The organism is Nocardia otitidiscaviarum (assembly GCF_007362295.1).
Classification (GTDB): Bacteria; Actinomycetota; Actinomycetes; order Mycobacteriales; family Mycobacteriaceae; genus Nocardia; species Nocardia otitidiscaviarum.
In genome coordinates this window covers 3667232-3721876 of sequence record NZ_CP041695.1, presented here as the reverse complement: position 1 = coordinate 3721876, position 54645 = coordinate 3667232, and the positions used below count along the sequence as shown (strand labels likewise).

General features: G+C 67.5%; 60 protein-coding genes (2 of these 60 only partly in view). 31 read left to right on the top strand and 29 right to left on the bottom strand.

Features of this window, described 5'->3' with window-relative positions; genetic code table 11:
* Positions 1 to 127, top strand: the 3' end of a protein-coding gene (locus FOH10_RS16545) for an LLM class flavin-dependent oxidoreductase (RefSeq protein WP_143981415.1). The gene continues 857 nt to the left of window position 1, outside the view; the window shows 127 of its 984 coding nt (coding positions 858–984); the start codon falls outside the window, past its left edge; the stop codon is at positions 125 to 127.
* 37 nt (positions 128 to 164) lie between these two features.
* Positions 165 to 1007 (top strand): SDR family NAD(P)-dependent oxidoreductase, encoded by an 843-nt coding sequence (locus FOH10_RS16540; protein WP_186000868.1) that lies wholly within the window; start codon positions 165 to 167, stop codon positions 1005 to 1007.
* A gap of 63 nt (positions 1008 to 1070) precedes the next feature.
* On the opposite strand, the gene FOH10_RS16535 is transcribed toward FOH10_RS16540, so the two are convergent.
* The 3 genes from FOH10_RS16535 to FOH10_RS16525 are packed head-to-tail and all read right to left on the bottom strand — an operon-like array spanning position 1071 to position 3317.
* The gene (locus tag FOH10_RS16535; RefSeq protein WP_143981413.1) at positions 1071 to 1907 is read right to left on the bottom strand and encodes a methyltransferase domain-containing protein; all 837 of its coding nucleotides are present in this window, start codon (positions 1905 to 1907) and stop codon (positions 1071 to 1073) included.
* The gene (locus FOH10_RS16530; RefSeq protein ID WP_143981412.1) at positions 1888 to 2136 is read right to left on the bottom strand and encodes a ferredoxin; all 249 of its coding nucleotides are present in this window, start codon (positions 2134 to 2136) and stop codon (positions 1888 to 1890) included. The genes FOH10_RS16535 and FOH10_RS16530 overlap by 20 nt, the downstream gene beginning before the upstream one ends.
* An 8-nt stretch (positions 2137 to 2144) precedes the next feature.
* The gene (locus tag FOH10_RS16525; RefSeq protein ID WP_221937989.1) at positions 2145 to 3317 is read right to left on the bottom strand and encodes a cytochrome P450; all 1173 of its coding nucleotides are present in this window, start codon (positions 3315 to 3317) and stop codon (positions 2145 to 2147) included.
* Between the two features lie 232 nt (positions 3318 to 3549).
* Between FOH10_RS16525 and FOH10_RS16520 the strand changes: the two genes are divergently transcribed.
* The gene (locus FOH10_RS16520) at positions 3550 to 4347 is read left to right on the top strand and encodes a phytanoyl-CoA dioxygenase family protein (protein WP_186000867.1); all 798 of its coding nucleotides are present in this window, start codon (positions 3550 to 3552) and stop codon (positions 4345 to 4347) included.
* Positions 4241 to 5302, top strand: a complete 1062-nt coding sequence (locus FOH10_RS16515; protein WP_143981410.1) for an SDR family NAD(P)-dependent oxidoreductase — start codon at positions 4241 to 4243, stop codon at positions 5300 to 5302. Before FOH10_RS16520 ends, FOH10_RS16515 begins: the two co-directional genes overlap by 107 nt.
* 13 nt (positions 5303 to 5315) lie before the next feature.
* On the opposite strand, the gene FOH10_RS16510 is transcribed toward FOH10_RS16515, so the two are convergent.
* Positions 5316 to 6263, bottom strand: a complete 948-nt coding sequence (locus tag FOH10_RS16510) for a LysR family transcriptional regulator (protein WP_143981409.1) — start codon at positions 6261 to 6263, stop codon at positions 5316 to 5318.
* A 635-nt stretch (positions 6264 to 6898) separates the two neighbouring features.
* Between FOH10_RS16510 and FOH10_RS16505 the strand changes: the two genes are divergently transcribed.
* Positions 6899 to 7381, top strand: coding sequence for a response regulator transcription factor (locus FOH10_RS16505; protein WP_186000866.1), 483 nt, complete (start codon positions 6899 to 6901; stop codon positions 7379 to 7381).
* 56 nt (positions 7382 to 7437) lie between these two features.
* On the opposite strand, the gene FOH10_RS16500 is transcribed toward FOH10_RS16505, so the two are convergent.
* From FOH10_RS16500 to FOH10_RS16490, 3 genes are all read right to left on the bottom strand, one after another.
* A complete protein-coding gene (locus FOH10_RS16500) occupies positions 7438 to 7713 on the bottom strand; it encodes an acyl carrier protein (protein ID WP_143981407.1) in 276 nt (91 codons plus the stop codon).
* Entirely contained in the window at positions 7710 to 9140 is a 1431-nt protein-coding gene (locus tag FOH10_RS16495) for an amino acid adenylation domain-containing protein (RefSeq protein WP_186000957.1), read from the bottom strand. Before FOH10_RS16495 ends, FOH10_RS16500 begins: the two co-directional genes overlap by 4 nt.
* A gap of 74 nt (positions 9141 to 9214) precedes the next feature.
* Positions 9215 to 10342 (bottom strand): acyl-CoA dehydrogenase family protein, encoded by a 1128-nt coding sequence (locus FOH10_RS16490; protein ID WP_143981405.1) that lies wholly within the window; start codon positions 10340 to 10342, stop codon positions 9215 to 9217.
* Between the two features lie 291 nt (positions 10343 to 10633).
* Here FOH10_RS16490 and FOH10_RS35680 point away from each other — a divergent pair, with 291 nt between their 5' ends.
* Together FOH10_RS35680 and FOH10_RS36285 are read left to right on the top strand one after the other, a co-directional pair.
* Positions 10634 to 11638: a ketoacyl-ACP synthase III family protein gene (locus tag FOH10_RS35680; RefSeq protein WP_143981404.1), complete on the top strand. Its 1005-nt coding sequence runs from the start codon at positions 10634 to 10636 to the stop codon at positions 11636 to 11638.
* 8 nt (positions 11639 to 11646) lie between these two features.
* Complete coding sequence (locus FOH10_RS36285) at positions 11647 to 12144, top strand: alpha/beta hydrolase fold domain-containing protein (RefSeq protein WP_425326148.1); 498 nt, start codon at positions 11647 to 11649, stop codon at positions 12142 to 12144.
* Positions 12145 to 12471: 327 nt separating this feature from the next.
* Here the strand turns inward: FOH10_RS36285 and FOH10_RS16475 are convergent, their stop codons facing one another.
* Complete coding sequence (locus FOH10_RS16475; protein WP_143981402.1) at positions 12472 to 13341, bottom strand: NmrA family NAD(P)-binding protein; 870 nt, start codon at positions 13339 to 13341, stop codon at positions 12472 to 12474.
* Between the two features lie 68 nt (positions 13342 to 13409).
* Here FOH10_RS16475 and FOH10_RS16470 point away from each other — a divergent pair, with 68 nt between their 5' ends.
* Together FOH10_RS16470 and FOH10_RS16465 are read left to right on the top strand one after the other, a co-directional pair.
* Positions 13410 to 14135 (top strand): TetR/AcrR family transcriptional regulator, encoded by a 726-nt coding sequence (locus tag FOH10_RS16470; protein WP_143981401.1) that lies wholly within the window; start codon positions 13410 to 13412, stop codon positions 14133 to 14135.
* A 94-nt stretch (positions 14136 to 14229) separates the two neighbouring features.
* Positions 14230 to 14787, top strand: a complete 558-nt coding sequence (locus FOH10_RS16465; protein ID WP_143981400.1) for a putative immunity protein — start codon at positions 14230 to 14232, stop codon at positions 14785 to 14787.
* Positions 14788 to 14790: 3 nt separating this feature from the next.
* Here FOH10_RS16465 and FOH10_RS16460 read toward each other — a convergent pair whose 3' ends face one another.
* Both FOH10_RS16460 and FOH10_RS16455 read right to left on the bottom strand, forming a co-directional pair.
* Positions 14791 to 15111: a hypothetical protein gene (locus tag FOH10_RS16460; RefSeq protein ID WP_143981399.1), complete on the bottom strand. Its 321-nt coding sequence runs from the start codon at positions 15109 to 15111 to the stop codon at positions 14791 to 14793.
* The gene (locus tag FOH10_RS16455) at positions 15108 to 16280 is read right to left on the bottom strand and encodes a hypothetical protein (protein ID WP_143981398.1); all 1173 of its coding nucleotides are present in this window, start codon (positions 16278 to 16280) and stop codon (positions 15108 to 15110) included. Before FOH10_RS16455 ends, FOH10_RS16460 begins: the two co-directional genes overlap by 4 nt.
* 43 nt (positions 16281 to 16323) lie before the next feature.
* Between FOH10_RS16455 and FOH10_RS16450 the strand changes: the two genes are divergently transcribed.
* The gene (locus FOH10_RS16450) at positions 16324 to 16752 is read left to right on the top strand and encodes a DMP19 family protein (protein WP_143981397.1); all 429 of its coding nucleotides are present in this window, start codon (positions 16324 to 16326) and stop codon (positions 16750 to 16752) included.
* A 357-nt stretch (positions 16753 to 17109) separates the two neighbouring features.
* On the opposite strand, the gene FOH10_RS16445 is transcribed toward FOH10_RS16450, so the two are convergent.
* Together FOH10_RS16445 and FOH10_RS16440 are read right to left on the bottom strand one after the other, a co-directional pair.
* A complete protein-coding gene (locus FOH10_RS16445) occupies positions 17110 to 18708 on the bottom strand; it encodes an HNH endonuclease signature motif containing protein (RefSeq protein WP_143981396.1) in 1599 nt (532 codons plus the stop codon).
* Between the two features lie 221 nt (positions 18709 to 18929).
* A complete protein-coding gene (locus tag FOH10_RS16440) occupies positions 18930 to 19376 on the bottom strand; it encodes a hypothetical protein (RefSeq protein WP_029924614.1) in 447 nt (148 codons plus the stop codon).
* Positions 19377 to 19585: 209 nt separating this feature from the next.
* On the opposite strand from FOH10_RS16440, the gene FOH10_RS16435 reads away from it, so the two are divergent.
* Positions 19586 to 20443, top strand: a complete 858-nt coding sequence (locus FOH10_RS16435; protein ID WP_244962019.1) for an alpha/beta fold hydrolase — start codon at positions 19586 to 19588, stop codon at positions 20441 to 20443.
* Here the strand turns inward: FOH10_RS16435 and FOH10_RS16430 are convergent.
* A complete protein-coding gene (locus tag FOH10_RS16430; RefSeq protein WP_221937987.1) occupies positions 20415 to 21107 on the bottom strand; it encodes a methyltransferase in 693 nt (230 codons plus the stop codon). The two genes, FOH10_RS16435 and FOH10_RS16430, sit on opposite strands and share 29 nt — an antisense overlap.
* Before the next feature lie 94 nt (positions 21108 to 21201).
* On the opposite strand from FOH10_RS16430, the gene FOH10_RS16425 reads away from it, so the two are divergent.
* Entirely contained in the window at positions 21202 to 22398 is a 1197-nt protein-coding gene (locus tag FOH10_RS16425) for an MFS transporter (RefSeq protein WP_143981393.1), read from the top strand.
* A 32-nt stretch (positions 22399 to 22430) separates the two neighbouring features.
* Here the strand turns inward: FOH10_RS16425 and FOH10_RS16420 are convergent, their stop codons facing one another.
* Together FOH10_RS16420 and FOH10_RS16415 are read right to left on the bottom strand one after the other, a co-directional pair.
* Complete coding sequence (locus tag FOH10_RS16420; RefSeq protein WP_043599031.1) at positions 22431 to 22625, bottom strand: hypothetical protein; 195 nt, start codon at positions 22623 to 22625, stop codon at positions 22431 to 22433.
* Positions 22626 to 22627: 2 nt separating this feature from the next.
* Positions 22628 to 22921, bottom strand: coding sequence for a hypothetical protein (locus tag FOH10_RS16415; RefSeq protein ID WP_143981392.1), 294 nt, complete (start codon positions 22919 to 22921; stop codon positions 22628 to 22630).
* A gap of 162 nt (positions 22922 to 23083) precedes the next feature.
* Here FOH10_RS16415 and FOH10_RS16410 point away from each other — a divergent pair, with 162 nt between their 5' ends.
* Positions 23084 to 23974 carry a helix-turn-helix domain-containing protein gene (locus FOH10_RS16410; protein WP_043599035.1) on the top strand — a complete coding sequence of 297 codons (891 nt, stop codon included), beginning with the start codon at positions 23084 to 23086 and terminating at the stop codon, positions 23972 to 23974.
* Positions 23971 to 24183, top strand: coding sequence for a DUF397 domain-containing protein (locus FOH10_RS16405; RefSeq protein WP_029924623.1), 213 nt, complete (start codon positions 23971 to 23973; stop codon positions 24181 to 24183). The genes FOH10_RS16410 and FOH10_RS16405 overlap by 4 nt, the downstream gene beginning before the upstream one ends.
* Before the next feature lie 3 nt (positions 24184 to 24186).
* Here FOH10_RS16405 and FOH10_RS16400 read toward each other — a convergent pair whose 3' ends face one another.
* Both FOH10_RS16400 and FOH10_RS16395 read right to left on the bottom strand, forming a co-directional pair.
* The gene (locus FOH10_RS16400) at positions 24187 to 25161 is read right to left on the bottom strand and encodes a COX15/CtaA family protein (protein ID WP_029924624.1); all 975 of its coding nucleotides are present in this window, start codon (positions 25159 to 25161) and stop codon (positions 24187 to 24189) included.
* Between the two features lie 45 nt (positions 25162 to 25206).
* A complete protein-coding gene (locus FOH10_RS16395; RefSeq protein WP_143981391.1) occupies positions 25207 to 26172 on the bottom strand; it encodes a helix-turn-helix transcriptional regulator in 966 nt (321 codons plus the stop codon).
* A 104-nt stretch (positions 26173 to 26276) separates the two neighbouring features.
* Here FOH10_RS16395 and FOH10_RS16390 point away from each other — a divergent pair, with 104 nt between their 5' ends.
* The gene (locus tag FOH10_RS16390; protein ID WP_143981390.1) at positions 26277 to 26693 is read left to right on the top strand and encodes a VOC family protein; all 417 of its coding nucleotides are present in this window, start codon (positions 26277 to 26279) and stop codon (positions 26691 to 26693) included.
* Between the two features lie 88 nt (positions 26694 to 26781).
* Here FOH10_RS16390 and FOH10_RS16385 read toward each other — a convergent pair whose 3' ends face one another.
* Positions 26782 to 27663 carry an NAD(P)-dependent oxidoreductase gene (locus FOH10_RS16385; protein ID WP_143981389.1) on the bottom strand — a complete coding sequence of 294 codons (882 nt, stop codon included), beginning with the start codon at positions 27661 to 27663 and terminating at the stop codon, positions 26782 to 26784.
* Between the two features lie 51 nt (positions 27664 to 27714).
* On the opposite strand from FOH10_RS16385, the gene FOH10_RS16380 reads away from it, so the two are divergent.
* A complete protein-coding gene (locus FOH10_RS16380; RefSeq protein WP_143981388.1) occupies positions 27715 to 28116 on the top strand; it encodes a MerR family transcriptional regulator in 402 nt (133 codons plus the stop codon).
* Here FOH10_RS16380 and FOH10_RS16375 read toward each other — a convergent pair.
* From FOH10_RS16375 to mptB, 3 genes are read right to left on the bottom strand one after another with little or no spacing between them, the layout of a single operon-like run.
* Positions 28113 to 28895 carry an ABC transporter permease gene (locus FOH10_RS16375; protein ID WP_143981387.1) on the bottom strand — a complete coding sequence of 261 codons (783 nt, stop codon included), beginning with the start codon at positions 28893 to 28895 and terminating at the stop codon, positions 28113 to 28115. The genes FOH10_RS16380 and FOH10_RS16375 overlap by 4 nt on opposite strands.
* Positions 28892 to 29830, bottom strand: coding sequence for an ABC transporter ATP-binding protein (locus FOH10_RS16370; RefSeq protein ID WP_425326157.1), 939 nt, complete (start codon positions 29828 to 29830; stop codon positions 28892 to 28894). The genes FOH10_RS16375 and FOH10_RS16370 overlap by 4 nt, the downstream gene beginning before the upstream one ends.
* Positions 29824 to 31506 carry a polyprenol phosphomannose-dependent alpha 1,6 mannosyltransferase MptB gene (mptB, locus tag FOH10_RS16365; RefSeq protein WP_143981385.1) on the bottom strand — a complete coding sequence of 561 codons (1683 nt, stop codon included), beginning with the start codon at positions 31504 to 31506 and terminating at the stop codon, positions 29824 to 29826. The genes FOH10_RS16370 and mptB overlap by 7 nt, the downstream gene beginning before the upstream one ends.
* A gap of 250 nt (positions 31507 to 31756) precedes the next feature.
* Between mptB and FOH10_RS16360 the strand changes: the two genes are divergently transcribed.
* Positions 31757 to 32725, top strand: a complete 969-nt coding sequence (locus tag FOH10_RS16360) for a hypothetical protein (protein ID WP_143981384.1) — start codon at positions 31757 to 31759, stop codon at positions 32723 to 32725.
* 103 nt (positions 32726 to 32828) lie between these two features.
* A complete protein-coding gene (gene prcB / locus FOH10_RS16355; protein WP_143981383.1) occupies positions 32829 to 33656 on the top strand; it encodes a proteasome subunit beta in 828 nt (275 codons plus the stop codon).
* A 120-nt stretch (positions 33657 to 33776) separates the two neighbouring features.
* On the opposite strand, the gene FOH10_RS16350 is transcribed toward prcB, so the two are convergent.
* Positions 33777 to 34172 carry a hypothetical protein gene (locus FOH10_RS16350; RefSeq protein WP_143981382.1) on the bottom strand — a complete coding sequence of 132 codons (396 nt, stop codon included), beginning with the start codon at positions 34170 to 34172 and terminating at the stop codon, positions 33777 to 33779.
* 121 nt (positions 34173 to 34293) lie between these two features.
* Here FOH10_RS16350 and FOH10_RS16345 point away from each other — a divergent pair, with 121 nt between their 5' ends.
* Positions 34294 to 34986, top strand: a complete 693-nt coding sequence (locus FOH10_RS16345) for a response regulator transcription factor (protein ID WP_039814841.1) — start codon at positions 34294 to 34296, stop codon at positions 34984 to 34986.
* Positions 34973 to 36655: a sensor histidine kinase gene (locus FOH10_RS16340; RefSeq protein ID WP_143981381.1), complete on the top strand. Its 1683-nt coding sequence runs from the start codon at positions 34973 to 34975 to the stop codon at positions 36653 to 36655. The genes FOH10_RS16345 and FOH10_RS16340 overlap by 14 nt, the downstream gene beginning before the upstream one ends.
* Here the strand turns inward: FOH10_RS16340 and FOH10_RS16335 are convergent.
* Both FOH10_RS16335 and FOH10_RS16330 read right to left on the bottom strand, forming a co-directional pair.
* Positions 36637 to 38595 carry a serine/threonine-protein kinase gene (locus tag FOH10_RS16335; protein WP_221937986.1) on the bottom strand — a complete coding sequence of 653 codons (1959 nt, stop codon included), beginning with the start codon at positions 38593 to 38595 and terminating at the stop codon, positions 36637 to 36639. The two genes, FOH10_RS16340 and FOH10_RS16335, sit on opposite strands and share 19 nt — an antisense overlap.
* Before the next feature lie 63 nt (positions 38596 to 38658).
* Positions 38659 to 38901 carry a hypothetical protein gene (locus FOH10_RS16330; RefSeq protein ID WP_143981380.1) on the bottom strand — a complete coding sequence of 81 codons (243 nt, stop codon included), beginning with the start codon at positions 38899 to 38901 and terminating at the stop codon, positions 38659 to 38661.
* A 465-nt stretch (positions 38902 to 39366) separates the two neighbouring features.
* Between FOH10_RS16330 and FOH10_RS16325 the strand changes: the two genes are divergently transcribed.
* Entirely contained in the window at positions 39367 to 40233 is an 867-nt protein-coding gene (locus tag FOH10_RS16325) for a MinD/ParA family ATP-binding protein (protein ID WP_051037385.1), read from the top strand.
* Positions 40234 to 40316: 83 nt separating this feature from the next.
* Here FOH10_RS16325 and FOH10_RS16320 read toward each other — a convergent pair whose 3' ends face one another.
* The 4 genes from FOH10_RS16320 to FOH10_RS16305 form a co-directional block, all read right to left on the bottom strand.
* Positions 40317 to 40892: a TetR/AcrR family transcriptional regulator gene (locus tag FOH10_RS16320; protein ID WP_143981379.1), complete on the bottom strand. Its 576-nt coding sequence runs from the start codon at positions 40890 to 40892 to the stop codon at positions 40317 to 40319.
* 37 nt (positions 40893 to 40929) lie between these two features.
* Positions 40930 to 42033, bottom strand: a complete 1104-nt coding sequence (locus FOH10_RS16315) for an agmatine deiminase family protein (RefSeq protein ID WP_425326147.1) — start codon at positions 42031 to 42033, stop codon at positions 40930 to 40932.
* Between the two features lie 64 nt (positions 42034 to 42097).
* The gene (locus tag FOH10_RS16310; RefSeq protein ID WP_143981378.1) at positions 42098 to 42865 is read right to left on the bottom strand and encodes an ATP-grasp domain-containing protein; all 768 of its coding nucleotides are present in this window, start codon (positions 42863 to 42865) and stop codon (positions 42098 to 42100) included.
* 36 nt (positions 42866 to 42901) lie between these two features.
* A complete protein-coding gene (locus tag FOH10_RS16305) occupies positions 42902 to 43954 on the bottom strand; it encodes an alpha/beta fold hydrolase (RefSeq protein ID WP_143981377.1) in 1053 nt (350 codons plus the stop codon).
* Positions 43955 to 44466: 512 nt separating this feature from the next.
* Here FOH10_RS16305 and FOH10_RS16300 point away from each other — a divergent pair.
* From FOH10_RS16300 to FOH10_RS34840, 8 genes are all read left to right on the top strand, one after another.
* Positions 44467 to 45300 (top strand): helix-turn-helix transcriptional regulator, encoded by an 834-nt coding sequence (locus FOH10_RS16300; protein ID WP_143981376.1) that lies wholly within the window; start codon positions 44467 to 44469, stop codon positions 45298 to 45300.
* A complete protein-coding gene (gene sufB, locus FOH10_RS16295; RefSeq protein ID WP_143981375.1) occupies positions 45297 to 46733 on the top strand; it encodes a Fe-S cluster assembly protein SufB in 1437 nt (478 codons plus the stop codon). The genes FOH10_RS16300 and sufB overlap by 4 nt, the downstream gene beginning before the upstream one ends.
* Entirely contained in the window at positions 46733 to 47911 is a 1179-nt protein-coding gene (gene sufD, locus FOH10_RS16290; RefSeq protein WP_143981374.1) for a Fe-S cluster assembly protein SufD, read from the top strand. The genes sufB and sufD overlap by 1 nt, the downstream gene beginning before the upstream one ends.
* A gap of 37 nt (positions 47912 to 47948) precedes the next feature.
* Positions 47949 to 48716, top strand: a complete 768-nt coding sequence (gene sufC / locus FOH10_RS16285; RefSeq protein ID WP_143981373.1) for a Fe-S cluster assembly ATPase SufC — start codon at positions 47949 to 47951, stop codon at positions 48714 to 48716.
* 5 nt (positions 48717 to 48721) lie between these two features.
* Entirely contained in the window at positions 48722 to 50023 is a 1302-nt protein-coding gene (locus FOH10_RS16280) for a cysteine desulfurase (protein ID WP_143981372.1), read from the top strand.
* Between the two features lie 3 nt (positions 50024 to 50026).
* A complete protein-coding gene (gene sufU / locus FOH10_RS16275; RefSeq protein WP_029924662.1) occupies positions 50027 to 50500 on the top strand; it encodes a Fe-S cluster assembly sulfur transfer protein SufU in 474 nt (157 codons plus the stop codon).
* Between the two features lie 2 nt (positions 50501 to 50502).
* Complete coding sequence (locus FOH10_RS16270; protein ID WP_143981371.1) at positions 50503 to 50877, top strand: metal-sulfur cluster assembly factor; 375 nt, start codon at positions 50503 to 50505, stop codon at positions 50875 to 50877.
* Positions 50878 to 50982: 105 nt separating this feature from the next.
* The gene (locus FOH10_RS34840; protein WP_186000864.1) at positions 50983 to 51336 is read left to right on the top strand and encodes a hypothetical protein; all 354 of its coding nucleotides are present in this window, start codon (positions 50983 to 50985) and stop codon (positions 51334 to 51336) included.
* Between the two features lie 9 nt (positions 51337 to 51345).
* On the opposite strand, the gene FOH10_RS16265 is transcribed toward FOH10_RS34840, so the two are convergent.
* Positions 51346 to 53085 carry a sensor histidine kinase gene (locus tag FOH10_RS16265; protein WP_143981370.1) on the bottom strand — a complete coding sequence of 580 codons (1740 nt, stop codon included), beginning with the start codon at positions 53083 to 53085 and terminating at the stop codon, positions 51346 to 51348.
* Positions 53086 to 53320: 235 nt separating this feature from the next.
* Between FOH10_RS16265 and FOH10_RS16260 the strand changes: the two genes are divergently transcribed.
* Both FOH10_RS16260 and lexA read left to right on the top strand, forming a co-directional pair.
* On the top strand, positions 53321 to 54058 hold the full coding sequence (locus FOH10_RS16260; RefSeq protein ID WP_244962018.1) for a sigma 54 modulation/S30EA ribosomal C-terminal domain-containing protein: 738 nt from the start codon (positions 53321 to 53323) through the stop codon (positions 54056 to 54058).
* A gap of 28 nt (positions 54059 to 54086) precedes the next feature.
* Positions 54087 to 54645, top strand: the 5' portion of a protein-coding gene (gene lexA, locus FOH10_RS16255) for a transcriptional repressor LexA (protein ID WP_143981368.1). It continues 107 nt past the right edge of the window; only the first 559 of its 666 coding nucleotides appear in the window; its start codon is at positions 54087 to 54089; its stop codon lies off the right edge, out of view.

The window sequence follows — 54645 nt, the reverse complement described above, 5'->3', positions numbered from 1 at the left end:
AAAGGCGTACGCCGACATGCTGGAGACCGCCACCGCCGTACGCAGCCTGTCGGCGGCGGCGTCGGGCGCAACACTGCGGGCACGACTGGGGCTTCGCCGCCCGCCCAGCAGATGGACCGCGGCATGACACCCGCTCGACCACACCAGACAGGAGCGAATCACACATGAGCGCATACCCGGACCTGCACGGAAAGGTCGCCGTGGTCACCGGTGGCGCCTCCGGCATCGGCAAGGGCACCGCCCGGCGGCTCATCGCCGAGGGGATGCAGGTGATCATCGCCGATATCGAGCCCGATGCCCTGGAGCAGACCGCGGCCGAGATCGGTGCGGTCGGCATCCGGACCGACGTCAGCGATCTGGACAGCGTGCGGTCACTCGCCCGAGCGGCGACCGATCGGTTCGGCACCGTGCACGTCGTTGTCAACAATGCCGGTGTCGGGCCGATCGGACGGATCGCCGACCTCACGATCGAGGATTGGCAGTGGATGCTCGGCGTGAATCTCTTCGGCGTCATCCACGGCGTGCAGACCTTCCTGCCGATCCTGAAGGCCAACGAGGACGGCGGCCATATCGTCAACACCGCATCGATCTTCGGCCTGTTCTCCCAGCCGCCGCTGGCGGCCTACGCGGTCAGCAAGTACGGGGTGGTGGCGCTCACGGAGGCATTGGCCGGTGAGCTCGAACAGGATGGCTCGAAGGTGGGGGCGACCGTATTGTGTTCGGCCACGGTGCAAACCAATGTCGCAACCAGCACCCGCAACCGGCCGGAGCGTTATGCGGGCGGTGGACTGACCGACTTCACGATGACCGAGGAGGAGTATCGGTCCCAGCGGTGGCTGGAGCCCGAGGAGGTCGGGGCGATCGTCGTCGACGCCATCAAGAGTGGTGAGCTCTACGCCGTCACCCACGCGGAGTGGTACGCCCCGATCGAGCAGCGTCACCGGGACATCGCCGCCGCCTTCGACCGGGCGGCCGCTCATGCCCCGAAGGCCGATTCGGCGACCTAGGGGATAGACGAGAGGGGCGCGGCTTCCCTGGAAGTCGCGCCCCTCTCGTCTATTCGCCGGACGTCAGCGGCGCGTGGCGCTGATGAACAGATAACCGTTCTCCGGTGTGGCGGCCGCGCGGCGCATGAAGTCGGTGAATGCGTCGATCTCCTGTTCGGTGGCATGCGCCAGGAATTCGGCACGCTTCTTTTCGACGGTGTCGGCGAGCACGATTCCGGTGCGATTGACCTTGTCGGTGATATCGGTGATCTCGACATCGACGAAACCGTTCGCGGCCAAGTGCTCCCGGTACTCCTCGGCGGTGCCGAGTGAGCCGATCTTGTAGGTGGTGCGGATGTGGTCGAGCACCACCTTCCCCTCGGGGCTGACCGGTCCGCGCTCGACGACATCGGCGATCGCCAGCCGTCCACCGGGGCGCAGCACGCGGGCGGCCTCGGCCAGCACCTGTCCGCGGTCGGGCATGTGCAGCATCGACTCCAGCGCCCAGGCGAGATCGAAGGAGTCGTCGGGGAACGGCATGTCCATCGCGTCGGCCAACCGGAATTCGGCGCGCTCGGCCAGACCGAGTTCGGCGACCCGGGCCTGGGCCTGTTCGGCCTGCAGCCGGCTGATGGTGATGCCGACGACGGACACGTCCTTGGTGAGTGCCAGACGCAGCGTCGGATTGCCGTTGCCGCAACCGATGTCGAGCATGCGCTGACCGGGCTGCGCGTGCAGGCCCGAAATCATCAGGTCGGTGAGCCGATCCGTGGCGGCCTCGATGGGGCAGTCCTCGTCGGACTCGCTGTCCCAGTAGCCGTAGTGCAGATTGGCCCCCCACAGCTCATCGATCTTGCCGGCCAGACTGAACTTGTCGGTTCCGTCGTAGAAGCTGGCCACATCATCCGTGCTGACTGTCATCAGTCTCTTCCCGTTCGGTTGCGGATTTCTCTCGAGGGTCTTCTCGAAGTGCGATGGCGGCATTGGGGCAGAGCCGGACGACCTTTCGCACGGTGTCGGCTCGTGTCGGATCGGGTTCGGGATCGAGGACGACGACCCGCCCGTCCTCGCCGGAGTCGAACAGGTCCGGGGCCGTGCGAAGGCAGTGCCCGACGCCGATGCAGCGGTCCCGGTCCGCGGAGATACGCATGCGGTCTCCTACCAGGTGACGGGGAACTCGTCCAAGCCGAAGATCGCGGCGTCGTATTTGAACGACAGGTCCTCGACCTCCGCATTCAGCCGGAGCGTGGGAACGCGTCGGAACAGTGTCTCGTAGGAGCTCTCCAGCCAGGCGCGGGCCAGATTCTGGCCGATGCATTGATGGACGCCGTATCCGAATGCCAGGTGATTGCCGGCGCTGCGGTGGATGTCGAACTCACCGGCCCGGGCGAAGGCCCGCTCGTCGTGATTGGCCGAGGCGCACAGCGCGAAGACCGCGTCGCCCGCACGAATGACCTGATCGCCGATCTCGATGTCGCCGAGGGCGATACGGGCGAACGTCGGCCCGTCCGCGACCGAGTGGTACCGCAGCAACTCGTCCACCGCACCGGGCCACAGCGCCGGGTCGGCCCGCAGCTCGGTGAGCTGGTCGGGGTGCCGCAGCAGGGTGAGGGTGCCGAGCATGATCATGTTCGACGTGGTCTCGTGCGCGGCGATCAGCAGCTGCAGGACCATGCCGACGGCCGCGTTGTGGGTGATCTCGCCGGTCAGGACCCGCTGGGTGACCAGCCGGCCGATGAGGTTGTCGCCGGGCTCGCGCTCGGCCCGGGTGATCACGTCATCGGTATAGCCCCGCAGCTCCGCGACCGGGGCCAGCATGTCCTCGGATGCCTCGATCTTGCGGGTCCGCACCCGGGACTGGAAGAACCTGTGGTCCTCGTAGGGGATGCCGAGGAGCTGGCAGATGCCCAGCGATGCGACCGGTAGGGCGAACGCCTCGGCGAGATCGGCCGGGGGACCGGCGGCGAGCATGGTGTCGAGCAGCTCATCGATCATGGCTTGAATGCGCGCGCGCAGTGCCTTGATGCGCTTGAAGCTGAACTCCGGGATCAGCATTCGCCGATAGATGTCGTGCTCGGGTGAATCCATGTTGAAGAACTCGCCCTCGAACAACTGATACCGTTCGGCATCCGGGGCCGAGGTCAGCTCGGGAAAGCCCGGGCGGGTGATGTCGGTGCTGATCTGCGGGTGAGCCAGGACCCGCTGCACCTCGTCGTATCGGGTCACCACCCACGCCTGCTGCCCGCTGGGCAGCAGGACGCGGGCGAGCGATCCCTGCTCGCGGAGTTCGGCGTATTCCGCTGCTGGAGCGAACGGACACTGACGTCGCATCGGAAAGTTGTGGACTGCGGCCTGATTTTCGTCGAGCGCCGTCATCGTGCTGACTCTCGTGGCTCTGCAACGGATATCGACATGATCGCAGTCTTGCTCAGGTCGGCGGCGAACAAGAAGTGGACCTTCGTACATCAAACCTTGGTGCGATGCACGAAGGTTCACTTTACGTAGGGACTCGGGCGCGCTTAGAAATAGTTCGTTCACACCCAGGAAAGACGGGAGAGTCGACGTGACCGAAACGAGTGACGAGACGCGATCGGACGTCGTTGACCAGCAATTTGTTACGCAGTTCAGAGAGGACGGTTTCACGCATATTCCGAATGTGCTCACCCCGGAGGAGGTAGCGCACTACCGGGAGGCCGCGCTGGAAGCGATCGAGCGTGAGGGCATGGTGGCCGGCATGGGTATGAAGGTGGGCCGGACTGCGGTTCGGACGACCAAGGACGCCTTCCGCAACAACGAGGTGCTGCGCAGCCTCGCTCGTCATCCGCGGATCGGCGCGATCGCCGAGCAACTATCCGGTATTTCGTTGCGGGTATGGGGCGGTGAGACACTCGTCAAGTCCCCCGGCGACGAGCTGCCCACCATGTGGCACGACGATCTCACGCTCGCACCACTGGATGGGCGGCTGTTGCTAAATGCGTGGATTGCGCTGGTGGACGTGCCGGTCGAGCGCGGATGTATGACATTTCTCCCCGGCTCGCATCGACGGCCGGAACCGTTTCGCGCGCCGCTGTCGGCCGCCCAGCTGAAGCCGGATTCCTATCTGTTCGACACTTATCCGCAGCTTGCTTGGGGTCGACGAGTGACCGTTCCCTTGCGTGCCGGCGACGCTACGTTCCATCAGTGGCGGACCGGACACACCGCCGGGGGCAACTTCTCGGAGGCCGATCGTATCGCCTTTATCACCACCTACACCGATGCGGAAGCGACGTACCGCCCGCATCCGGGACACCAGTGGGCGGATTTGGAGACCGGCCAGCGTCCGCCCGACGACATCTATCCGCGCGTTGCCGATTTCGTGTAGGACAGCTCGGATCGGACGAGGGAGGGCAGTGGAGCACGCGGTTGTGACGGGGGCGACCAATGGGATCGGGGAAGCCATCGCCCGTCGCCTCGCAGGACCAGGACGAACGGTAACACTGGTGGGGCGCAGCAGTTCCCGGTTGGTGGCAGCCCGGGATCGGATCTCGACGGCTGTTCCTGGCGCCGACCTCGTTCTGGAGCAGGCCGATCTCGCAGAGCTGGACCAGGTACGCGATCTGGCGGACAGGCTGTCGGCCGGGCCGAGCCCGGATGTGGTCGTCAGCAACGCTGCTGTGGTCGCGCCGGTGGATCGAAGGACCTCCGCCGGTCTACCGCGGATGTTGACCATCAATTACCTGGCACCGTATCTGCTGTTACGCACTATCTCGACGGCGGTGAAGCGCTCGAGGCTGATCATCATCGCCTCCGACCCGGTCCTTCTTGCGCACGAGCCGGTAGATCTGGACGACATAACGCACTCCAACCCGAAAAGCTTGGGCTTGCGAGCGGATCTGTGGCCGTATTACGGCTACGTTCGCAGCAAGAACATGAACACGATGTTCGCCTATGCTCTCGCCCGGCGCATGGCTGGGACGGAGGTCACGGTCAACGCGTGTCACCCGGGCACGATCGCCGGCACCGGGCTCGGGGGAGAGGTGCCCGGGCTCGGTCCGATCATCGTGCAGGCTCACCGTGACGGAGTCCTGCCGCAGCCCGGCCCCCAACCGGGTGTCGGGCGGTGGGAGCATGGCCGATCCGATCCCGCACAGTTGCCCGGCCCCGATGTCGGGGCGCGCACTCCGGTGTGGTTGGCTACCTCATCCGAGATGGCGGGCGTGACCGGCCGCTTCTTTGTTGGGCACTGCTCCGTCGAAACCGCTCCTCACACCACCGATCCCGAACGTTGCGAAGAACTGTGGCGCCGCACGGCTGCATTGGTTGGACTCGCTCCGTGAAACATCTTGTCGCTCAAATGGATCGCACCCAACGTCCGCTGCTGATCTCGGTCGGCGGGAGCCAGTGACGTCCGGGGTCGAATGAGCGGAAGTCGGCGGTGATGTGGCTGATGAGTTGGGGTAGGGCGCGGTGCCGGTTGCGTCGATGCCACAGCATGGAGTGCGGATAGCAGGGGGTCGGATCTACGATCGGAATCTGGCAGATGTCAGGATGCCAGGGGACGCGCAGTCGTTCGCCGGAGAACATGTAGCTGTCACGTGATTCCGCGATCTCGTCGAGCATGTGATCCAGGCCGAAGTTGGGTCCCTCGATATCGATGACGAGCCCGAAGTTCTGGGCTAGATCGTCGTAGTACTGAGCCCATTCGCTGCCGGGTGCGTTTCCCGGCATCCGGGCCACCGAACGTCTGAGATCGGCGAGGCGGACCCGACGGCGGTCGGCGAGAGGGTGTTTGCGGCCGACCAGAATGTGCAGGGGCTCGAGATATGCCGGCATGTGTTCGATGGCAGGATCGAGCGCGCCGACAACTCGTGCGAAGGCGACGTCGATCGTACCGTTGACGAGAGCCGCTCGACCGCTGCGCAGCCCGCTGGATGTCACGATGTCGATCTCCACGCGGGGATGAGTCTCGTGGAACGTCCTGATCAGCTCGGTGGCCGCGAGACGGGTGCCGAGTACGTCCACACGCAGCGGGCGGTTGCTACCTCGCAACGACGCGGTGGCCTGATCAGCGAGTGCGATCAGCGCCCTGGCATGAGGGAGGAAAGCCACGCCGTCCTCGGTGAGAGCGCTTCCCTGCCGTGAACGGTGAAACAGTGTCGTGCCGAGCGCGGCTTCCAGCTTCGCTATTCGCTTGGAGACCGCTTGCTGAGTCAGTCTCAGCTGGTCCGCCGCCTCGCCGAAGTGCTGATGGTCGGCGATGACGATGAATGCGCGGACCGCACCGAGGTCCAGTTCCAAACCATCTCCCCTCACAACAGCTGGCTGTGGGCCGGGCGTGCCGGTTGTTGGACAGAGGACTGTCCTGTCTAGTGAAATGTTTCCAACCGGGACGACAGTACAAGAAGTGTGCCTGCAGTCAGAACCCAGGCTCCATACGGTCCCGCCGAGGAGGTGAGAATTTACATTCAGGCGTGAATGGATTCCTGCTTGCCATCAGAGATCTCACCTTGTTGGTCGGCCTCGTCTGGAAGCTGCCAAGCAGTGCTGTGACTTGGTCGTAGGGCCGAGAACTGTTGCTGGACAAAGACGTCACGTACATCGGTCTCTAGTTGTCAGAGCTGGGATCGCAAACCGACTGTGGCGCAACAGGAGCTGCTAGGTGTAGTAGTGGAAGATCTCGCTGGTAGACGAATGTTGTTGTGCCAGTAGGCATCTTGCATGGCATGTGGCGGTGAGTCGGGGGTCACGAGCCATCCTCATGTGTATGTTCCGGTTGGAAGTAAGTTCCGGGTACGCTATCATTCCGATAGGTAGGATGACTTTGATTGGAGCGCCTGGTAAAAAGGGGGATACGCGAGTCCGGTTTGACTGAGGGCGTCCAACGGTAGTTTCGTGCAAGCATGTGCATCCGCTGTATCCGGGCGGATTGCGTTGTGTATGCGAAAGCTACTGTTGCCGCGAGGGAAATGGTCGCCTGCTTCTCTCGAACGGTGCGAAAAATCGGAACGGGTATTGTGAACCCGCAGGGTCATGGGAAGAAAGTTTCTATGTCTGAAGAGCTTGGTCCGGGAGAACTTGTTCGGCAAGATTGCTTGATCGATACTACCCATTCGAGATGGCAGAACGAGACGGCGCGCGCAGCATTGTTGTCGTCACGGGAGATTCAAGTGTTCTGGCTGCTTGGTAATGGTCGATCCAACCGTGCCATTGCCGGTCAGTTGCAGATCACCGAACGCACGGTGAAGGCGCATGTGGCGCGAATCATGGCAAAGCTCGGTGTCGAATCACGGCTGCAGGCCGGGTTGGTCTCGTATGCTTATCAGCTCGCGCAACACGGCCGGAACGCGTGCAACACAATAGGACGTCGATGTTCATGCACCTACATGCCGAACCACGCGGACGCGGCAACCTGCTGAACGCGACTGCATCGGCGGGGGTGTCCTCCGGATGGCGACCCCGCCGATGCACAGTCTCACGCCGACTGGCCCCGGCCGGTCATGGTCGTCTCGAGGATCAGAGTGGCGATACTGTTCGCGTTGCGAAAGTTGCGCACGTTGACGCTGGACTGGTGGAGGGTGCAGTCGAACTCCGAACGGACGAATCCGATCAGCTCAGCGGTATTGACCGAGTTTAGGATTCCCCAGTCGAGTAGCGGTGTTTCGCCGTCCAGACGGCTGGCCGGATCGTCATCGAGAAACCGTTTCCGGATGAAGGTTAGCAGACGTTCGGCAAGCTCGGCCTGTGTCATGTTGTACTCCTTGCAATTTCAGATGGGGTCAGTATTCCGTGCTTGCGTGCGGACACTGCCGCGAGCAGAGCAGCACGGTCAGCCTTGCCGGTGCGGGTTCTCGGCAGCTCTGACGCGAGATGAACCTCGTCCGGGATCATGTATCGAGGCAACCGTTCGGCGTTGTGCCGCTTGATTTCCAGCACACTGAGACGGTGATCACGAAGGGGGACCACGAATGCGACGAGACGGGCATCGATTCCAGTCCCCCGTACTGCCGCAACAGCTTCGGCGACGGCAGGATGCGCGGCTAGAGTAGCCTCCACCTCGCCGAGTTCGACGCGGTGGCCACGGATCTTGAGTAGATGATCCCGCCGCCCGAGGTAGTCGAAGGTCCGGTCGTCGAGGACCCGCACCATATCTCCGGTGCGATAGACCCCATGCTGCGGACCCCGCCCCCAGTAGCCCAGCATTACCGTCGGCCCTGCGACGACGAGCTCTCCGTCCTCCCCAGGTCCGGCCTCCACTCCGTCGAGCCGCTCGGCCCATACTTTGTTCCCGCAGGTGGCCTGTCCGATCGGCACCGGCCGATCGCGCAACAGGTCGGCGTCTGTCACCTCTCGCCCGGTGCACACATTGGTTTCGGTCGGCCCGTACAGGTTCAACAGCCGCGCTCCGGTCCATCCGCGCAAGTCACGAACATGCCCAATGGGAAACGGCTCTCCCGCGAACAGAACGGCACGCAGCGACGCGGGGGGCGGGGCGTCGAGCAGTCCGCCATCACGCATCATCAGCGTGAGGGCCGACGGAACCGAATACCAGACCGTGATCCGCTGGTCGCACAGAAATTCGACGAGTTGAACCGGCGCATAGGCAAGTTCGGCGGGAATCGGATGGACCGAGGCGCCGACGGCGAATGCCGCGTAGAGATCGAGTACCGACAGGTCGAAGGTCAGTGGGGCATGATTGGCGAATCTGTCATCCGGCCCGGCGCCCAACATGGTAACGGCCCAATCCACGAAAGCACACGCATTTCCGTGACTGACGCAGACGCCCTTGGGGGCCCCTGTCGAGCCCGACGTGTAGAGGATATAGGCCAGAGCCGAGGGGACGACGTCGACGACTGCGCCGGTCGGTTCGTCGGAGGCGGTAGGTGTGGTCGACGGATCAAGCCACGCCACGCCCGAAGGGATGCCCGCGACGCGTGGGCGCGTGGAACTCACCGCAGTCGCCCCGCAGTCGTCGGCGAGCGCAGCCACTCGGCTCGGCGGAGTGGAACCGTCGATCGGTACATAAGCCGCGCCCACGCGCAGAACGGCCTGCATTGCTGCAATCGTTGTGGGGGACTTGTCATCCCAGACGATCACCCGATGACCGTGACCGATGCCCTGGCGCGTCAGCTCATGCGCCAGCCCGGCCGCGAGCCGGTCGAGTTCGGTGTAGGTCATCTCACCCAACGGGCCCGCGATCGCCAACCGATCCGGATATCGCGCTGCCGAGAGCGAGAGCAATTCGTGAAGCCTCACAGGCCCATCTCCCGGGCGATGATGTCCCGCTGGATCTCGGTGGTTCCCGAGAACAGCCGCGTGGGTACCGAGTCTCGGAGGTATCGCTCGATCCCTCCCTCGATCAGATATCCTTCCGCTCCGAAGATCTGAATGGCGTCGAGGCTGTTGGCGACTGCGGCCTCGGAGACCGCCACCTTGGACAGCGCGGCTGCCGCGGTTTGTTCGCCAGCGCCCTGATCGATCAGCCAGCATGCGCGATACACCATGAGCCGAGCGCTCTCCAGGCGCTGCTTCATCACGGCAATGCGATGCGATACGGCCTGGAATCTGGCGATGGGACGGCCGAACTGGCGGCGTCGGCGCGCGTGAGCGACACAGCGGTCCAGTTGGTCGTCCATCATGCCGATATAGGCGGCGAACAGACAGGCACGTTCCCACGTCATGGCGTGGGCAAAGATCACCGAACCCTGTCCCTCGTCGCCGAGCAGATAGTCTTCGGGCACACGACAGTCGTGGAATCTCACCCGCCCCGCCGGGCAGCCCTCCAGTCCCATTTTGGTGAAGGGCCGACCACGGTGGACGCCGGGAAGATCGGACGGAACGGCGAACGCCGAGTTACCGAGGAACCCGCCGTCGGGTGCCGTGGCCGCATATGTGACGAGAACGTCGGCGGTGGGACCGTTGCTGACGAAGGATTTCTCCCCCTCGATTACATACGTGTTGTCGCTCCGGTGTGCGGTGACCGCAAGGCGACTGGTATCAGAGCCCGCATCGTCTTCGGTGATGGCGTTGGCCGCTATCAGATCTCCGGTGGACATGCTGGGCAACAGGTCGCGACGTAAGCGCTCGCTGCCGAAATCGCGAACGGCGACGGCGCCTGCGAGAAGGTGTGCAGAGATCGCGAAGACGAGTCCGGTGTCGGGGCAACCGCGACCGAATGCTTCCAGGCACAGTGCGGTGTCCAGAGCGCCGAAACCGCTACCGCCGTACTCGGTTGGGACGCACAAGCCGGTGAGACCAAGGGCGGCAGCGGTTTTCCACCTGTCTGCGGTGGGTGTGTCGCTGTCGGTCAGCCGATCCCGTGTCTCGTCCAGCAAGGTCGCGTATCGCTCGAGCTGCGCGGCAGTCAGTGCAAAATCCATCTATTTCCTCGCAACGAGATGTGGAAACTGGCGTCCGGCACGAAGTCCGCATGGCGGCCACAAGGTATGCCGCCATGCGTTTCACTGGATGAACTTTGATCCCGTCGATGTCGGCCTGCTTGCATCCTTGCTCAGCCGCGATCTTGCATTCAATAGAACCTTCGGACATGAACCTTTGGTCAAGTGCAATGGTTCAATTTACGCGCGCCTGCACAAAGCCTAGAACTTGACTGGAGTCACCTACGAGCATCGTCTGCGGGCGAGCTCGGTAAGAAAGTAGGAGCGTTCATCGTGGATGATGTATTTCTCGCCGGAGTGGGTTGCGTCCTGCCGCCGGCTGTATCGGTGGCCGAAGCTGTGGCGGCCGGGGCATGGACGAAACGAGACGCAGCCGATACGCAACAACTCGCCGTCACCGTTGCAGCGGAAGAACAGTATTCCCCCGATCTGGCGGTGGATGCGGCGAGACTGGCACTTGAACGATCCCGGCTCTCGCCAGAAAAAATCGCGCTCGTGCTGCATTGCATGATGCTCACCCCCGGCGGTCGGCTCTGGCACGGGGCGCCTTATGTGCACCGGCAGTTGGGCGCACCGACCGGCCGGTGCCTTGCCAGTGATCTGGATGCCGGATGCGATGGCGCTTTGGTGGCCCTGGAGTTGGCTTCAGCGTATCTCGCCGCACGCAATGGGGACGATCTCGCGCTCGTTACCGCGGGCGACTGCTGGCGTGAGCACGAGGTGGATCGCTGGCGGACGTCCAGCAACCCATTTGGTGACGGGGCAGCGGCGGTGATTGTATCCCGAGAGGCGGGCTTCGCGCGGATCGCGGGTATCGCATCGCACAGTGACCCCGAACTGGAGCCGATCGGGCGAGGGCTGAACCCTTTCTCTCCCGAGCGCGAGAATCTCATCGGTCCGGTATACCTGCGGACCCGTCATGAAGAGGTGGTGGATGGCGAGCGGATTTGGCAGGTCATCGCCGACGACGTCCGGGCGGTGGTTCGTTCCGCGACCGAACAGGCTGGTATCTCGATTCCCGAGATCGATCATGTCGTATGCCCGTTCCTGGGTCTGCAACTGACGGCGCAGCAATTTTTAGCACCGTTGTCGATCCGTCTCGATATCACACCGTGGGAATTCTCGCGGCGCGTGGGGCATATCGGTCCGGCGGATCCCCTCGCGGGACTGGACTATCTCGTCAACGTCGAGCGTGTCGATTGGCGGTACATCCTGCTACTCGCCCACGGGCTCGGTGGGACCACAACCGCGGTGGTTCTAGAATCCGTCAGCGCCTGATCGAATCGGTGCTGAAGTGTCGTTGTGCCCTCGGACTCGGGCTGCGAACGTTCTCGCCCAGTTCCGGTGGCCGCCTGTACGGCGACGAGTACTTCATCCCGGCATACGTCGGCCACGTCACCGACCGAACCCACCCCGACATCTCACCGCTGTTCGGCGACCTCCGCGACCTGACGCCGACCCTCCTGGTCGTCGGAGCCTCGGACATCCTGCTCGAAGACAACCTGGCCCTGGCGGCCCGCCTCTGCGTCGCCGGCAACGACCTCGACGTGCGCGTGTACCCCGAATCAGTGCACGGCTTCACATCATCGCCGACGACCATGGCGGCCAAGGCGATTGAGCATGTGGGAGCCTGGCTCACGAAGCGGTTGGGTCAAGACTGGACAGGTGGTGTCGCGGGCATTCCGGGGTTGGACTCGAGTCGGGCACATTCGCTACCGGATCGCTGCCTGGATGCAGTCGCAGGAAGGCAAGTATCAAGACGCCGAGTACTTTTCGCAAGGTGATTCGACAATCACCGCGGACAATCTGCTCATTCTGCTGTCCTGGGCATTTCTCCTCGTCGCGGGACTATCGGGCAGCGGTTCGGTACTTCTATTGCGTGGCAAGGGGACTGGAGTGCCTTTGGTGCTGACCGGCGCAGTGGTGGTTGTTCTCGGGCAGATATTCGCGGCGATACTCGCGGGGATCCCGATCGATGCGTTCCGATACTCGACACCACCGCACGTCGTGTTCGCGACGCCGTTGGTGATCTTTCCGCTGATGACGATCCTCTGCATGGCCGAGTACACGTGGTCGGTGGAATCGAGGCGATACCGCACGCAGGGCACAAGTCAGTACCGCGGTCGACTGAGGGCTGTCGATAGTACTGCGCCGACCGGGGTGGTGGGGCGGCGCAGCAGGTATGCGAGAGCGCCTGCGGTAGTGGAGAATTCACCGCGTCGTGCCGCCCGGAACATGCCCAGCAGCAGTTCGGCGCGTTCGGGAGGAACGCCGCTGGCTACCAGTGTCTCGGTCCACTCGCAGTCCTCGATGACAACGCGCCGGATCGTTCGGCCGGTGAGATCGGTGAGGAGCGTGGCGATGTCATCGAGATCGAGTGCGTGTGGGGCGGTGAGCGGTGCGGTCGGTCCATCGAATCGGCTCTCGTCGGCGAGGATGATCGCGGCCGCTTCGGCGAGGTCGGCGTGGGCGGTCCAGGACACGGGACCGTCCGCCGGTGCGCGCAGTTCGCCGGTCTCCAGCGCCGAGCCCAGCAGGAGTGGGATGGTGCTGGCGTAAAAGCCGTTTCGCAAGGCGGTGAATGGTGCGCCGGTGCTGGCCAGGTAGTGCTCCGTGGCGGCGTGATCGGGCATCGGCGCGAACACCGAATCCGCCGCGGCGGCTTGGTGACTCGTGTAGAGAATTCGCTCGGCCCCGGCCATGCGAGCGGCGTCGACGGCCGCCCGATGTGCGGCGGCTGCCGCCTCGCCGGTCTGGTTGGTCGAGACGATCAGCACCTGCGTCGCGCCGTCGAAGGAGGCGCGCAGGGACCGCGGGTCGGTGAAGTCGCCGCGCCGTACCCGGATGCCGCGCTCGGCCCATCCGGTGGCGCGATCGGGATCCCGAACGCTGATTCCGACTCGGTCGGCGGGCACTCGCTTCAGTAACTGCTCGACGATCTGGGATCCGAGTAGGCCGGTACCGCCGGTGACGATGATCATCACAACTCCTTATCAATGGAAATAACGGTGATAGCAACGGCGATACTAGCATCGGTTACGATGTCCGCATGGCGGAGGCGAAATCGAGCAGGCACGAGACCCGGGAGCGCATCGTCGAGGTGGCGGCACGGCTGCTGCGTGACAAGGGCACGCATGCCGTCACCACCCGCGCCGTGGCGCAGGCGGCTGGAATGCAGGCGCCGACCATCTACCGGTTCTTCGAAGACAAGGACGCGCTGCTCGACGCCGTCGCCGAACACGTCTTCGCCGCCTACGTGGCCGACAAGGAACGCGTCGATCACGAGGACGACCCGGTGGCGGATTTGCGCGCCGGGTGGGAGATGCATCTCGACTTCGCCCTGGCCAATCCAGCGGTCTTCTCGTTGCTCACCGACCCGCATCGGGGGGTCGCATCGCCAGCCGCGGCGGCGGGGTTGAGGGTGCTGCGCGAGCGGGTGCACCGCGTCGCGGCGACGGGCCGGCTTCGGGTCGATGAAAGCCGGGCCGTCGAACTCATCCATGCCGCCGGCACTGGTGTCGCCCTGTCGCTGCTGTCCGTCCCGCAGCAGCAGCGCGACCCCGGCCTGGCAGCGTCGATGTTCGAGGCGGTGACGCGTGCGATCCTCACCGACGCGCAGGGTGCGACACTGCGAGACGCCCGGGTCGCACTGCTGGCAGCGGTGCCGGAACTACCGCTCACCGACAGCGAACGGGCACTGCTGCTGGAATGGCTGCGGCGAACCGAAGAGAATCGCACCGACACCAGTTCGAAGCGGACCTCGAATCCCCTGTGATGTCCCCGCACCTTCGTTCGAAGGTTCTGTCGTGCTGAGTTCGATTCTTCGCGGAAAAGTCTCCACCGAGTGTTCAACGATACGGTTGAATGCTATGGCTACGACGGACAGCGATCTGACGATCGAACTCAGCATGGCCGAGCTTCGCGAGGTCACGGCCTATGCGGTGGCCTGCGCGGAGCGCGTGCAGGCGATCTTCGAACGGGATCGCCCGGACGACAGGCGTCCGCGGATCGTTCTCGACGAGGCACGCCGTTTCGTCGACGGCGGTCGGCGCACACAGGCGTTGCGCGTGGCCGCTCTCGACGCTCACCGGGCCGCGCGAGACGCCGGGGAGTTGCGGGCTGCGGCCGAGGCGGCGCGCGCGGCCGCCCATGCAGGTGGTGCCGCGTATCTGCACCCGCTGGCGAAGGCGACCCAGGGTGGGCACATCCTCATGTCGGCCGCATGCGCAGCCCATGCCTTGGAACTCGACGCCGGTGACGGTCACGCCGTCGGTGCCGCTCACGTCGCCGAGACGGTAGCGCTGGCGGGTCCGACCGTGGTCAGGGTGCTGCGACGGTATCCGCCCGCCCCGAGCGGGCGTGGGCGCGTCGGCGAATTGTGGCGAGAGCTGGACGCGTCGCTGCGGCGGGCAGCGGTGAACGAGTGAGATTCAGTTCGTGGACAGGGCGGGATCGGGTGGCTTCGAGGTGGGATCGGTGGAGATACGGAGCAGCGTGCGGGTGGCCAGGTGCGCGGCGAGGCGGTAGGCCAGGATCGCCGGGACGACGACCAGCAGGACCATGCGCAAGCACACCAGCATGCTGGTGACGGCCAGGTAGGCGATGCCGATGCCATCGGGTGAGCCGAACCCGTGCCGTGCCGACAATGCCGCCGCGATCGGATGCAGGGCGAGGTACAGCGCGATCAGGATCAGCGGTATGCGCAGCGGTTTCCACACGGCGCGGAGTCGCGAACCGTCGGGGGCGCTCATGACGCGAGCTCCGGGCCGGAGGTGAGGAAGGCAAGCAGTAGGGCATTGCCGATCGCGCCGCCGGTGGCGAAGCGCAGGCGGGAGCCGCTGCGCAGCGGCAGGCCGAAGAGGTTCGCGGTGCGGTACAGGCGGGTGAAGGTATCGCGGTGGCCGAACGCGCGGGCCGGGGCGAGCGCGAAACCGGTTGCCGAGATGGAGGTTCCGAGGATCAGGGGGCCGCTGTCCATATCGCCGGGACCGTCGTAGCCGTCGCCGTACTCGTCGATTGCACTGAAGCCCAGTATGGTTCGCTCCTGGCGGAACAGCGCCGTTGTCAGTTCCGCGGCGAGTGCCCGGTCCGCGAATCCGGCGAAGTAGGCCGCCAAACCGGTTCCGGATGCGCGCGGGGCGTCATGGGGCCGGCCGTCGACCCCCATGCGCTGCACGATCAGGCCGGTGGTTCGATCGATCTGCACCTCGCGTACCCGCTGCGCCCAATGCGACAGCACCTCGGTGTGATCGGTACCGGTCGCACGCCCGTGCACCGCGATCGCGGCGGCCACTGCGGCCACGTCGGTGGTGTACGCCTCGCCGGGAAACGTATCCAGTAGGCCGGTAGGGGAGGCGAGCAGTCGGCGCGCGAGCGCGGCGACCACCGCGTCGTGTCGGACCGCGAGGTCGGCCGGGAACGCCGGATCGACCACGCGCGCCATACCGAGCGCGAGAGCGGGATAGGACAGGTAGGCGTGTCCGTCCGTGCTGTCGAGCTCGGCCATCCCGTCCCGGCCGTGCCAGGCCGCGGTGAACTCCGCGCGCATCTCGGGCAGCAGACTCTTGGCCGCCGCGCGAGTCGCTATGGGCGCGTAGCGTTCCCGCCACTCCGGATACTCCAGACACACCTGTGCCAGCCCCAACGCGGTCATCTGATGAACGAGCAACCCCCACATCTCGGCGAGCCCCGCCAACCCGGCGGCCCGCCCCGCATCGTCATCGGCCTCGAAAGCCACCAGCTCTTCGGCGAGCCCACGCGCCCGCCCCACATCCCCGCGATACCACTCGTCGGCATCTCGCCCACGCCACCAACCCGGCAGCACGCCCGCGACGGCCACCGCCACCACGAGGCCGATCGCGATCGCGAGTGGACGGTGGAATCTGTTCGGCAGACGCAGGATTGAGATCGGTCTCCCCATGACCCGAACCTACCGGCGGCGCCGGGGCGCTAGGTTCGGGTCCGTGAGCGTGTACAACGAACAGCTACAACATCTCGGACAGCGGGCAGCGCAAATCCTCGACAGCCCTGGGGATCTCGATGAAACGATTCGTGACCTGGCCTACCTCGCCGTCATGGCGGCGGATTTCGACTATCAGGTGAAGAACGGTGGGTTTGGGCAACTGATCTACAACTGGGGGCGGGAGCGATTGGAGCAATGCGACGACATGTTGCAGACGGTAGGCGCACCCATTGCGTTGTCGTTCTATCGACGGGCTGTGACGCGGTGCGCGGAGGATCTGGCGGACTTCGACGCGTTCATGGCCGATTTCACCGTGCCGACCAGCGTCGGCCAGGATCTGACGCTCCTCAGTGTCGAATATCTCCGCGGTGATGCCAGCTTCGACGACGAGATAGCCGGATTTCTCGACTATGCGAACGCGGGTTTGTAGTCCTCCGGGCTTGGTTCATCGCCGGATTCAGCGCTCGTCGACAGTATGGCCTCTCGAGGCATAACGGAGCGCTGTATTCGACGCCTCGCTCGCGCTCGGGTGACGGTCTCCTGGTCGCGCTGGTTGGATCGGGCTGGTGCCCACCGCGAACGCTCGCGTTGCTACGCGCTGATGAGCGGCGTACGGGCCAGGTTCGAAGAAGCGATTCGAAGAAGCGATTCGGAGAGCCGGTCGTGTTCGCGACTCCGATGGTCGAGTAGCGGCCCGAGATGTCTCCGGGACACGCCGACTTCCCGCAGGACGGGTAGATCGCTGTGGGGGCGTATGCGTTTCGAATCAGGGCTGGGAACGGGCGCCCTATTCCCGCGCGCGGTGGGGCTCCCGACTGCGGAATCCGTGGCGATACCGATCGTCCTGGCGCTGGGCGCCGCGGTGGGACTCGTGGCCGTCGCGGCCCGTGCGGTCGGCGCCGTGGTGGGATGCGCCCGCGCCCGTGCCCGTGCGGTCGGTTAGCAGTCGGGCGCGGCGGCGTTTCACACTCTCGGCTAGCACTTGTTCGGGGTGATGGAACCGATTCACCCGCGGCCGGCGGTACGGATCCACCGAGGTCGGCGGACAGAACGCCGTCCTTCCGGCATCCGCGCTCCCCGCCGGGAGGCGGTGGGTGGCCCACCCGCTCGGATCCTCGGGGTCGGCGGTGATCTGCGCATGATGGGCATCGCAGACCAGGGTGAGGTTGTCGATATCGGTCGGTCCGTGCGCGGCCCACGGAATCAGGTGATGCATCGCGCACATGGTCGCGGGTGCCGAGCAGTCGGGGTGGGTGCAGCCCCGGTCGCGGGCGATGGCGGCCAACCGCTGCCATGGCGACGCGATCCTTGCACCCTCCCCCAAATACAGGGGCTTGCCTTGGGTTTCGTCGAAGAGCAGCAACAGCGGGATCGAGCCCTGCGCCATCCGCCATGCCTCCCGCACCGGGATTGTCGTCCCCGACGCCGCCCGCGCTACCCCCGCACCCCGGGCCAGGTCGGTGATCGACATCGTGAGCACGATCGACACCGGCAGGCCGCGATGCGCACCGAGGTTGTCCGGGCCGCTGGCGGACAGGAACGCTTTCAACGCGTCGTGGCGCCGCTGCGCGGGATTCCGCGTGTCGCGCCCGACGGCGGCTGCCCACCGGTTCGGGTCGAACCCGTCGGGATCATGCACGCCGAGTTGGGGGCTGTCGGGGTCGTCGGGCATGCACATGCCCGGGCGCGCCCACTTCGCGAACACGGTATCGACCATGGCCCGCAGTTCGGGATCGAAACAGCCCTGGAACGGGCTCATCCCGTCCAGGCGTTGTTCCCCGAAGGTGGCCGCCCGCAGGCGGGCGCGGTCCTTGGCGGTGGTGAGTGTCCCGTCGGGGTCGAGGTAACCCAGGATGCGGTCACCGACCTTGCCCACCATCTCCGGCGTCCCGGCGCGGGCGGCGTCGGCGAGGTGTTCCTCGGCGATCGCGCGGTGTTCGGTGTCGACCGCGTCGGGGATGCGGTCCATCACCCGCATCACCGCCCGCGCGTGATCCCCCGAGATCGCCCCCGCGGCCTGCGCGGTCGCCGTGGCGGGCAAACGGGGTTCGCACGGCTCGCCGTAGGCGCTGGTCATCACTCCCAGCTGCGCGGCGCCCTTCACCCGTGCGACGGCGTCGGCTTTGGCCAGCCGCAGGGTTTGCACCAGGTACCGGTACAACCCCACTGATCCGGTGGTGGTCCACAACTGTCGGTCGTTGATCTCGATCACGTGTCGATGCCCGACCGTTTCGAGGCGACGGCGACACGCTTCCAGTCCTTGCACGCGGGCGGCGAATGCGGTGTCGGTGAATCCGGTCAGGTCCTCGGCCAACAGCGCGTCGATCGCCGCCGCCAGTGCGGCGAGCGCGGGATCGCACTGCTGGATTTCCCCCTCCGAATTCATGTCCTTATTCTACCGCGAAATTGGTTGCGGCAGAATAAAAAAGAGAATGTGAACTGAATATCCTCAGTTAAGTCGGGAAGCGGATTGATTTGCGCCGTCCTGGTTTCGCCCGTGAGTTCGTTCGAGCGTCGCGGGGGCGTCAGCTCATGCGCGTCAGGCCACCGACGTCCCGACAGTCGGCAACCGGCCGCCGCGTCCTCGGTCCGTTCGGTCGGGTGGGTCTAATCCGCGCGGGCGTAGCGGACGGCGGAAATCACCGCTTCCATGTCGATCTGGAGTTCGGGGTTCTGTTGTTGGACCTCGCGGAGTTCGAGGACCACGTCGTCGATCGAGGTGCGGCGGGCGAGGGTGAGGAGTTCTCGGTGGATGTAGTCGGGGAGGGGGATGCCGGTGGCGTTCGCGCGGCGGGTGAGGACCTGCACGGTTTCCGGAGGGAGGTTGTATTCGGCGCTCAATGCTGTTGTGGTGGCATCGAATTCGGCGGAATCGCTGGGCGGATTGTCCGATTCGAGGAAATCGACGATGGCGTCTACCGGCACGCGGGTGCGGGCGAGGCGGGTCAGTTCCGCGCGGAGGTAGTCGGGGAGGGGCTGGCCGGCCGCTCGAGCTCGTCGGCGCAGGACATTCGCGGCCGGGGCGGGCAGATCGTCGATTGCGAGCGTTGCCATGGGGGATACCGTAGGTGGGATGGGCTGAAGCGACAAAGTTCGGACGTTCGTTGCGGTTTGGGCAAAGCTGCGTGTGCAACCCGGGTTACATGAACGGAGAGCTTCGTCTCGCGGTGCTCGACAGCACGAATGCGTCCGCACCAGCGAACATTCCCGGCGGCAGCGTTGGATCGCGGGCGGCGTTGAAGCCGCGGCACCGAAGTCTCGACGTGGGGGGAATCGAGGTCTTCTATCGGGAGGTCGCGGCGGTGGCGGAGCCGTGTGTGCTTTTGCTGCACGGGTTTCCGAGTTCGTCGCACACCTTCCGGGATGTGCTCGCGCCGCTGGGCGAGGTGAGTCGGGTTGTCGCACCGGACCTGCCGGGCTTCGGATTCTCGGCTGCGCCCGGGGTCGACGACTACGAATACACGTTCGCCCATCTGGCCGATACCGTCGAAGCGTTTCTCGAACGGATCGGTGTCGAGAAGTTCTTCGTCTACCTGCACGATTTCGGCGCACCGGTCGGCTACCACCTCGCCACCAGGCATCCGGAACGCATCCTCGGGCTGATCGTGCAGAACGGAAATGCGCACCACGACGGGCTGGGCAGCCAATGGGACACCGCGAAGGACTTCTGGGCCGATCCGTCGGACGCCAACCGCGCGCGGCTACCCGAATGGTTGAACTTCGAGGGCACCCGGTACCAGTACCTGGGTGCCCTGCCGGAACGGGTGCGCGAGTTGCATCCACCCGAGTCGTGGCATCTGGATTGGGCGCGAATGATGCGGCCGGGCAATGTGGAAGCGCAATTCCGGCTGTTCCGGGACTACGCGAATCACGTCGCCCGATTCGACGAGCTGGCGGAGTACCACCGGACGTATCAGCCGCCGTGCCTGCTGCTGTGGGGGCGCCACGACGCGTTCTACGAGCTGGACGAGATCATGGCGTACGCGCGTGAGCTCGATCGGCTCGACATGCACGTCTACGACGGGGGACACCTGGTGCTGGAGACACATGCCGGGGAATGCGCCACCGCCATGCGAGAATTCGTTGCCGAAATCACCGCGGAACGAAGCCGTCTCCGGTGAGTGTGTATGTCCGCGAATTGGTTTCGCATACCGTCATTGGCCCACCCGGAACTCGAGCAGACAGCGCTGCTCGGTGAGATCGCGGACCGTGCGGGGGAGCGGTGAGGATGGCGGCCAACAGCGTGCCGGTACCGCCGCCGACATCGATGATGGTGGCGAAGCGCGACCATTCGAAACCCGCGACCATGCGCGGGATTTGAGCATGCAGACGGTGGACCATCTGGCGGTCGAACGACTCGCGTAGCGCTGCGTGGTCGGCCAGGTCGGACCAGAAGTCCCGGCCGTATCGGCGGGGGTAGGCGGCGCGGCCGGTGGTGATGCTGTGGGCGAGTTCGACGAAGGCCAGTTCGGCGCGGCCGCCTGCGGTGTCGAGGTGGAGAAGGTCGACGAGGCCGTTGTCGGCGGTGGCGGAAAGGTTCGCGCCGTAGGCGGTGGTGCGGTAGCCGGTGGCGGTTCGTTCCATGACGCCGAGCGTGGTGAGGTGGGCGAGTAGCAGGTCGAGTGCGATCGGGGAGACGGCGAGGTCGGCCGCGAGGGTGGTGACGGATGCGCCGTCGCCCAGTAGCCGATCGGGCAGCTCCAGAGTCACCGCGACACGGAGTGCCATGGGTGTGGCCAGACCGGCCAGGCGGTGCAGCGTCTTCGTATCGTCGTCGTGTTCCACGGATATCCACTGTGCCCCGCGTCGCATCGGCGGCGGTAACTATGTCGGCCGATTTCCGCCGGATGTGGGGTGATGCGATTTCTAGCGTCGAGGCATGGAAATCGATGTCATGCGGACAACCCGTGCCGCGACGCTGCCGATCGCGGTGGTGTGGTTCATGGCGCTCGCGGCGGCGCTGGGTACCGCGAGTATCTATCCGCTGCAACCGGCCATCGCGGAGGTCGCCGGGACGCTGCAGGTTTCGGTGGCGGTCGTCGGGACGGCCCTGGCCTGCGGGCCGATCGGATACCTGGTGGGGCTGGCGTTGCTGGTTCCGTTGGTCGACCAGTATTCGCCACGCAGCGTGGTGTCTGTGCAATTCGCCGCTCTCGCGGTGACTTTGGCGGCGAATGCGGTGGCCGGATCGGCGTGGCTGCTCGGACTGGTCGTAGGGGTGATCGGGGCCGGGTCCGCGGTGGGGGCGCAATTGAGTTCGGTGGCAGGGCGATTCACGCGACCGGAGCGGCGAGCGACCGTACTGGGAATCGTCACCGCCGGTATTTCGGGTGGGATCATCGCGGGACGGTTCGTGGGCGGGTGGTTGGCGGACGGCATGGGATGGCGGGGAATGCTGCTCGTCTTCGCGGGAGCGTGTGCGGTCGTCGCGGTCATCGCTCACTTCGTGCTGCCCGCAGCGGCCGGGACGGCGACCGCGGGCTACCTCACGACATTGCGCGGGCTCCCCACGCTCTACGTCCGGTACCCGCTGCTGCGGCTGGCGGCGGGCCGGGGAGCGCTGTGGTTCTTCGCGTTCTGTGCGATCTGGGCCGGGCTCGCGGTGGCGCTGTCGCAGCCGCCGTTCTCGTACTCGCCCGAACGGATCGGCTGGTACGCGGTCGCGGGACTGCTCGGTGTCGCCGCCACCCGGATCGCCGGAGTATGGACCGATAGGATCGGCGCGCGGCGGGTGATCCTGGTCGGGCTGGTCTTGGCGGTCGTCAGTGCGGTGGGACTGGCCGCCTTCCTGTCCAATACCGTTGTGACTTTTGTCTGTCTGGGGCTTTTCGACGCCGGACTGTTCGCGGCCCAGGTCGCCAACCAGAGCACGGTGCTCGCGATCGACCCGGATGCGCCCGCGCGGTTCAACAGCGCCTACATGATCGTCTACTTCATCGGGGGCAGTCTCGGCACCGCCTTCGGAGCCGCCGCCGTCGGCTGGTTCGGGTGGGCCGCGACCGCCGCGCTCGCCGCCGCCGCGACGACACTGGCCGCCGCCATGACCGCTCTGCGCGGGGAGACAGGCCGGGCGTAGCGAGGGGCCGCGCGCCCACCCCGATCATCGGTTCAGTACGAGGGCGGCGCGGATCGGGTTGGCGGCGCGGCGGTCTGGATCGCGGCGGCCCGACTTGCCGTCGTGCAGATCGCCGGGTCGCAATCGCGGTGCAGGGCTTGGGCCTCGCGGGCTTCCAGGGGGTTCATGGGGCCGGTGAAGTCGCAGCCCGCCAGTTGCAGGGCACGCGGAGAGATGTACTCGGTCATGGTTATCGGGCCTCGGGGTGGGCGGGGCTGGCGAGTCGGACTCGCACGCCGGGCAGGTAGGAGTTGGGGCGGGTGAAGGTCACCTGATGCGGATCGGCGGCGGGGCACAGGGAGTCGCGAAGGTACTTCTTGCCGCACCAGAGTTCGATATGGGTGGGGGTGATGTTGCGGATCTTGGTGTGGGTCAGAACGATTCCGCGGGTGGCGGACAACTCGACGACCGGGTGGTCGACTCGCACCCAGCTGGGAAGCGGGTCGGTCGGGAGGTGGTCGAGTTGTGGGGCGGTGGTGCTCATCGGCATCTCCGATCGTCGGACTCCCTCGAGTACACACCCGATCGCACCGTTCTGGAGTATCCAGAGCTGGTAATCCGGCACGATTGAGCCGGAACTTCTCGACGGGCCGCCCCGTGACGGGGCGCCCCAAAATCCGCATCGTCCGATAGTGAGGCTAACGAGATGGTGATTGGATCGACGCTCGCCCGGCGAGCCCTGGGGCGGGAGATGAAAAGACTTCGGGAACTGGCCGGGATGAGCCAATCGGCGGCCGGACGGGTGATCGGGGTGTCGCAACAGACGATCGGCCGTATGGAGGAAGGTCAGCCCACCAAGGTGTCCGACCTCTACGTCAACACCCTCTGCGACTCGTACCGGGCGACGGATGAAGAGCGCGTAACCATGCTGGATCTGGCGGGGGAGGTCAGGACCTCGCAGAAGTCCGGGGGCGGCTGGTGGCGGGCGTATGCCGACGAGATGCGCGTCGGCTTCGACCACTACATGAGCCTGGAAGCCGCTGCGGCCGGACTCATCTCGTGGAAGGTGACGATCATTCCCGGGCTGTTGCAGACCGCCGAGTACCGACGCGCGGTCGCCTGGGCCGAAACTCCGTCCGCGTCGACGGAGAATATCGAACGACGCCTCGAAGTGATGGCGAGACGGCAGGCACGCCTGTATGAGGACCTGACCGTCGATGTCATTCTGTGGGAGGCCGTACTTCGCGATCCGATCGGTGGCCCGGCGGTCATGGCCGACCAGCTGCGTCATCTGGTGACTGTGGGTAGGCGGGCCAATGTGACCGTACGAGTGGTGCCGTTCGACGGAACCAGGCGGCGCGGATTCGGGTCGTTGGTGGGATCGTTTGTACTGCTGGAGTTTCCGAAGCTTCCGGCGTCGGGATTGATCGAGCCGCCAGTGGTGTACGTCGAGGAATGGGCCGGTGATCTCTATCTCGAGCGGGAATCCGAGGTACGGCGTTATCGGGATGCCTTCGCCGAGATCGGTCGCGTAGCGTTGGATCCTGATGAGTCAACGGAATTCATAGTGGCGGCGGCGAAGGAGTACAGCGCGTGAACACCGACCTATCCGGAGCCCTCTGGTTCAAGTCGAGCCGCAGCCATTCCACCGGCGAATGCGTGGAGGCCGCGCATCTTCCAAAAGGGCACGTCGGCGTGCGCGACTCCAAGAACGTGCCCGGCCCCGCGCTGGTTTTCGAGGGCGCCGCGTGGGACGCCTTCACCGCCGCGGTGCGGGCCGGACACTTCGACCTGCCCGGGTGGTAGGTTTCAGGCCGCGTTGGCGGCGGGTTCGCGCAGGTCGGCGGGGAGGGGTTCGCGGGTGCGCATGGCGGCCCAGAGGGCGGCGGTGGCGGCTACCGAGGCGGCCGCGCCGCCGACGTGCAGGGCTACCAGGGCGGCGGGGACGTCGGTGAGGTATTGGACGATGCCGACCAGGGCCTGGGCGCAGACGATGGCGATGACCACGGTCAGGCGCAGGCGGATGGCGCGGGTCATGCCGACCGCCGCCAAACCGAAGCCGAGACCCACCAGCAGGGCGAGGTAGGCGACCAGCAGTTCCGCGTGCAGGTGGACCAGCGGGACGATCTCGACCTCCAGGCGCTCGACCGGACGTTCCAGGCTCTTGTCACCCGCGTGCGGACCCGCACCGGTGACCAGGGTTCCGGCGACCAGCGTGCCGGACATGAGCACGGCGCTCAACGCCGTGAGCATCCGCAGCGGGCGCGGGGCCTGGACGGTGGCGACACCCTCGTCGGGTTCGCCGATCTTGGCGTACAGCAGCACCGCCAGCCACACCATCACCATGGACGCCAGCAGATGCACCGCGACCGTCCACCACAGCAGACCGGTCAACACGGTGACGCCGCCGATCACGGCCTGCACCACCGTGCCCGCGGGCATGAGCCACGCGTACACCAGCACCTCACGCCGCCGCCGGGCGCGCGTCACCGCCAACACCACCGCACCGGCGAACAGGCACACCACGAAGGTGAGCAGCCGGTTGCCGAACTCCACCGCCTGGTGGATCACCGGCACCTCGGCCACGGTGACCGGCACGAAGCTGCCCGGGAAGCACTGCGGCCAGGTGGGGCAGCCCAGACCGGACGCGGTGACGCGGACGATGGCGCCGGTGACGGAGATACCGGCCTGGGAGAGGATCACCGCGAAGGCGATGATGCGCTGCACCCGCAGGGAGGGCAGCGGGAACAGGTCGGCTAGTCGCTGGAATGCGCGTGAGAGCACGCACCGATGGTAGCGGGAGCGAATTCCGGCCCGTCAACCGGTCTACTACGAATTGTCGTTAGCGGTGGAGGAGGCGTAGCGGGCCGTGAGTTCGGCACCGAGGCGCGCCAGCTCGGCGCGGACCTCCGGCGGGTCGAGCACTTCGATGTCGGCACCCCAACCGGCCAGGTGGCGGGCGATGTCCAGGGCGGTGGGCGCACCCACGCGGACGCGGCTGCGGCCGTCGTCGCGATCGGCCTCGGTCTCGCAGTGTCGCCCGAACTGGTCGTGCAGCACGTACGCCAGCCGGGTGTCCACCAGTAGGGTCGCCTGGACCCGGGCGCGGATGCGCTCCATCTCGCCGACGACCTCGTCCCACGCGGCGGTGAGGGTGAAATCGTCGGGGCGCTCGAAGGTTTCGTCGGTGGGTTCGGCAGCCACGATGCGGTCGACGCGAAAGGTGCGCTGCCCCTTGTCGGTTCCGGCGATGAGATACCAGGTGTCGTCCTTGTCGACCAGGCCCCACGGGTCGACCGTGCGCTCCGAACGCCGCCCGGTGGCGCTCGCGTAGGTGAGCCGCACCCGGCGGCGGCGCACCACCGAGGCTTGCAGCCGAGTCACCGGTTCCGGGCGCTCGCGCACCGGCTCACCCCACCGCGCGGAGTCGATGAAGGTGGCGTCGGCGGCGGCCTGCGCCTCCGCGCGGAAGGTCTGGGGGAGCGCCCGAACCAGTTTGCGCAGTGCGGCTTTCGCCTCACCGGAGACGGTCGCGGCGGGGCCGACCAGCAGGAACAGCGCCTGCGCCTCGGTGGCGGACAGTCCGCTGAGATCGGTGCGCGCACCACCCAGCAGCGACCAGCCGCCGCCGCGTCCGGCCTGCGGGTACACCGGGATGCCCGCGGTGGAGAGGGCCTCCAGATCGCGGCGGGCCGTGGCCACCGACACTTCCAGTTCCTCGGCCAGTTCGGCGGCGGTCACCCGGCCCCGCGCTTGCATGAGCAGCAGGGTGGCAACGAGACGGTCGGCGCGCATGAATCCAGAATTCCAGAAAAAGTGCTCAATCGGTGAGCACTTTACGGCGGAGACTTGTTCTCATCACCACCGAGAGCGGTACCACCGAGAGAAGGAAGAACCCCATGTTGCGCGGACTCACCACCGTCAATCACTTCGCCGCCGACGTCCCGGCCGCCGTGCGCTGGTACACCAAGGTCTTCGGCGTGCAGCCGTACTTCGAGAAGGACTTCGCCGGGCAGCTGGCCTACGTCGAATTCCGCATCGGCGACTACCAGCACGAATTCGGCATCCTCGACAGCTGCTACGCACCGCACCCGATCTCGGACCAGCCGTCGGGCACTATGACCTACTGGGCCGTCGACGATGTGGAGGACGCGTTCACCCGCCTGCTCGCCCTCGGCGCGACCGAACACGCCAAGCCGACCGAACACGGCCCCGGCTTCGTCACCGCCTCGGTGGTCGACCCCTTCGGCAATGTGCTCGGCGTGATGTTCAACCAGCACTACCTGGACATGCTGAAGGAGATCAAGGGGGAGTGATCCGCCACCGCCGCGCCCCGGCGACCGCGATCGGTCCCGGGGGCGCGCCGGTGCGTCCCGGTCTCTTTCCTCGGCGGGACGCGGGCGGTCAGCCCGCGCTGGGCGTGGCGAACTCCTCGATCAGCACCGCGTACTGTTCGCCGCCGTGTCCTGCGGCGATCGCGCGGGCGGCGAACGACTTGATCAGTTCGGGCAGCTCGGTGCTGATCCCCGCCGCCCGGCTCTCCTCGATCAGATGCGTCATGGACCGCGCGTGGGTCTCGAGGGCAGCCACCTCGGTGGCGAACGACCCACTGTCGACCGCTGTCGCCTGTTCGGGTAGCCATTCCGCCACCCCCGCCGCCATCCGCTGCGCGAACGGCGCGAAGGTCGCGGCGTCCACACCGGCCGCCCGCACCAGCGCGGTGCCCTGCAACCACGCGTTCAGGACGCTCCACATCATGGCCAACCCGGCCACGTCGTACAGCGACGCCAAACCGGGGTCCGTGCCGAGGTACGTGGCGGTGCCGAGTGCCTCGAGCGGTGAGCCGTGCGCCTCGAACACCTCCCGCGTACCGCTGTACAGGACCACGGCGTCGGCGGTCCCGATCGCGGGCGGTATGGCCATGATCGCGCCGTCCAGGTAGTGCGCACCATGGTGTGCCGCCCAGTCCGCCGCTGCCCGGGCCTGCGCCGAATCACCCGAGGTGAGGTTGATCAGCGTCCGGCCCGCGAGCCCGCGCTCACTCGCGCCGAGCAGTTCGTGGACGGCCGCGTAGTCGGTGAGACAGATGATCGTCACGGTCCCCGCCGCGAGTGCGTCATCGACGGTGGCCGCCACCCGGGCTCCCTCGGCTACCAGCTCGGCTGCCTTGGCGGCGGTGCGATTCCAGACGGTGGTGGGATGTCCGGCCTTCAGGAACGCGCGGGCGAGCGCCCGGCCCATGAGTCCGAGACCGATGATCGTTACGGGCGTTTCGGTGTTGTCCATGGCAGCATCGTCAACGTTGATACCGGTGTGAAGGTCAAGTGAGGGTTTCGAATGCTGATCGGCGAACTGAGTCGGCTGACGGGTGTCAATGCCCACCAGCTGCGCTATTACGAGGCGCAGGGCCTGCTCACGGCGGACCGCGGCGCGAACGGGTACCGCGAGTACGACGACAGCGCCGTGCTGCGGGTGAAGCAGATCCGGCATCTGCTCGCGGCGGGACTGTCCTCCGAGGACATCGCGTACTTGCTGCCGTGCGCGGTCGGCGAGACCCCGGAGTTGCCCGGCTGCGCGGAAATGCTGGACGCCATGCGATCTCGGCTGCGGCGTATCGACGATCAGATGAGCAAGCTCGCGCGGTCCCGCACCGCCCTCACCGACTACATCGACGCGGCGGAACGCAGCGGTCGCGACAGCTATCCGGACTTCGACCGCGTCGATCCGGTCGCCAGCTAGTCGAAGCGGAAGAACCGGGTGGCGAGCCAGCCGCTCACGCCACCCCACACCGCCAGCACCGCGACCCCGTACCAGTCGATCCCGCCCGCCAAGGCCCGCGTCAGGGCCTCCGAGAGCGCCCCCGACGGCACCGCGCGCGCCAGCAGGCTCACCGCCGACGGCAGATCGTCGGACATGAGCACCAGGCTCGCGACGCCCAGCATGACGAACCAGAGGATATTGGCCAGGGCCAGCACGATCTCGGCCTTGAGGGTGCCGCCGAGCAGCAGCCCCAAACCGCCGAAGGTCGCCGTACCCAGCCCGATGACGATCGCGCCCAGCACCAGTCCGAGCGGGGTGGGTCGCCAGCCCAGCGCGAATCCGATGGCCCCCAGCAGAATCGACTGCAGCACCACCACGATGAGCACCGCCGCGCACTTGCCCGCCACGATGCCCCAGCGCGGTAACGGCGTCGCCCCGAGGCGTTTCAGCGCACCGTAGCGCCGGTCGAAGCCGACGGCGATGGCCTGTCCGGTGAAGGCGGTGGACATGACCGCCACCATCATGACGGCGGGCACCACGCGGTCGACCCGGGTGTCGCCCAGACCGTTCAGCGGCAGCAGCGTCAACCCGATCAGCAGCGTGATCGGAATGAACATGGTCAGCAACAGCTGTTCGCCGTTGCGCAGCAACAGGATCAGCTCGAGCCGGGTCTGCGCCGCCAGCATGGCGCCCCGGGTGGTGGGCCTAGGGGCGGGCGCGAAGGTCCCGGGCGCGAAACGATTGGCGGTGTCGATCATCCCCGTAGGTCCCGTCCGGTCAGTTCGAGGAATACGTCTTCCAGGCGGCGCTGGTCGATGCGGATATCGGTGGGTAGCACGTCGATGCGGGCGCACCAGGCGGTCAGCGTGGCCAGCACCTGCGGGGTGATGTCGCCCTGGAGCAGATAGGAGCCGGGGGACATCTCGCGCGGCGAGAAGCCTTCGGGCAGGGCCGCTTCCAGCAGTTTCAGGTTGAGATTCGGTGGGGCGGTGAAGCACAGCCGACCCTCGGCCCCGTGCGAGGTGACCTCGCTGGGGGTGCCCTGGGCGACGATGCGGCCGTGGTCGATGATGACCAGCTGATCGGCGAGCTGTTCGGCCTCGTCCATGAGATGGGTGGTGAGCAGCACGCTCACCCCGTCGCGGCGCAGCGCGTCGATGAGCTCCCACACCAGGTGTCGCGCCTGCGCGTCCAATCCGGCGGTGGGCTCGTCGAGGAATACGATCTCGGGCCGCCCCACCAGCGCGCACGCCAGCGAAAGCCGTTGCTGCTGACCGCCGGACAGCCGCCGGTAGGGTGTGCGCCGCGCGTCCTGGAGGCCGAGGGTGCGCAGCAGCCAGTCGGGGTCGAGCGGATCGGCGGAATAGGAGGCCACCAGGTCCAGCATCTCCCCGGCCCGCGAACCCGGATACGCGCCGCCGCCCTGGAGCATGACGCCGATGCGCGGCCGCAGCTGGTCGGAGTCGGCGATGGGATCCAGGCCCAGCGCCCGCACCCGTCCGGCGTCGGGGACGACGAAGCCCTCGCACATCTCGGTGGTCGTGGTCTTGCCCGCGCCGTTGGGTCCGAGCAGCGCCAGCACCTGCGCCCGTTCGAGCTCGAAGCTGATGCCGTCGACCGCGGTGGTGTCGCCGTAGCGCTTCACGACGCCGTCGACGCGCACGGCGGGTCCGGAGGGGGCTGCGGTCACGATCTGACACCGTATGCCGTGGCCTCCTGTGACGGAGCCGACACCCCCGGCTGATTGCGCCACGGCAGCGCGTTGCGGGTGAGGAAGATGAACGCCAGCCCCACGATGACGGTGGCGATGGCGGACTGCACGATCTGGAAGACGTAGAAGTCCGCGCCGCGCGGCATGACCAACAGGCTCACCACGACCGAGAGGGCGATGGCGGGTACCCGGAAGGCCGGTCGGTTCGCCCAGGCTGCCAGCGGCACGATGGCCCACAGCAGATACCACGGCTGCACCACCGGGAACAGCAGCACCAGCGCGCCGAGGGAGACACCGAGCGCGCCGACCGCGTGCAGGCGGCCGGTCCAGGTCGCGAAGAGCATGCGCACGATCACGACGGCCGCCAGCGTGGCCGCGATGGGCCGGGTGATGCTGAGCACCGCGGTGGTGTGATCGCCCAATCCGAGCAGGACCCCGCCGAAACCGGTGGCGATACCGATGGCGGTCGGCAGCGACAGGTAGCTGCGCACGGCGCTGGCGGTGTTCAGCGTGTACAGCCAGCCGAATCCGAGTCCGCTGGCGGTGGTGACGAACAGGATGGTCACACCGGCGACCACACCCAGTACCAACCCGACCTTGACGACCATCCGGAAGCCGCCGCCCAGCCTGCGGGCCAGCGCCATGCCGACGAAACCCAGCGCCAGCAGCGAGACGATCTTGATCGTGGACGACAGCGCGATCAGCCCCGCGCCGCCCAGCAGTATCGCCCAGGCCCGCTGATCGAACGGATACGCGTCCTCGATGGCGCGCAGGCAGATCTCCAGACCGGCCAGCATGAGCCCGAGCATGAGCGCGTCATTGTGCACGCCGCCGACCAGATGCAGCAGTACGAGCGGATTGGCCGCACCCAACCAGAGCGCGCTCACCGCCGCCACCCCGCAGCGGCGGGCCAGCCGCGGCAGCGCCCACACGATCAACGCCAGCGCCCCGAGCACCAGCAGCCGGTGCAGCCACACCCCGGCGATGATGTTGTCCCCGGTGACGACGGCGATACCCTTGCCCATCCACAGGAACAGCGGCCCATACGGCGCGGGCGTCTCCCGCCAGATGTTCGGGACATTGTTGGTGAGCACATTGTTGAGCCCGAGCCCGTCGGCCGGACCCACCTCGTACGGATCCAGGCCCCGTACCGCGATCTCGCTCTGCGCCAGATACGAGTACACGTCATTGCTGAACATGGGCGGCGCGACGCTGAGCGGGATGATCCACAGCAGCAGCGTGCGATCCATCTGCGAGCGGCTCAGCCGATGTCGCGGATTGCCGCCCCAGCCGCCGATGGCGAAGCGGCCGAGCAGCAGCCACGCCATCACCACCAGCACCGTGCCGATCATGCACATGGCCAGGGTGGAGGTGTGCGCGCGAGCGAAGAAACCGATGATGCGCAGCCCGGAGGTGGGATTCTGGCGCACCGGCTGCGCGCCCACCCCCAGCGCCGAAATGGCCATGATGACCGCGCCGGTGGCACCGAGCAGCCGGATGCGGGCCAGCTGCAGCGTCTCCCGCTTGTCCAGACCCGGCACATCGGTTTCGACGGAGTGCAGGGCGGCGGCGGTGTGGTCCGACGGCGGGACGTCCAGGCCCAGTGCCCGGCGTCCCCACTCGATGATCCTGCGCCGCGCGCTTTCCGATACCGCCACGATCGGTAGCCTAATTCGCCGTGCCGTCGAGCACCGCCACGGGCATATTCGTGCCGTGCCCGGCGGTGTGGCGCGCGAGCCTCGCCGCCGCCGCGCGGAATCGGTTGCCACTCGCCGAACACGAGGTGAATCCCCAGATCAGGTAGCGCGCTACTCGTGCCGGACGTCGCGCGCCGGGTGATGATCGACGGACGGTAACCGGTCGGGGCGGCGCGGCGGTCGCGTCGACAGCGCTTTGTCGGAGGGCGTCATGGCGAAAGCAGTGGAGCAGACCAGGGCCGGGTTCATCATCGCCCACGCCGGTCTCGGCTTGGGGTCCGACGGCACCGCGATGAGCGTGGCGCGGGCCGTGCACGACGGTGACACCGTCACCGTGCACCCCAAGGGCAATATCAGTACACGATTCCTCGGGATGGACACCCCGGAGGTCAGTTTCACGCTGCCCGCCGATCCGGATCGGTTCCATTCCATCGGGTCTCCCGCGTGGGAGGGGTTTCTCACCGATCCGTTCGCGGCCGGACTGCCGCCCTTCGATCCACCGCTGCCCGCGGCGCTGGAGGCCGGATTGCGGGCGCGCACCGGACCGGACTGCGCCGCCAACCACATTCGGCACGCCCGCGCCGCCACCAAGGCGCTGGAGGGCCTCATCGAGACCGACCGCACCGCCAGCGGGGCGAACACGGCGGACTTCCGATTCTTCCTCGCCTTCGCCGCGGACATCTTCGACCGGTACGGACGGTTCCTCACCTATCTCAATATGGATGTGCCGAATCCGCCGCGGCCACCGAGCTACAACGAGCGCATGCTCGCGGGCGGCTGGGCGGTGCCGTATTTCATCTGGCCCAATACCAATCCCTTCCGGAAGCAGCCGAGCACGGTCGCGGCGGTGCCCGAGCCGGGACAGCCGATCACGGACCCCGGCCTGGACCGGGCGCGGCAGGCGGTGGCCGCCGCCCGCGCGGCACGGCTCGGGATATTCCAGGAGGCGGATCCGTTGGCGCTCTTGCCATCGGAGCTGCGGTTCCTGGGCCGCAGCGTGGTGGGTCCGACGGGGTTGTCCCGGCCGGGCCCGGATCGCTGGGTCATCGACCTGCGCGCCGGAGACGATCGGCTGCTCGCGCCCGCGCGCTATCACGAGATCCCGTTCGCGGAGGACCGGCTGTTCGTTCCGGTCGAGTTCGTGCCGATGTTCGTCGAGCGGGGGTGGGTGCGCGACTGACCGCGCCATCCCGTGCGATTTCGGGCGGGCAGGCGGCGGCCCGTGGTGTGAGGCGGTAGCGTCGAGGGACGAATACCGCGTACGCCGTTCCCGAGGAGGCCCGATGACCGCCGCGGACAGCCTGCCGCTCGACACCGGGTACAACCGGTCGTCCTTCTCCGACTATCTGCGCAGACACGCACCGGAGCTGCTGCCCGGCAACGGTTTCGGCGGCGAGCCGCTCGGGCGGGAGATCGCCGTGCACGGGACGACGATCGTGGCCGTGTCGTTCCACGGCGGGGTGCTGATCGCTGGGGACCGGCGCGGCACCATGGGAAATCTGCTGGCCACCCGGGATATGGAGAAGGTCTTCATCACCGACACCTATTCGGCCGCCGGATTCGCGGGCACGGTCGGGGTGGCGCTGGAGATGATCCGGCTGTTCGCCGTCGAATTGGAGCATTACGAGAAGATCGAGGGCGTGGCCCTGACCTTCGACGGCAAGGCCACCAAACTGTCGAAGATGGTGCGGGACAACCTGCCCGCCGCCCTCCAGGATCTGGCGGTGGTGCCGGTACTGGTCGGCTACGACCCGTCGATCGCCGACCCGGACCGGGCCGGGCGCATCGTGTCCTACGACGTGGCGGGCGGGCGCAGTGAGGAGCGGTTCGGGTACGCCGCCGTCGGATCCGGTTCGATCTTCGCGAAATCCTCGCTGAAGAAGACCTACAGCGCCGGACTGGACGAGGAGCGGGCGCTGCGCATCGCCGTGGAAGCGTTGTTCGACGCGGCCGACGACGACACCGCGACCGGCGGACCGGACGTGGTGCGCGGGATCTACCCCACCTCGGTGGTGGTGAATGCCGAAGGGGCGCGGGAGATTCCCGACGATCGGCTGATGGGCATCGCCCGCGACCTGGTGGACGAGCGCGTGGTCGCCAACGGGGGCTGAGAGCTCGCGTCGGCCGATCGCCTCCGCGGACGCCCGCATCTGCCACGGGACCATCGACCTCCACCCCGGCAACCCGCCCGCCGCCCGCCAGCCGGGCGACGAAGCGGATCGTGGTGGGAATCAGCCCGCCGAACCGGTGCTCGGCGCGGTGGCGAGGGGAGCCGACGGGGCGATCGCACCCGGCAGCGCGGGGACGACTGCGCCGGGGACGGTTGCGCCGGGGGCGGCGGGCAGCGCCGGGACGCCGACGATATCCGGCGCGCCCCGACGCTTGATGATCACCTTGTCGCCGTCGCGCTGAACGGTCACACCCTCACCGTCGACGGGCAGCGTGACGGTATTGCCGTCACGGTCGGTGGTCACCAGTTCACCGCCGCGGTGCACGGTCACATCCGGACCCGGAGACAGCTCGGCCGGATGCGCGGCCGCCACCGCCATCCCGCCCAGACCGGCGGTGAGCAGGGCCGCCGCACCCACGGTCACGGCGGCGGCACGGGTGGAAAGCTTGGAACGCATATCGTCTCCTCGAATCGTCGCTCCGGACCATCCGGAACGTTGACGACTCTGGCCGGGCACGGCTGAGGACTTCCTGAAGGAAGCTGAAGACGTCTTCAGGTTGGCCTGTCAGGATCGCCGCGTGCGAGTACTGGTGGTGGAGGACGAGACGCGACTGGCCGGAGCCCTGCGCTCCGGGCTGGAGGCCGAGGGGTGGGCGGTCGACCTGGCCGGGGACGGCCGGGTGGGGCTGGAGATGGCCCAGACCGCCGACTACGACGTGATCGTGCTCGACATCATGCTGCCGGAACTCAACGGCTACCGCGTGTGCGCGCTGCTGCGCGAAGCGGGGGACTGGACGCCCATCCTCATGCTCACCGCCAAGGACGGCGAACACGACGAGGCCGAGGCGCTGGACTCCGGCGCGGACGACTACGTGACCAAACCGTTCTCGTTCGTGGTGCTGCTGGCCCGGCTGCGCAACCTGGTGCGCCGCCGCCCCGCACCCCGGCCGACACTGCTGCGCGTCGGTGACCTCACCCTCGACCCGGCCACCCGCATCTGTACACGCGCGGGCAGCGATATCGCCCTCACCAGCAAGGAATTCTCGGTGCTGGAAATCCTGGCGCGCCGACCCGGCCAACTGGTGTCCAAACGTGAACTGCTCAGCAGCGGCTGGGATTTCGCCTTCGACGGCGATTCCAACGTGGTCGAAGTGCATATCAGCGCGCTGCGCCGCAAGATCGACGCGCCGTTCGGGCGCAACAGCATTCGCACCGTGCGCGGGCACGGATACCGACTCGTCGCGGAAGGCGGCACCCATGATCGACCGTGATTCCGTGACCGACCGCAACGCCGGGGCCGACGGTGACTCCGTGACCGACCGCAACGCCGGGGCTGTCGGCGATTTCGGGGCCGACCTCGACCCCGGGACCGACGGCGACTCGGTCATGGATCGTGCTTCTGGGCGCGGCGGTAGGTCTGGGATGGGTCGTGGCTCTGAGGAGGACCGCAGGTTGCGCTGGCGACCGGTATCGGTGCGCGCCCGCACCACCGCGGCGGCGACACTGGTGGTGGCCATCGCCCTGCTGGCCGCGGGCTGGGCGACCGTGCACTACGTGGAAACCAGCCTCACCGCCCGGGTCGACGACATGCTGCACCGCCAGTTGGGGGTGGCCGCCATGGCATTGCGCGACGGTGCCCCCCTACCGCTGGTGGATCGGGCCGTCACCATCCGCGTCGCCGCACCGGACGGCGAAGTGCTGGCAGCCCCGGCCATGACCTCGCCCGGATCTGAGCCGTCCCAGTCCGAGCCGGGTGTGACTGCGTCGGGTGCGACGTCGGACTCGGCCTCGCAGGGTGCGGCGATACTGGGTACAGCCGAGCCGGGTGCGACCGTATGGGGTCCGGTCGGGCCGAGTGCACCGCCCGGGGACGAGAAGATGCGTCGGATCGTCGTCGTCGGGCCCGCCCCGATGGCGACGCGCGCTCAGTCGGCGACGGTCGCCATGCGTGGGGAGGGCGACGTCACCGTCACCGCGGACGCGTCGACGCAGTCCATTCGGGAGGCGACCACCGCCACCACGCGGCTGCTGCTGGTGGCCGCACCGCTGCTGTTACTGCTGGTGGCCGTGTCGACCTGGTTCGCCACCGGGCGGGCGTTGCGGCCCGTCGAGGCCATTCGCGGGGAGTTCGCACGGCTCACCGCGCAGAATCTCGGCCGCCGGGTGCCGGTGCCGCGCACCGGTGACGAGATCGCGCGCCTCGCGGCCACCCTCAACGACACCCTGAGTCGGCTCGAGCAGGCCACCCGGCGGGAGCGGCAGTTCGTCGCCGATGCCTCGCACGAACTGCGCAGTCCGCTGGCCAATGTGCGGACGCCGTTGGAGGTGGCGGCCCGCTATCCGGACCGCGCCGACTGGCCCGACGTGGCGGCCGGGGCGCTCGAGGATCTGGATCGGCTGGAAGCGCTCATCACCGATCTGCTCACCCTGGCGCGGCTCGACACCGGCCCCGAGATCCCGCTGACCCCACTGGATCTCGGTGAACTCGTCCGCGAGGTCACCGAGCGTCGACCACCCGGCCCGACCGCCTGGACGGTGGCGGTCGACGACGACACCGTGGTGGCGGGCCACCGCACCCACCTCGCCCGACTGCTCACCAACCTGCTCGACAATGCCGACGCCCACGCCGCATCGAGCGCCACCCTGCGCCTGCACACGGCCGATGGGCACGCGGTGCTCGACGTCCGCGACGACGGCCCCGGCATACCGCCCGCCGAGCGCGAGCGCGTATTCGAACGCTTCGCCCGCCTCGACACCGCCCGCACCCGAGCGGCCGGCGGCACCGGCCTCGGCCTGGCCCTCGCACGGGATATCGCCACCCTGCACGGCGGCACCCTCACCGTCGCCGACTCCGAACGCGGCGCACACATCCGCCTCCGGCTGCCATTGTCTGCACCGGACCCGGCGTCCGGTCCGCGCGGTCAGTTCTCGCGCGGGTAGACCTTCACGACGGTGCCGTCCAGATCGGCGGCGAGATAGGCGGAGCCGCCGTAGTCGTCGCTCAGATAGACCATGATCGTCGGGCGGTCGCTGTTGAAGGTCCAGGCCGGATCGATGATCAGATAGCGCGAGGTCGGGTCGGCCACACCGAGTTGCGCATCGGCGGCGCGCAGCAGATCCGGAAGGATGTCCCAGTTGATCGAATTCAGCCGCACCGTGGTCTCGGTGCCGGTGAGGGTTCCGCCCGGACCCTGACGGCTGGCCACGCCGTCACGGTAGGTGTAGGCGTCGTAGCGTCTGGACTGGTCGCCCAGCAGAATGCCGGTGCTGGCGTAGGTCGGGTAGAAGGTGGCCTCGGTGAATTCCTCTCCGCCGCTGGCCTGTTCGAATGCGGCGATGGCCTGACGAATGCCGTCGGGGGTCAGCAGGTCCACCGACGGCCCCGGCTGCGACGGCTGCGGTTCGGTGGCGAGCGGCTCCGTGGCGGGAATCGAAGGCACGGGCGTACCCGGGGCATCCGCGCCGGGTGTGGAAGATCCGGGTCGCACCACGAGCGCGGCGACCACTAGCGCGACGACCGCCGCCGCACCGAGGCCGACTCGGCTCCAGCGGCCGCCGCGCCGAGGTGCCGGGGCAGCGCCGGCACCGTTGGTCTGGAGCGTGGCCGTCCCCGCGGCCGCAGGGGAGCTGTGCCCGGGCGCGATCGGCGGCGAATGATGCTGCCGGGGAACCGATCCCCGTGCGAAGTGCGGTGGGTTCGCATGCTGTGGTGGGGAGTCGGATCCCGATGCGAACGGCGGATCGGGCGTGACCGGGGTTGGATACGAACCGGGCCGCCCCGCGTGCGAGCCGAAGAACTGTGGGCTCGGTCCGGCTGCTCGAGCGTGCGGGTCGGACGGCTGCGGATATGGCCCCGGTGGTTGTGCGTGCGGGCCGGACGGCTGCGGGTATGGCCCTGGAGATTCTGCGTGCGGACCGGACGTCTGTGAGTGTGGGTCGGACGGCTGCGCGGGCTGGCCGGTGCGCGATGCGTTCGGTGCGGCCGGCGGTGCCTGCGTCGCGGATCTGGCTGTGGTCGGCGGTAGGTGTGTTGCGGCGGGCGGCGGGTACGGCAGCGAGTCCGAGCTCGCGGCCTGGGCCAGCAGCCAGTCCAGCTGTTCGGCGCTCGGCCGCCGGTGCGGGTCGGGGACGAGCAGGGCGGCCAGGGCCGTGGTGAGCGCCCCCGCCCGTTGCGGCGGCGGCACTTCGCCTTTCAGCACGGCCGCGAGCGTGCCGACCGTGCTCTCCCGCCGCAGCGGGTGATAGCCCTCCACGGCCACGTAGAGCAGCAGGCCCAGCGACCACAGATCGGAAGCGGGATACCCCTCCTGACCATCCAGGCGTTCCGGGGCGACGTAATCCAGCGAGCCGACCACATTGCCGGTGGCGGTGAGCCCGTCCAGTCCGTCGATGGCCGCGATGCCGAAATCCGTGAGCACCGGTGAACCGTCTTCGCGCAGCAGCACATTCGCGGGTTTGATATCGCGGTGCAGGACGCCGACGGCATGCGCGGCCCGCAGCGCCGCGAGAATTCCGCGCCCCAGCCGCGCCGCCTGCTCGGGACTCATCGTCCCCTGGGCGAGTCGATCGGCCAGACTGCGGCCGCGCACCAGCTCCATCACGATCCACGGATGCGCGCCCGGGGCATCCACGATGTGATGGATCGCCACCACGTTCGGATGCCCGATGCGGGCCAGCGCCCGCGCCTCGCGCAACACCCGCTCTCGTTGCGCGCCGCCGGAACTCGCGGTGCCGTCGGACGCGTCGGTGCGCACCTCCTTCAGTGCCACCTCACGATGCAGCGCGATGTCGTAGGCCCGCCACACGGTGCCCATCCCGCCGCTGCCGAGCGGCTCGAGCAACTCGAATCGCCCGTCGACCACTGTCCGCCCGGAATTCACCGCGACAGCCTACGACCACCGTCCGCGCGCCGCGCCCCGGGGACGGCGATTCCCGAAACAGGTTCAGCGTTTGCGGCTCCCACGGTGTCGACGCCGCTCGATGGCCGTACCGAGACCGGTGACGACCGCGAGGGTGGTCACCGCCAGCCCCGCCACCATCCAGCCGTGGGCATCGGCATCGGAGGCGGTGAGCGTCCAGGCGAGACCGATGACACCCATCAGCAGCAGTGCCAGTCTCGAACCGTCGACATTGTCGATGAGAACGTGTTCGTCGGGACGCGCGCGGGTAGGGATCGTGCGGGTCATCGAATACTCCTCGATCCTGCGTGGGGAGGTATGTCCCAGCGATTCCCTTGTGCTCAGAATTTCAAACGCGCCACACCCGTCCATCCTGTAACACGGGCGTGTCGCAAGATCGATGAACCATCCGAATGAGTTTCGCGTAGAACTGTCGCGGCCGCCCGATTCGTGTAGTATCTGGCGGCATTGAAAGGCGTTGCACTGCAATTCTTTTGGTATGTGTTTCGACAGTGGGGGTGCACGGGCGCGGAACCGCAGGACTGCATCGAGAACTCGTAGCGCAGGGGATCTCGTCGACACGGTGTGGGTGTCGACCGGGGGGACGAGTCGACCGACGCTGAAATGCCCATTCTTCGCGTGCTCACACGCGCCGCGGATCGTTCACGCGATGGATGTCACCGCTCTCATCGGCGAGGCGGTGACCATGCCGATTCCGCAGAACCGGATGTCGCTCGCACAAAGGAATCCCGAGTGTTCGACCAATTCCCCGACCAACCCGCCGATCTGTCCTCCGCCCCAACGGATTTGTCGCTGCTGCTGCGACCGGCCCCGCCCGGATCGCCCACCGACCTGGTGCGCGTGCACGGCGGAGACGGATTCCTGCTGTGGGCCACCATCCCCGCCGTGCTCGTCATGGGCAGTTCCGGCGGTGCCGGAACCACCACCACCGCCATCGGACTCGCGGCCGCCGCGGCCTCCGACTACGGCGAACGCTCACCCATCGTGGTCGACGCCACGCCCACCGGCGGCGACCTCGCCCGGCGCGGATGCGACACCATCGATCCGGCGGGCACCGTGCAGACCTGGCTCAATATGAGCCCGCGCGGCCTCGCGCCGTCGGTGCTCGACAGTTCGGGGGAGAACAGCGCCCGCTTCGGGGTGCTGCCCCGGGGGCCGGAACCGCTACCCCGGCGGGAGAGTTACGCCTCGGTGCACCGCGATCTGTGCTCGGCCGGATGTCTGCCCGTCTACGACGGCGGATCGCCGGTCAGCAATCGCATGCTCGCGCCGCTGCTCTCCGATTCCCGGATCGCGCTGGTCATCACGCTGGCCGCGCGGGCCGACGCGGTGAATCGGCTCAAACCCGCGCTGATCTGGCTCGACGACAATTACAGCCAGTACCACCTGGCCGAATCCGTCATCGTCGTCACCCGGCAGCATCCGCACGACGGACCCTCGGTGGCCGAGCACGCCCGCCGCTATCTGGGCAAATTCGTGCGGGCGGTCACCGAGATCCCGTACGACACCCATCTGGCCACCGGCGGACCCGTCACCTGGTCGCGGCTGTCACCGCAGACCCGCGCCGCCTACCGGAAGATCATCAATCTGCTGCGCTGAGTCGCGGTGCTGTGCCGATGGAGTGCTGTGTGACGGGCTGTGCGGTGTGACGGTGTCGAGTCGATCGGCGATGCCGCGCTGTGTCACCGTGTGGTGCCGAGTTCGAGAGTGATTGCGCCGCTGAGCAGTTCGCGGGCGCGGTCGAGGGTGAGCGAGCCGCTGTGCCAGCGTTCGCTGAGCCCCTCCGTGAGGGCGGTCAGGCGTTCGGCCGCGGCGGCGGCGTCGATTCCGGCGTGCAGGTCGCCGGAGTCCTGGGCGTCGCGGATGAGGGTTTCGATATCGGCGTTCCAGGAGTCCGTGGTGGCGTGCAGGGGATCGCGCAGGTCGGAGTTGAATACCGCGCTGGCGCGCAATTCACCCCAGGCGACACTGGTTTCGCGGACCTCGTCGGTGTCCTGGAGTTCGAGCAGGAGTACCTGTTCCAGTCGGCGGCGTGGATCGGTTTCGGCGAGTGCGCGTTCGGTGTAATCCACGGCGCGGTGGTTGATGTGTTCGAGAGCGGCATGCAGGATGCCAGCACGATCGGTGAAATGGTAGTAGATCAGTGCCGTCGAGACGCCCGCCGCGGCGGCGAGTTTTTCAACGCGCAATCCTCGCACGCCATCCTGTGCGATTACGCGTACCGCGGCTTCCAGAATCTGAATTCGGCGCTCCGACACGGGTCCTCACTGTAGGGGTAGGGGAGTGGTAGACCGCTCAGGCGGGTTCCTGCTGGGTGGTGCAGTGGATGCCGCCGCCGCTCGCGGCGACGGCGTCGATGGCGATCTGGACCACCTCACGGTCCGGATACAGCCGTCGTAGTGTCGAACGGGCGGCCGAATCCGTGCGTGGGTCACCGAATTCCGGTGCGATCACCGCGCCGTTGCAGACATAGAAGTTGATGTACCCGGCCGCGAAATCGTCGTCCGCCCACTTCTCGCGGATGGTCGAAGGGCCTTCCAGCACTTCGACTTCCAGCGGGCGGCCGTGCGCATCGGTGGCCGTGCGGAGGATCTCCAGGTGGCGGCGGGTGACGTCGTGGTCGAAGGAGTCCGGGTCGTTGTCGAGTCCGGCGACCACCACGCCCGGCCGGGCGAAGCGCGCGTAGAAGTCGGTGTGCCCGTCGGTGATGTCCGCGCCCGCGATCCCCGGCAGCCAGATCACCTTCGTGATCCCGAGCACGGCGGCCAGCTCCTGCTCGACATCCTGCTTCGTCCATCCCGGATTCCGGTTGTCGTTGAGCACGCAGCTCTCGGTGATGATCGCCGTTCCCTCCCCGTCGACCTCCAGCCCGCCGCCCTCGAGCACGAGCTCACTACGCAGCGTCGCCACCCCGGCATGCTCCGCTACGGCCCCGGCCACCCGCGCGTCCCGCCGATGTTCCTGCTTTCCGCCCCATCCGTTGAAGTTGAAGTCGACGCCCGCCCGCCCCCGATCTCCCGACACGAACACGGGCCCCGTATCCCGCATCCAGAGATCATCCAGCTCCGCCTCGATCAGCTCGATATCCGCCCCGCCCAGCAAACCCCGCGCCAGCCCCATCTCCTCGGCCCGCACCAGCATCGACACCGGCTCGAACCGGGCGATGGTGGTGGCGATGGTCGCCAGATCCCGCCGCACCAGCGGCAACAACTCCGCCCCGTACACCCGCTCATCGGCACCGAACGACATCCACGTCCGAACATGCCGCCGCCCCTCCTCGGGCATCATCCACCCACCGCCCGCCTCGGACCCCACGTCGTTCCCGCCCATTGCACAACCTCCTACCGCGAATCCGCCGACCGTGCCCATGACCGCCCGCAGGAACGCACGCCGCCGCATCGCCATCTCCTCGACCAGGGTTTTCTCATCCGATATCGGCCCACTCTATGCCCTGACTGAAATTTCAGTCAAAGCCTGAGTCGTCGCGATCGACCAGCAGTTGCCGCCACCGCCGCAGCACCAACTCGGTGTACAGGTCGGCGTCGATGGCATAGGCACCTAACGCGTAGCCGTCATTGGCCTCCACCAGCGCGGTCTCGCCGCTGCCCAGTACGCCGAAATCGATGCCGTAGGCACTCGGCGCCGACCCGGACCGGCGATGAGCCGCCACCGCGGCCTCGACCACCCCGAGATCGAGCGGTACCGCTCCGTCACCGTCGTAGTGATCGACCGCGATGATCCGACCGTCTATGACGTAGACGCGGTACTCCGTCAGCCAGCGAACCAGTTCGGAGCACCACACGCGCTGTCGGCGGCTGACCTTGCCCAGCGCGGCGAAATCCCGCTCCGAATAGCAGGCGGCTCCGGTGAAGCTCTTCCGGCGCTGCGCGGGTTTCACGAAAACCGGTGGAGCGGACCCGTTCTCCACCGCACGCTCGATTTCGCCCAGGGTCGATGCCCACACGCGGCGGTGGAGGAACCCGCTCAGACAGTCCGGGTAGTCGTCGGGTTCCGGTATCGGAATTCCCAACTGGCGCATGGCCCCGTGCATCGCGTCCATATCGCCCGCGATGAAAGTGCGCGGCCCCAGCGGCAGTTGTCGGCGGTGGATGCGCTTGACGGTGTAGTACTCGACCGGGATCCCGCGCCGCCGCAGCCCTGTCTCCAGTAGTGACTCCTCGTGGCGGAGTGGGCCTTTGCCGGAATGCTGGAGGAATGCGGTGGTGAACATTCCGCCATCGTGGCCGAGTGCGAGCGAGATGTGTGGCTAGGTTCCGAGGAATTCGTCGATGAGGGGCCAGGTGGTGGTGGCGGCTTGGGGGCCGGCGACGAGGGCCAGGTGGTTGAGGCCGGGGAGGTCGGCGAAGCGGGCTTCGGCGGCTCCGGTGAGGACGCCCAAACCGGGTTCGATGGTGGCGGCGGGGGCGAGGGTGTCGGAGCGGCTGCCCAGGAGCAGGACGCGGCAGGTGAGTTTGGCCAGGTCGATGACGCGGTCGGAGGTCAGGTGGACGCGGCCGTGGGCGAGCTGGTTGCCGACGATGATGCGGCGGTACAGCTGGCGGTAGAGGCGCCCGGGGTAGCCGGGCATGGCGGCGATGAAGCGGTCGATGGCCTCCATGCGGGCCAGGGCCTCGGTGTGCCCGGCATTGCGGGCGATGAACAGCGGGCGGGTGATCTCCCTGCCTAGGGACATGCCGCGGAATCCGGCCTGGACGAAGAACGCCGGGATGCCGTCGAGAAGGTGAGTGGCATAGGCGATCTCCCGCCCGCCGGTCAGCTTCGCGACCATGCGTACCGGTGCCAGCAGGCGGTTGCGGCCGAAGTCCATGGGCGAGCCCAGGGTGGTGACCGAGCCGATCGGCAGATCGGCGTGGTCGGCGGCGGTGAGCAGGCTGATGATGCCGCCCAGCGACCAGCCGATCAGGTCGACGTCCGCGCCGTCGTGCAGCTCGCTGATATGGGCGATGGCGGTGGGGACGATATCGTCCACCCACTCCTCCAACCCGAGGTCGCGGTCCGCGGCGGTGATGCGGCCGTAGTCGATCACGTACGGCTGCCGGCCGCTGTCGCGCAGGAAGCGCGCGAGGCTCTGGCCCGGCCGCAGGTCGTAACAGGAGGCGTCCACGGCCAGCGGCGGTACCAGCAGCACTGGATTCCCGTGGGCGGGGGTGTCGCGGTCGAAGCGGCGCAGCTGCCGGTGCGGCAGGTCGTAGAGCACGGTCGAGGGCGTGCGCGCGGGGGCTTCGATGCCGTCGCCGAAGGTCAGGGCCCAGCCGTTGCGCAGTGCGACGGGCAGGTTCGTGGTGATCACCGGATTCATGGCGCGGGTGTGGATCCCTCTCGATCGGCGGAGGTCGTACCGCCCGGAAAAGATGTAACTAACGATAACAGGCAACTGTTCGGGTCGTAGAACCCCCTGCCGGACGTGCTATCGCATTGTCCGCCACTGTAATTCACCGCACGCGGGCGTGCGGGCCGACGGCGTCGAACCCGCGCAGGGGCTGAACCCACGTGGGCGTGAACCCGCGCCGGGGGTGTGAACCCACGCGCGCTGAACCCATGCGGGCTGAATCCGCACGAGGTGAATCCGCGCGGGGTCGATTTTCTCGGCGTCGATCCGCTCGCGGTGACGGGCTCGCGGCGGGAGCGGCGGTCGCGGGCGAATTGCTCGCAATCTTGGTCTATGCGCGGTCGGCTGAGCGTGGCCGCGATTCCCGGCCGGATCGCCCCCTTTTCCCGTGTGCGAAGGTTCACACGCCCAACCCCCTCCAAGTCAGGTGACCCTTACTAGAACCCGGGAAGGAATTCCGTCACACTGGTGTTGTGAAAACCATGGGTTTGCGGAATGCGGAAGCAGGCACCGGGCGCCAGCAGGGCGCCCGGTCTGCTGCGGTGTCCGAACCCGCAGGCGAAGGACACACCCGCGAAGCCGTCGTGAAACTGCTGCTCGAGGAAGGACCGATCACCGCGACTGCCATCGGCAAGCGGCTCGGTCTCACCCCGGCGGGGGTGCGCAGGCACCTCGATGCCCTCATCGAGTCGGGGGAGGCGCGTGCCGCCCGCTCCGCGCCGTGGCAGCAGAAGGGGCGTGGCCGTCCGGCCAAGCAGTTCCAGCTGACGGCCCAGGGCCGAGGCCGGTTGGGACATGCCTACGATGACCTCGCCGGTGCCGCGATGCGTCAGCTGCGGGAGATCGGCGGCGACAAGGCCATCGTCGACTTCGCGCGCAAGCGGGTCGGCACCATCGTCGCCGGTATCGACCGTCTGGCCCGGCACACGCCGGAGGAGACGGCCGCCAAGGCCGACGAGATCGCGGAGGCGTTCACCGCCGCCGGATTCGCGGCGTCCACCCGGGAGGTCGGCGCGGGCGTGCAGATCTGCCAGCACCACTGCCCGGTATCGCACGTGGCCGAGGAGTTCCCGGAGCTGTGCGCCGCCGAACTGGAGGCGTTCCGCGAACTGCTGGGCACCCATGTGCAGCGGCTGGCCACCATCGCCAACGGCGACTGCGCCTGCACCACCCACGTACCCCTCACCGTGCTGACTCCCGGCACCGCCGGGGCGCTGACTCCCGGCACCGCCGGAGCCACACCGAATACCGCTGGAAAACCCGTCGCACAGCCCGCGACGACATCGACGAACGACTCCGGAAGGAGTGCCGAATGACGACGACCACCGACCAGGTGCAGCCGCTGTCCCAGGAGGAGACCATCGCCTCCCTGGGCAAGTACGGCTACGGCTGGGCCGATACGGATGTCGCCGGTGCCAGTGCCAAGCGCGGCCTGTCCGAGGAGGTCGTGCGCGACATCTCGGCGAAGAAGAACGAGCCCGAATGGATGCTCGACTTCCGGCTCAAGGCCCTGCGCATCTTCGACAAGAAGCCCATGCCGAACTGGGGCTCCAACCTCGAGGGCATCGACTTCGACAACATCAAGTACTTCGTGCGGTCCAGCGAGAAGCAGGCCGCGTCCTGGGAAGACCTGCCCGAGGACATCAAGAACACCTACGACAAGCTCGGCATCCCGGAGGCGGAGAAGCAGCGTCTCGTCGCCGGTGTCGCCGCGCAGTACGAGTCCGAGGTCGTCTACCACTCCATCCGTGAGGATCTGGAGTCCCAGGGCGTCATCTTCCTCGACACCGACACCGGCCTGCGCGAGCACCCGGAGATCTTCCAGCAGTACTTCGGCTCGGTGATCCCCTCCGGTGACAACAAGTTCTCCGCGCTGAACTCGGCCGTGTGGTCGGGCGGCTCGTTCATCTACGTGCCGCCGGGCGTGCACGTCGACATTCCGCTGCAGGCCTACTTCCGGATCAACACCGAGAACATGGGCCAGTTCGAGCGCACGCTGATCATCGTCGACGAGGATGCCTACGTGCACTACGTCGAGGGCTGCACCGCGCCGATCTACAGCTCGGATTCGCTGCACTCCGCGGTCGTGGAGATCATCGTGAAGAAGGGCGGCCGCTGCCGCTACACCACCATCCAGAACTGGTCGAACAACGTCTACAACCTGGTCACCAAGCGGGCCAAGGCCGAGGCGGGCGCGACCATGGAGTGGGTCGACGGCAATATCGGCTCCAAGGTCACCATGAAGTACCCGGCGGTGTGGATGACCGGTGAGCACGCCAAGGGCGAGGTGCTCTCCATCGCCTTCGCGGGCGAGGGCCAGCACCAGGACACCGGCGCGAAGATGCTGCACCTGGCGCCGCACACCTCCTCCAACATCATCTCCAAGTCGGTGGCGCGTGGCGGCGGTCGCGCCTCCTACCGCGGGCTGGTGCAGGTGAACAAGGGCGCGTACGCGTCCAAGTCGACCGTGAAGTGCGATGCGCTGCTGGTGGACAACGTCTCCCGCTCCGACACCTACCCCTACGTCGACATCCGCGAGGACGACGTGACCATGGGCCACGAGGCCACGGTCTCCAAGGTGTCCGAGGATCAGCTGTTCTACCTGATGAGCCGCGGTCTGACCGAGGACGAGGCGATGGCCATGGTGGTGCGCGGCTTCGTGGAGCCCATCGCCAAGGAACTCCCCATGGAGTACGCCCTGGAACTGAACCGCCTGATCGAGCTGCAGATGGAAGGAGCCGTCGGCTGATGGCCGTCGAGAACGTTGCGGAGGCCGCGGAAGTACGGCCCCCCGCCGTCAACAAGGGTGAGGTGTTCGCCTCCTTCGACGTGGACGCCTTCGAGGTGCCCTCGGCCAAGGACGAGGCGTGGCGCTTCACCCCACTGCGCCGCCTGGGCGGTCTGCACGACGGCAGCGCGGTGCGCGACGGCGCGGCCACCGTCGAGGTGAGCGAGGTCGCCGGTGTCACGGTGGAGACCGTGGACCGCACCGACGGCCGCCTCGGCCAGGGCGGCGTGCCCACCGATCGGGTCGCCGCGCAGGCGTACTCGGGCTTCGACCAGGCCACCGTCGTGTCGGTCGGCGCGGAAACCGAAGTGGCCGAACCGGTCACCGTGACCGTCACCGGTCCGGGCGCGGGCAAGACCGACTTCGGGCACGTGCAGATCCGGCTCGGCAACTTCGCCGCCGCCACCGTGGTGCTCGACTACCGGGGCAGCGGAACCTACGCCGACAACGTGGAATTCGTGCTCGGCGACAGCGCCCGGCTGACCGTGGTCGCGGTCCAGGACTGGGCCGACGACGCCATCCACGCGACCGCGCACCACCCCCGGCTGGGTCGCGACGCCACCCTGCGCCACACCGATGTCACCCTCGGCGGCGACCTGGTGCGGCTCACCGCGAATGTGCGCTACGACGGTCCCGGCGGCGACGCCGAACTGCTCGGCCTGTACTTCGCCGACGACGGCCAGCACTTCGAACAGCGCCTGCTGGTCGACCACTCGCAGCCCAACTGCAAGTCGAATGTGCAGTACAAGGGTGCGCTGCAAGGCGATCCGGCCTCGTCCAAGCCCGACGCGCACACCGTGTGGGTGGGCGATGTGCTCATCCGCGCCGCCGCCGAGGGCACCGACACCTACGAGGTGAACCGCAACCTGGTGCTCACCGACGGCGCGCGCGCCGACTCGGTGCCGAACCTGGAGATCGAGACCGGCGAGATCGTCGGCGCCGGACACGCCTCGGCCACCGGCCGTTTCGACGACGAGCAGCTGTTCTACCTGCGCGCTCGCGGCATTCCGGAGGAGACGGCGCGACGCCTGGTGGTGCGCGGCTTCTTCCACGAGATCATCCAGAAGATCGCGGTCCCCGAGGTCCGGGAGCGGCTGGAGGCGGCCATCGAGGCCGAACTCGCCGCTGTCGGCGTATAAGACGAACTTCCCACCCCCGCAAAGGAATCCGAATTCGATGACCACCCTGGAAATCAAGGACCTGCACGTCGAGGTCACCACCCCCGAGGGCGAGGCCAAGACGATCCTCAACGGCGTCAACCTGACCGTCCGCTCGGGTGAGACCCACGCCATCATGGGCCCCAACGGCTCCGGCAAGTCGACGCTGTCCTACGCCATCGCCGGTCACCCCAAGTACACGGTGACCTCCGGCTCCATCACCCTCGACGGTGAGGACGTGCTGGAGATGTCGGTGGACGAGCGGGCGCGCGCGGGCCTGTTCCTGGCCATGCAGTACCCGGTCGAGGTTCCGGGTGTGTCCATGTCGAACTTCCTGCGCACCGCCGCCACCGCCGTGCGCGGCGAGGCCCCGAAGCTGCGCACCTGGGTCAAGGAAGTCAAGGAGAACATGGCCGAGCTGGAGATCGATCCGGCCTTCGGCGAGCGTTCGGTGAACGAGGGCTTCTCCGGCGGTGAGAAGAAGCGCCACGAGATCCTGCAGCTGGGCCTGCTCAAGCCGAAGATCGCCATCCTGGACGAGACCGACTCCGGTCTGGACGTGGACGCGCTGCGCATCGTCTCCGAGGGCGTGAACCGCTACAAGGAGCGCGAGGACGGCGGCGTCCTGCTGATCACCCACTACACCCGCATCCTGCGCTACATCAAGCCGGACTTCGTGCACGTGTTCGTGAACGGCCGCATCGTCGCCGAGGGCGGTCCGGAACTGGCCGAGGAACTCGACGCCAACGGCTACGTGCGCTTCACCTCCGCTGCTGTAGGAGCCTGATACCCATGACCGCCACGGGGCACGATTCCCGGCTCGCCGGGCCGCACGATTCCCCGCTCGCCGAGGTGGCGGCCCTGGACGTCGCCCGCATCCGGGCCGACTTCCCGATCCTGAGCCGCACGGTGCGCGACGGCAAACCCCTGGTCTACCTGGACTCGGGCGCGACCGCGCAGCGGCCGACGGCGGTTCTGGACGCGGAGCGTGACTTCCTGGTCCAGCGCAATGCGGCCGTGCATCGTGGCGCTCATCAGCTGGCGGAGGAGGCCACCGACGCCTACGAGGGCGCCCGCGCCGATATCGCCCGCTTCGTGGGCGTGGACGCCGACGAGATCGTGTTCACCAAGAACGCGACCGAATCGCTGAACCTGGTCACCTACTCCTTCGCCGACAACCGCTTCCCCTACCGGGTGGGGCCGGGCGACGAGATCGTCATCACCGAACTCGAGCACCACGCGAACCTGGTGCCGTGGCAGGAGTTGGCGCGGCGCACCGGGGCGACGCTGAAGTGGTACGGGGTCACCGACGACGGGCGCATCGACCTCGATTCGCTGGAGCTGTCGCCCGCCACCAAGGTGGTCGCCTTCACCCACCAGTCCAATGTGACCGGTGCGGTCGCGCCCGTCGAGGAGCTGGTGCGCCGGGCCAAGGCGGTCGGCGCGCTGGTGGTGCTCGACGCCTGCCAGTCGGTGCCGCACATGCCGGTGAACTTCCGCGAGTTGGGCATCGACTACGCGGCTTTCTCCGGGCACAAGATGCTCGGCCCGTCGGGCGTGGGCGTGCTGTACGGGCGGCGCGAGATCCTCGCCGACACACCGCCGTTCATCACCGGCGGCTCCATGATCGAGACCGTCTTCATGGAGGAGAGCACCTACGCGCCGCCGCCGCAGCGCTTCGAGGCGGGCGTGCCGATGACCTCGCAGGTCGTCGGATTGGGTGCGGCCGTGCGGTATCTCGACGCGGTCGGCATGGAAGCCGTTGCGGCGCACGAGCACGCGCTCACCGAGGCGGCCCTGCTCGGACTGGGTAAGCTGGACGGCGTCCGCATCATCGGACCGACCGAGAACGTGAACCGCGGTGGCGCGGTGGCCTTCGTGGTGGACGGTGTCCACGCCCACGACGTCGGCCAGATTCTGGACGACGAGGGTGTCGCCATCCGCGTCGGCCATCACTGCGCCTGGCCGCTGCACCGCCGCTTCGGCGTGGCCGCCACCGCGCGGGCCTCCTTCGCCGTCTACAACACTCTCGACGAGGTGGACACGCTGGTGGCCGCGGTGCGGAAGGCCCAGACCTTCTTCGGAGTTGCATAAACCATGCGCATGGAGCAGATGTACCAGGAAGTCATCCTGGACCACTACAAGCACCCGCACCACCGCGGCCTTCGCGAGCCGTTCGGTGCGGAGGTGCACCACGTCAACCCCACCTGCGGTGACGAGGTGACGCTGCGCGTACACATCGACGAGAAGGGCGACGTCGCCGACGTCTCCTACGACGGCCAGGGCTGCTCCATCAGCCAGGCGTCGACCTCGGTGCTGGCCGACCAGGTCATCGGCCTGCCCGTGCAGCAGGCGCTGAAGGTGGTCGGATCCTTCGACGAGATGATCACCAGTCGCGGCACCGTCGAGGGCGATGAGGACGTGATCGGCGACGGCATCGCCTTCGCGGGCGTCGCCAAGTACCCGGCGCGGGTGAAATGCGCATTGCTGGGCTGGATGGCGTTCAAGGACGCGGTGGTGCGGATATCCTCCGCACAGGAGGCCACGAAGTCGATGGGTAACGGGGAGTAGAGATGAGCGACACCGAACAGCAGGCCCCGACCGCCGAGGCGGAGGTTCAGCTGACCCCCGAGGAAGTACAGCACCTCGAGGACCTCGAGGAGGCCATGCGCGATGTGGTCGACCCCGAACTCGGCATCAATGTGGTCGATCTCGGCCTGGTGTATGGCCTGACGGTCGAAGAGTCCATCGCCAAGATCGACATGACGCTGACGTCCCCGGCGTGCCCGCTCACCGATGTGATCGAGGACCAGGCCCGCAATGCCCTGGTCCGCAGCGGCCTGGTGGAGGATCTCCAGATCAATTGGGTCTGGATGCCGCCGTGGGGTCCGGACAAGATCACCGATGACGGCCGGGAGCAGTTGCGCGCCTTGGGTTTCACCGTCTAGGACTGAGTTCGACCGAACGCGGCCTGCCGACGACATCACGTCATCGGCGGGCCGTTGTCGTCGGTGCCCCGCCGTACCGCTCGGCCCATGGGCCATGATGGGCGAGTGACAGAGCGCGTCGACACCCCGCTGATCCCGTTGCTGGCCGTCATGCTGTGGGGTGCGCTCGCCGCCGTTCTCACCGCACCGTTCACGGCCGCGCTGACGGCGCTGGCCTTCCGCTTCCCCATCCCGTTCGACGGCTACGCCGAAGGCGGCGGCGAGGCCCTCAACGCGGCCTTCGCGAGCGTCTTCTACCTCGTCTCCGGCGGCGGCTTCGTGCTGGCCGCCTGCGGAGCCGGAGCCGGATACCTGCTCGCCCGACGCACCACCGCGGGCCTGTGGCCGCTGCTCCCACTGACCCTGCTGTCGGCCGGAGGATGCGCGCTGATCGGGACGCTGCTGCTGGCCCTGTTCTGACCCGCCGGGTCAGGCCAGGGGTGCGGCCCAGCGCAGGACCGTGCCCCGGTCACCCGCCGGACCGATGTCGAAGCGGCCGTTGGTGCGATCGGCGCGCACATCCAGATTGGACAGGCCGCTGCGGCGGGGCAGATCCGACGGCAGTCCGACGCCGTCGTCGGTCACCTCGATGCTGATCTCGTCGTCGATGGCGATATTGATGTGCACGCTGTGGGCTTCGGCGTGCCGCACCACATTGCTGAGTGCTTCGCGCAGTACCGATTCCACATCGTCGGCCAGGGGGATCGGCAGCACCGACAGCGGTCCGGAGACGTGCACCGTGGTGCGCAGGTCGGCCTCGGCGGTCATCTCGGCGATGAGATCGTGCAGGCGCTGATGCAGGCGCGCCGAACCGGTTTCGGGCTCGTGCAGGTCGAAGATGGATTGCCGGATGTCCTGCACGATGGATTGCAGATCGTCGAGGGTGCGGCCGAGGCGGGTGCGGATCTCGGGGGTGCGGATGCGCTGCGCGGTGCCCTGTAGGACCAGGCCGGTGGCGAACAGCCGTTGGATCACCCGGTCGTGCAGGCTGCGGGCGATGCGGTCGCGTTCGGAGAGCACGTCCAGCTCCCGCATACGGAACTGGGTGTCGGCCAAACGCAGTGCCAAGGCGGCTTGACCGGCGAACACCGCCATCATCGCCTGGGTGGGCGTATCGAATTCCGGCGCTTCGGGGCTCCGGCAGACCGCCAGCACGCCCAGCATCGATTTGCGGGCTTGCAATGGCAGCAGCAGCACCGGGCCGAATGCGGGCAGGATATCGGTGAACGCGTTGAAGGCCAGCCCCTGTGTCACCTTCGACTCCGCGGTGCGGAACACCGAGCCCGTGTGCGAGCCCTCCACCGGAATTCGACGGCCCAGAATGCCTGCCGCGGTGGTACCGGTACCCGCCGCCACGATCAGCTCTTCCACCTCCTGATCGGGCGATTCCAGGTCCTCGGGCAGCGCCAGGAAGGCGCACACCGCTCCGGCGAGGGTCATGGCCCGTTCCGCGATCAGCTCCAGCACCTCGGCCGGTTCGCCGCCGCCCAGCAGTTCGGTCGCCACGTCGCGGATGGATTCCAACCAGGTTTGGCGGATGCGGGATTCCTCGTAGAGGCGGGCGTTCTCGACCGCGATCCCCGCGGCGGCGGCCAGCGCCCGCACCACCACCTCGTCGTCCTCGGTGAATTCCAGCCCACCGGCCTTCTCGGTGAGGTAGAGGCTGCCGAACACCTCGTCGCGCACCTTCACCGGAACGCCGAGGAAGGTTCGCATCGGCGGGTGGTGTTCCGGGAAGCCGATCGACGCCGGATGGTCCGAGAGATCGGCCAGCCGTATCGGTTCGGGCTGTTCGATGAGCAGGCCCAGGACGCCGCCGCCGTGTGGCAGGTCGCCGATGAGCACCCGGGTGCGATCGTCGATGCCCTCGTAGACGAATTCCGAGAGGGGATGGGTGTATCCGCGTGTCTCGCGCACGCCGAGCGCGCCGTAGCGGGCGTCCACGAGTTCGATGGCGGTGTGGACGATGGAGCGGAGGGTGTCGTCGAGATCGAGTCCTGCGGTGATGACGAGCATGGCGTCGATGAGTCGGTCCATCCGCTCGTGCACACCGACCAGTTGGGTTATCCTGTCCTGCACACCCGCCAGGAGTTCGCGTAATCGCAACTGGGACAGGGCTTCGAGGACGCGCGTGCGATCGCCGCCGACCGCGTCCGGGTCGTGTGACATGCGGCATATTGTCCTCCCGCGTTCGGGATCTGTCAGTAGCTCGGTCGATGCCGGATCACCTGCGCGTGTCGGATTTCGCTGGCGTGGCGCGGTATTCGATCTTGTGACCGGATCCGCCGTGCGCGTCGCGAGAAAGGACCGGAGGGGACCTTCGGCCCTAGGAGCCACGATGCCGCGGTGGTGGCATGGGTACGCCCAACCGGTTCACAGCTCAGGGGAAGGTGGTCGTCGTCCAGTGGAGGCACACGCAGTGGTGGTCGGGGATGCGCAGGTGGTGGTGAGTGCGGTGGGGGAGGTGTCGCTCGCCGAGATCGTCCGGGCGGAGCGGATGATCGGACAGGTTCTGCGGCGGCACCATGTTCACGAAACGGCGCGGGTGCGGATGGTCGAACGGCCGGGTGCCGGTGTGACGACCGTGCAGACGAATGTGCGCACCGGGCACGGTGAGGTGCGCACCCAGATCGACGGGTCCGGTGGCTGGGCGCTGACCTTCGCCGCCGAGCGGTTGGATCTGCAACTGCGGCGGGCCGAGCGGTCGGTGGCGCGCCATATGCCGGATCGGCGGCGGGCCGTGCTCGCGGGCGTCACCGGCGACCGGCCGGTCACCCGGCGTAAGACGGTCGATGTGCGGACCTGCGACGCGGCCGCGGCGATCGCGACCATGGACGCCATGGACTACGACGCCCACCTGTTCACCGACGCCGAAACCGGTGAGGACGCGATCGTGTACTGGGCCGGGCCGCGCGGCGTGCGCTTCGCCCGGCAGTGGCGGCTGCGGCCGCCGCGCGGCATGGACGAGCTGCCCCTGACCATGAATCCGCATCGGGTGCCGGTGCTCGCCGAGCATCAGGCGGCGGCGCGGCTGTGCCGCTACGGGCTGCCGTTCCTGTTCTGCACCGATATCGCCGATCGGCGCGGGCGGCTGCTCTACCGCCGCTACGACGGGGATGTGGGCGTGGTGATCGCCCGGTAGCGCGGTGGCGGGCCATTAGGATGCCCCGGTGACCGGATACGACTACTCCGACGCGTTCGAGCATCTCGACACCTCGACGCTACCGCCGCGCCAGCACCACATCCTCGCCGTGATCCGGGACTGGGTGGTGCGGCACGGGTATCCGCCCAATACCCGCCAGATCGGCGACGAGGTCGGGCTGAAGTCCTCCTCCACGGTGTCCAAGCATCTGAACGCGCTGGAGGAGAAGGGGTTCCTGCGCCGCAGCGACACCATGTCGCGGCCCATCGACGTGCGCATGTTCCTGCACGCCGCGCCGCAGCGCCGCGCGGAGTCCGAACAGCAGGTGCCGGTGCCGGTGGTCGGAGACATCGCCGCGGGTACGCCGATCCTGGCCGAGGAGCACACCGACGACGTGCTCTCGCTGCCGCGTGAACTGGTCGGGCGCGGAACCGTGTTCGGGCTGCGCGTGCGCGGCGATTCCATGGTCGACGCCGCCATCTGCGACGGCGATATCGTCGTGGTCCGTAAACAGCACGAGGCGCACAATGGCGAGATCGTGGCGGCGATGATCGACGGTGAGGCCACTGTCAAGGTGTATCGACGCA

Excerpts from the sequence above, each read along its gene's own strand:
- sufC (WP_143981373.1), top strand. The coding sequence starts at position 47,949 with ATGACCACCCTGGAAATCAAGGACCTGCACGTCGAGGTCACCACCCCC.
- FOH10_RS16525 (WP_221937989.1), bottom strand. The coding sequence starts at position 3,317 with ATGCGACGTCAGTGTCCGTTCGCTCCAGCAGCGGAATACGCCGAACTC.
- FOH10_RS16535 (WP_143981413.1), bottom strand. The coding sequence starts at position 1,907 with ATGACAGTCAGCACGGATGATGTGGCCAGCTTCTACGACGGAACCGAC.
- FOH10_RS16470 (WP_143981401.1), top strand. The coding sequence starts at position 13,410 with ATGGCGGAGGCGAAATCGAGCAGGCACGAGACCCGGGAGCGCATCGTC.
- FOH10_RS16425 (WP_143981393.1), top strand. The coding sequence starts at position 21,202 with ATGGAAATCGATGTCATGCGGACAACCCGTGCCGCGACGCTGCCGATC.
- FOH10_RS16305 (WP_143981377.1), bottom strand. The coding sequence starts at position 43,954 with ATGAATCCGGTGATCACCACGAACCTGCCCGTCGCACTGCGCAACGGC.
- sufU (WP_029924662.1), top strand. The coding sequence starts at position 50,027 with ATGCGCATGGAGCAGATGTACCAGGAAGTCATCCTGGACCACTACAAG.
- FOH10_RS16530 (WP_143981412.1), bottom strand. The coding sequence starts at position 2,136 with ATGCGTATCTCCGCGGACCGGGACCGCTGCATCGGCGTCGGGCACTGC.
- FOH10_RS16300 (WP_143981376.1), top strand. The coding sequence starts at position 44,467 with ATGGGTTTGCGGAATGCGGAAGCAGGCACCGGGCGCCAGCAGGGCGCC.
- FOH10_RS16465 (WP_143981400.1), top strand. The coding sequence starts at position 14,230 with ATGGCTACGACGGACAGCGATCTGACGATCGAACTCAGCATGGCCGAG.
- FOH10_RS16380 (WP_143981388.1), top strand. The coding sequence starts at position 27,715 with ATGCTGATCGGCGAACTGAGTCGGCTGACGGGTGTCAATGCCCACCAG.
- FOH10_RS16460 (WP_143981399.1), bottom strand. The coding sequence starts at position 15,111 with ATGAGCGCCCCCGACGGTTCGCGACTCCGCGCCGTGTGGAAACCGCTG.
- FOH10_RS16475 (WP_143981402.1), bottom strand. The coding sequence starts at position 13,341 with ATGATCATCGTCACCGGCGGTACCGGCCTACTCGGATCCCAGATCGTC.
- FOH10_RS16515 (WP_143981410.1), top strand. The coding sequence starts at position 4,241 with ATGCGGAAGCGACGTACCGCCCGCATCCGGGACACCAGTGGGCGGATT.
- sufB (WP_143981375.1), top strand. The coding sequence starts at position 45,297 with ATGACGACGACCACCGACCAGGTGCAGCCGCTGTCCCAGGAGGAGACC.
- FOH10_RS16270 (WP_143981371.1), top strand. The coding sequence starts at position 50,503 with ATGAGCGACACCGAACAGCAGGCCCCGACCGCCGAGGCGGAGGTTCAG.
- prcB (WP_143981383.1), top strand. The coding sequence starts at position 32,829 with ATGACCGCCGCGGACAGCCTGCCGCTCGACACCGGGTACAACCGGTCG.
- FOH10_RS16350 (WP_143981382.1), bottom strand. The coding sequence starts at position 34,172 with ATGCGTTCCAAGCTTTCCACCCGTGCCGCCGCCGTGACCGTGGGTGCG.
- FOH10_RS16340 (WP_143981381.1), top strand. The coding sequence starts at position 34,973 with ATGATCGACCGTGATTCCGTGACCGACCGCAACGCCGGGGCCGACGGT.
- FOH10_RS16420 (WP_043599031.1), bottom strand. The coding sequence starts at position 22,625 with ATGACCGAGTACATCTCTCCGCGTGCCCTGCAACTGGCGGGCTGCGAC.
- FOH10_RS16265 (WP_143981370.1), bottom strand. The coding sequence starts at position 53,085 with ATGTCACACGACCCGGACGCGGTCGGCGGCGATCGCACGCGCGTCCTC.
- FOH10_RS16440 (WP_029924614.1), bottom strand. The coding sequence starts at position 19,376 with ATGGCAACGCTCGCAATCGACGATCTGCCCGCCCCGGCCGCGAATGTC.
- FOH10_RS16415 (WP_143981392.1), bottom strand. The coding sequence starts at position 22,921 with ATGAGCACCACCGCCCCACAACTCGACCACCTCCCGACCGACCCGCTT.
- FOH10_RS16330 (WP_143981380.1), bottom strand. The coding sequence starts at position 38,901 with ATGACCCGCACGATCCCTACCCGCGCGCGTCCCGACGAACACGTTCTC.
- FOH10_RS16360 (WP_143981384.1), top strand. The coding sequence starts at position 31,757 with ATGGCGAAAGCAGTGGAGCAGACCAGGGCCGGGTTCATCATCGCCCAC.
- FOH10_RS16540 (WP_186000868.1), top strand. The coding sequence starts at position 165 with ATGAGCGCATACCCGGACCTGCACGGAAAGGTCGCCGTGGTCACCGGT.
- FOH10_RS16310 (WP_143981378.1), bottom strand. The coding sequence starts at position 42,865 with ATGTTCACCACCGCATTCCTCCAGCATTCCGGCAAAGGCCCACTCCGC.
- FOH10_RS16315 (WP_425326147.1), bottom strand. The coding sequence starts at position 42,033 with ATGCGGCGGCGTGCGTTCCTGCGGGCGGTCATGGGCACGGTCGGCGGA.
- FOH10_RS16395 (WP_143981391.1), bottom strand. The coding sequence starts at position 26,172 with ATGCGCGCCGACCGTCTCGTTGCCACCCTGCTGCTCATGCAAGCGCGG.
- FOH10_RS16390 (WP_143981390.1), top strand. The coding sequence starts at position 26,277 with ATGTTGCGCGGACTCACCACCGTCAATCACTTCGCCGCCGACGTCCCG.
- sufD (WP_143981374.1), top strand. The coding sequence starts at position 46,733 with ATGGCCGTCGAGAACGTTGCGGAGGCCGCGGAAGTACGGCCCCCCGCC.
- FOH10_RS16490 (WP_143981405.1), bottom strand. The coding sequence starts at position 10,342 with ATGGATTTTGCACTGACTGCCGCGCAGCTCGAGCGATACGCGACCTTG.
- FOH10_RS16375 (WP_143981387.1), bottom strand. The coding sequence starts at position 28,895 with ATGATCGACACCGCCAATCGTTTCGCGCCCGGGACCTTCGCGCCCGCC.
- FOH10_RS16500 (WP_143981407.1), bottom strand. The coding sequence starts at position 7,713 with ATGACACAGGCCGAGCTTGCCGAACGTCTGCTAACCTTCATCCGGAAA.
- FOH10_RS16280 (WP_143981372.1), top strand. The coding sequence starts at position 48,722 with ATGACCGCCACGGGGCACGATTCCCGGCTCGCCGGGCCGCACGATTCC.
- FOH10_RS16455 (WP_143981398.1), bottom strand. The coding sequence starts at position 16,280 with ATGGGGAGACCGATCTCAATCCTGCGTCTGCCGAACAGATTCCACCGT.
- FOH10_RS16495 (WP_186000957.1), bottom strand. The coding sequence starts at position 9,140 with ATGACCTACACCGAACTCGACCGGCTCGCGGCCGGGCTGGCGCATGAG.
- FOH10_RS16385 (WP_143981389.1), bottom strand. The coding sequence starts at position 27,663 with ATGGACAACACCGAAACGCCCGTAACGATCATCGGTCTCGGACTCATG.
- FOH10_RS16410 (WP_043599035.1), top strand. The coding sequence starts at position 23,084 with ATGGTGATTGGATCGACGCTCGCCCGGCGAGCCCTGGGGCGGGAGATG.
- FOH10_RS16445 (WP_143981396.1), bottom strand. The coding sequence starts at position 18,708 with ATGAATTCGGAGGGGGAAATCCAGCAGTGCGATCCCGCGCTCGCCGCA.